The organism is Brevibacillus composti (genome assembly GCF_016406105.1).
Classification (GTDB): Bacteria; Bacillota; Bacilli; order Brevibacillales; family Brevibacillaceae; genus Brevibacillus; species Brevibacillus composti.
Genome location: NZ_CP066308.1, coordinates 4,000,172 through 4,057,362, shown reverse-complemented (window position 1 = coordinate 4,057,362; position 57,191 = coordinate 4,000,172). Strand labels below are relative to the sequence as shown.

At 51.1% G+C, this 57,191-nt stretch carries 58 protein-coding genes, 4 pseudogenes and 1 riboswitch (1 of these 63 cut by a window edge); of the genes and pseudogenes, 58 read left to right on the top strand and 4 right to left on the bottom strand.

What is annotated here, in order from left to right; all coding sequences use genetic code 11:
* A protein-coding gene (locus tag JD108_RS20310) for a sensor histidine kinase (RefSeq protein ID WP_198827732.1) crosses the window boundary here: on the top strand, positions 1-61 show its 3' portion. The gene continues 1,034 nt to the left of window position 1, outside the view; 61 of the gene's 1,095 nt are visible here — the last part of the coding sequence; its start codon lies beyond the left edge, outside the window; its stop codon occupies positions 59-61.
* A gap of 5 nt (positions 62-66) precedes the next feature.
* A complete protein-coding gene (locus tag JD108_RS20305; protein ID WP_198827731.1) occupies positions 67-642 on the top strand; it encodes a class I SAM-dependent methyltransferase in 576 nt (191 codons plus the stop codon).
* A 294-nt stretch (positions 643-936) separates the two neighbouring features.
* Here the strand turns inward: JD108_RS20305 and JD108_RS20300 are convergent.
* Positions 937-1,200 (bottom strand): annotated as a pseudogene (locus JD108_RS20300) (bifunctional metallophosphatase/5'-nucleotidase); the annotation flags it as partial.
* Between the two features lie 392 nt (positions 1,201-1,592).
* Here JD108_RS20300 and JD108_RS20295 point away from each other — a divergent pair.
* From JD108_RS20295 to JD108_RS20235, 13 genes and pseudogenes are all read left to right on the top strand, one after another.
* Positions 1,593-2,273 (top strand): hypothetical protein, encoded by a 681-nt coding sequence (locus JD108_RS20295; protein WP_198827730.1) that lies wholly within the window; start codon positions 1,593-1,595, stop codon positions 2,271-2,273.
* A complete protein-coding gene (locus JD108_RS20290) occupies positions 2,266-2,988 on the top strand; it encodes a cytochrome c biogenesis CcdA family protein (protein ID WP_198827729.1) in 723 nt (240 codons plus the stop codon). The genes JD108_RS20295 and JD108_RS20290 overlap by 8 nt, the downstream gene beginning before the upstream one ends.
* An 18-nt stretch (positions 2,989-3,006) precedes the next feature.
* On the top strand, positions 3,007-3,564 hold the full coding sequence (locus tag JD108_RS20285) for a TlpA disulfide reductase family protein (RefSeq protein WP_198827728.1): 558 nt from the start codon (positions 3,007-3,009) through the stop codon (positions 3,562-3,564).
* A gap of 20 nt (positions 3,565-3,584) precedes the next feature.
* Positions 3,585-4,223: a thioredoxin family protein gene (locus JD108_RS20280; RefSeq protein ID WP_198827727.1), complete on the top strand. Its 639-nt coding sequence runs from the start codon at positions 3,585-3,587 to the stop codon at positions 4,221-4,223.
* Between the two features lie 362 nt (positions 4,224-4,585).
* Positions 4,586-5,538: pseudogene (locus JD108_RS20275) on the top strand (ISLre2 family transposase); the annotation flags it as partial.
* 343 nt (positions 5,539-5,881) lie between these two features.
* Positions 5,882-6,187, top strand: a complete 306-nt coding sequence (locus JD108_RS20270; protein ID WP_198827726.1) for a type II toxin-antitoxin system RelB/DinJ family antitoxin — start codon at positions 5,882-5,884, stop codon at positions 6,185-6,187.
* Positions 6,184-6,504, top strand: coding sequence for a type II toxin-antitoxin system RelE/ParE family toxin (locus JD108_RS20265; RefSeq protein ID WP_198827725.1), 321 nt, complete (start codon positions 6,184-6,186; stop codon positions 6,502-6,504). Before JD108_RS20270 ends, JD108_RS20265 begins: the two co-directional genes overlap by 4 nt.
* 3 nt (positions 6,505-6,507) lie before the next feature.
* A complete protein-coding gene (locus tag JD108_RS20260; RefSeq protein WP_198830236.1) occupies positions 6,508-6,927 on the top strand; it encodes a hypothetical protein in 420 nt (139 codons plus the stop codon).
* 16 nt (positions 6,928-6,943) lie between these two features.
* Positions 6,944-9,319 carry an Ig-like domain-containing domain gene (locus JD108_RS20255; protein ID WP_198827724.1) on the top strand — a complete coding sequence of 792 codons (2,376 nt, stop codon included), beginning with the start codon at positions 6,944-6,946 and terminating at the stop codon, positions 9,317-9,319.
* 204 nt (positions 9,320-9,523) lie between these two features.
* Positions 9,524-9,682 (top strand): IS66 family insertion sequence element accessory protein TnpA, encoded by a 159-nt coding sequence (tnpA, locus tag JD108_RS22485; RefSeq protein ID WP_228728229.1) that lies wholly within the window; start codon positions 9,524-9,526, stop codon positions 9,680-9,682.
* A gap of 186 nt (positions 9,683-9,868) precedes the next feature.
* Positions 9,869-10,141, top strand: coding sequence for an IS66 family insertion sequence element accessory protein TnpB (tnpB, locus tag JD108_RS20245; RefSeq protein WP_198827723.1), 273 nt, complete (start codon positions 9,869-9,871; stop codon positions 10,139-10,141).
* A gap of 347 nt (positions 10,142-10,488) precedes the next feature.
* Positions 10,489-11,406 (top strand): Rpn family recombination-promoting nuclease/putative transposase, encoded by a 918-nt coding sequence (locus JD108_RS20240; RefSeq protein ID WP_198827722.1) that lies wholly within the window; start codon positions 10,489-10,491, stop codon positions 11,404-11,406.
* A gap of 82 nt (positions 11,407-11,488) precedes the next feature.
* Entirely contained in the window at positions 11,489-12,364 is an 876-nt protein-coding gene (locus JD108_RS20235; protein WP_198827721.1) for a tyrosine-type recombinase/integrase, read from the top strand.
* Positions 12,365-12,649: 285 nt separating this feature from the next.
* Here the strand turns inward: JD108_RS20235 and istA are convergent, their stop codons facing one another.
* Entirely contained in the window at positions 12,650-14,086 is a 1,437-nt protein-coding gene (istA, locus tag JD108_RS20230) for an IS21 family transposase (protein ID WP_198827720.1), read from the bottom strand.
* Positions 14,087-14,348: 262 nt separating this feature from the next.
* Between istA and JD108_RS22895 the strand changes: the two are divergent.
* The 26 genes and pseudogenes from JD108_RS22895 to JD108_RS20100 form a co-directional block, all read left to right on the top strand.
* A pseudogene (locus JD108_RS22895) lies at positions 14,349-14,471 on the top strand (nucleotidyltransferase domain-containing protein); the annotation flags it as partial.
* Between the two features lie 442 nt (positions 14,472-14,913).
* Positions 14,914-15,141: a hypothetical protein gene (locus tag JD108_RS20220; protein ID WP_198827719.1), complete on the top strand. Its 228-nt coding sequence runs from the start codon at positions 14,914-14,916 to the stop codon at positions 15,139-15,141.
* 783 nt (positions 15,142-15,924) lie between these two features.
* A complete protein-coding gene (locus tag JD108_RS20215; RefSeq protein ID WP_198827718.1) occupies positions 15,925-17,367 on the top strand; it encodes a copper amine oxidase N-terminal domain-containing protein in 1,443 nt (480 codons plus the stop codon).
* Positions 17,368-17,550: 183 nt separating this feature from the next.
* A complete protein-coding gene (locus JD108_RS20210) occupies positions 17,551-18,423 on the top strand; it encodes a MurR/RpiR family transcriptional regulator (protein ID WP_198827717.1) in 873 nt (290 codons plus the stop codon).
* 393 nt (positions 18,424-18,816) lie between these two features.
* Positions 18,817-19,356, top strand: a pseudogene (locus tag JD108_RS20205) (hypothetical protein); the annotation flags it as partial.
* Between the two features lie 222 nt (positions 19,357-19,578).
* Positions 19,579-20,544 carry an accessory Sec system S-layer assembly protein gene (locus JD108_RS20200; protein WP_198827716.1) on the top strand — a complete coding sequence of 322 codons (966 nt, stop codon included), beginning with the start codon at positions 19,579-19,581 and terminating at the stop codon, positions 20,542-20,544.
* Positions 20,545-20,634: 90 nt separating this feature from the next.
* Positions 20,635-21,636, top strand: a complete 1,002-nt coding sequence (locus tag JD108_RS20195; RefSeq protein ID WP_198827715.1) for an SLAP domain-containing protein — start codon at positions 20,635-20,637, stop codon at positions 21,634-21,636.
* 46 nt (positions 21,637-21,682) lie between these two features.
* Entirely contained in the window at positions 21,683-22,663 is a 981-nt protein-coding gene (locus JD108_RS20190) for an SLAP domain-containing protein (protein ID WP_198827714.1), read from the top strand.
* Positions 22,664-22,739: 76 nt separating this feature from the next.
* Positions 22,740-25,277 (top strand): S8 family peptidase, encoded by a 2,538-nt coding sequence (locus tag JD108_RS20185; protein ID WP_198830203.1) that lies wholly within the window; start codon positions 22,740-22,742, stop codon positions 25,275-25,277.
* Between the two features lie 26 nt (positions 25,278-25,303).
* Positions 25,304-25,765, top strand: a complete 462-nt coding sequence (locus JD108_RS20180) for a hypothetical protein (protein ID WP_198827713.1) — start codon at positions 25,304-25,306, stop codon at positions 25,763-25,765.
* 53 nt (positions 25,766-25,818) lie between these two features.
* Positions 25,819-25,919, top strand: a riboswitch (SAM riboswitch).
* Positions 25,920-26,055: 136 nt separating this feature from the next.
* Positions 26,056-27,264, top strand: a complete 1,209-nt coding sequence (gene metK, locus JD108_RS20175; protein WP_198830202.1) for a methionine adenosyltransferase — start codon at positions 26,056-26,058, stop codon at positions 27,262-27,264.
* A gap of 537 nt (positions 27,265-27,801) precedes the next feature.
* On the top strand, positions 27,802-28,578 hold the full coding sequence (locus tag JD108_RS20170) for a polysaccharide deacetylase family protein (protein WP_228728228.1): 777 nt from the start codon (positions 27,802-27,804) through the stop codon (positions 28,576-28,578).
* Positions 28,578-29,720, top strand: a complete 1,143-nt coding sequence (locus JD108_RS20165; RefSeq protein ID WP_198827711.1) for a sensor histidine kinase — start codon at positions 28,578-28,580, stop codon at positions 29,718-29,720. Before JD108_RS20170 ends, JD108_RS20165 begins: the two co-directional genes overlap by 1 nt.
* Before the next feature lie 31 nt (positions 29,721-29,751).
* A complete protein-coding gene (locus JD108_RS20160) occupies positions 29,752-30,462 on the top strand; it encodes a response regulator (RefSeq protein WP_198827710.1) in 711 nt (236 codons plus the stop codon).
* Positions 30,463-30,546: 84 nt separating this feature from the next.
* Positions 30,547-30,924 (top strand): glycosyltransferase family 2 protein, encoded by a 378-nt coding sequence (locus JD108_RS20155; protein WP_228728452.1) that lies wholly within the window; start codon positions 30,547-30,549, stop codon positions 30,922-30,924.
* A gap of 126 nt (positions 30,925-31,050) precedes the next feature.
* Positions 31,051-33,075: an ATP-dependent helicase ComFA gene (locus tag JD108_RS20150; RefSeq protein WP_198827708.1), complete on the top strand. Its 2,025-nt coding sequence runs from the start codon at positions 31,051-31,053 to the stop codon at positions 33,073-33,075.
* On the top strand, positions 33,072-33,995 hold the full coding sequence (locus JD108_RS20145) for a ComF family protein (RefSeq protein ID WP_198827707.1): 924 nt from the start codon (positions 33,072-33,074) through the stop codon (positions 33,993-33,995). Before JD108_RS20150 ends, JD108_RS20145 begins: the two co-directional genes overlap by 4 nt.
* 160 nt (positions 33,996-34,155) lie before the next feature.
* Positions 34,156-34,587 (top strand): TIGR03826 family flagellar region protein, encoded by a 432-nt coding sequence (locus JD108_RS20140; protein WP_198827706.1) that lies wholly within the window; start codon positions 34,156-34,158, stop codon positions 34,585-34,587.
* Between the two features lie 115 nt (positions 34,588-34,702).
* Positions 34,703-34,978 carry a flagellar biosynthesis anti-sigma factor FlgM gene (flgM, locus tag JD108_RS20135; RefSeq protein WP_198827705.1) on the top strand — a complete coding sequence of 92 codons (276 nt, stop codon included), beginning with the start codon at positions 34,703-34,705 and terminating at the stop codon, positions 34,976-34,978.
* A 39-nt stretch (positions 34,979-35,017) separates the two neighbouring features.
* Positions 35,018-35,521, top strand: a complete 504-nt coding sequence (locus JD108_RS20130; RefSeq protein ID WP_198827704.1) for a flagellar protein FlgN — start codon at positions 35,018-35,020, stop codon at positions 35,519-35,521.
* 26 nt (positions 35,522-35,547) lie between these two features.
* A complete protein-coding gene (gene flgK, locus JD108_RS20125; protein WP_198827703.1) occupies positions 35,548-37,023 on the top strand; it encodes a flagellar hook-associated protein FlgK in 1,476 nt (491 codons plus the stop codon).
* A 47-nt stretch (positions 37,024-37,070) separates the two neighbouring features.
* Positions 37,071-37,982 carry a flagellar hook-associated protein FlgL gene (gene flgL / locus JD108_RS20120; protein ID WP_198827702.1) on the top strand — a complete coding sequence of 304 codons (912 nt, stop codon included), beginning with the start codon at positions 37,071-37,073 and terminating at the stop codon, positions 37,980-37,982.
* A 29-nt stretch (positions 37,983-38,011) separates the two neighbouring features.
* Entirely contained in the window at positions 38,012-38,584 is a 573-nt protein-coding gene (locus JD108_RS20115; protein WP_198827701.1) for a DUF6470 family protein, read from the top strand.
* A 15-nt stretch (positions 38,585-38,599) separates the two neighbouring features.
* Complete coding sequence (fliW, locus tag JD108_RS20110) at positions 38,600-39,022, top strand: flagellar assembly protein FliW (RefSeq protein ID WP_198827700.1); 423 nt, start codon at positions 38,600-38,602, stop codon at positions 39,020-39,022.
* Positions 39,023-39,030: 8 nt separating this feature from the next.
* Positions 39,031-39,273: a carbon storage regulator CsrA gene (gene csrA, locus JD108_RS20105; RefSeq protein ID WP_198827699.1), complete on the top strand. Its 243-nt coding sequence runs from the start codon at positions 39,031-39,033 to the stop codon at positions 39,271-39,273.
* A gap of 177 nt (positions 39,274-39,450) precedes the next feature.
* Positions 39,451-40,230 carry a flagellin N-terminal helical domain-containing protein gene (locus JD108_RS20100; protein ID WP_198827698.1) on the top strand — a complete coding sequence of 260 codons (780 nt, stop codon included), beginning with the start codon at positions 39,451-39,453 and terminating at the stop codon, positions 40,228-40,230.
* Positions 40,231-40,361: 131 nt separating this feature from the next.
* Here JD108_RS20100 and fliB read toward each other — a convergent pair whose 3' ends face one another.
* Positions 40,362-41,609 carry a flagellin lysine-N-methylase gene (fliB, locus tag JD108_RS20095; RefSeq protein WP_198827697.1) on the bottom strand — a complete coding sequence of 416 codons (1,248 nt, stop codon included), beginning with the start codon at positions 41,607-41,609 and terminating at the stop codon, positions 40,362-40,364.
* A 160-nt stretch (positions 41,610-41,769) separates the two neighbouring features.
* Between fliB and JD108_RS20090 the strand changes: the two genes are divergently transcribed.
* The 12 genes from JD108_RS20090 (at position 41,770) to JD108_RS20035 (ending at position 52,479) form a co-directional block, all read left to right on the top strand.
* Complete coding sequence (locus JD108_RS20090; RefSeq protein WP_198827696.1) at positions 41,770-42,126, top strand: flagellar protein FlaG; 357 nt, start codon at positions 41,770-41,772, stop codon at positions 42,124-42,126.
* Positions 42,127-42,141: 15 nt separating this feature from the next.
* Positions 42,142-43,698: a flagellar filament capping protein FliD gene (gene fliD / locus JD108_RS20085; RefSeq protein WP_198827695.1), complete on the top strand. Its 1,557-nt coding sequence runs from the start codon at positions 42,142-42,144 to the stop codon at positions 43,696-43,698.
* Positions 43,699-43,723: 25 nt separating this feature from the next.
* The gene (fliS, locus tag JD108_RS20080; RefSeq protein WP_198827694.1) at positions 43,724-44,116 is read left to right on the top strand and encodes a flagellar export chaperone FliS; all 393 of its coding nucleotides are present in this window, start codon (positions 43,724-43,726) and stop codon (positions 44,114-44,116) included.
* Positions 44,116-44,490, top strand: a complete 375-nt coding sequence (locus JD108_RS20075; protein ID WP_198827693.1) for a flagellar protein FliT — start codon at positions 44,116-44,118, stop codon at positions 44,488-44,490. The genes fliS and JD108_RS20075 overlap by 1 nt, the downstream gene beginning before the upstream one ends.
* A 141-nt stretch (positions 44,491-44,631) precedes the next feature.
* On the top strand, positions 44,632-45,750 hold the full coding sequence (gene pseG / locus JD108_RS20070; protein ID WP_198827692.1) for a UDP-2,4-diacetamido-2,4,6-trideoxy-beta-L-altropyranose hydrolase: 1,119 nt from the start codon (positions 44,632-44,634) through the stop codon (positions 45,748-45,750).
* A 68-nt stretch (positions 45,751-45,818) separates the two neighbouring features.
* Positions 45,819-46,889: a pseudaminic acid synthase gene (pseI, locus tag JD108_RS20065; protein WP_198827691.1), complete on the top strand. Its 1,071-nt coding sequence runs from the start codon at positions 45,819-45,821 to the stop codon at positions 46,887-46,889.
* A gap of 5 nt (positions 46,890-46,894) precedes the next feature.
* Positions 46,895-47,839, top strand: a complete 945-nt coding sequence (locus JD108_RS20060) for a dTDP-glucose 4,6-dehydratase (RefSeq protein ID WP_198827690.1) — start codon at positions 46,895-46,897, stop codon at positions 47,837-47,839.
* A 12-nt stretch (positions 47,840-47,851) separates the two neighbouring features.
* Positions 47,852-49,060: a UDP-4-amino-4,6-dideoxy-N-acetyl-beta-L-altrosamine transaminase gene (gene pseC, locus JD108_RS20055; RefSeq protein ID WP_228728227.1), complete on the top strand. Its 1,209-nt coding sequence runs from the start codon at positions 47,852-47,854 to the stop codon at positions 49,058-49,060.
* Between the two features lie 74 nt (positions 49,061-49,134).
* Positions 49,135-51,372, top strand: coding sequence for a hypothetical protein (locus JD108_RS20050; protein ID WP_198827688.1), 2,238 nt, complete (start codon positions 49,135-49,137; stop codon positions 51,370-51,372).
* Positions 51,369-51,668, top strand: a complete 300-nt coding sequence (locus tag JD108_RS20045) for an EscU/YscU/HrcU family type III secretion system export apparatus switch protein (RefSeq protein WP_198827687.1) — start codon at positions 51,369-51,371, stop codon at positions 51,666-51,668. Before JD108_RS20050 ends, JD108_RS20045 begins: the two co-directional genes overlap by 4 nt.
* 19 nt (positions 51,669-51,687) lie before the next feature.
* Positions 51,688-52,161, top strand: a complete 474-nt coding sequence (locus tag JD108_RS20040; RefSeq protein ID WP_323958388.1) for a YaaR family protein — start codon at positions 51,688-51,690, stop codon at positions 52,159-52,161.
* Between the two features lie 60 nt (positions 52,162-52,221).
* Positions 52,222-52,479: a helix-turn-helix domain-containing protein gene (locus JD108_RS20035; RefSeq protein WP_198827686.1), complete on the top strand. Its 258-nt coding sequence runs from the start codon at positions 52,222-52,224 to the stop codon at positions 52,477-52,479.
* 78 nt (positions 52,480-52,557) lie between these two features.
* On the opposite strand, the gene JD108_RS20030 is transcribed toward JD108_RS20035, so the two are convergent.
* Positions 52,558-52,761 (bottom strand): polyribonucleotide nucleotidyltransferase, encoded by a 204-nt coding sequence (locus JD108_RS20030; protein ID WP_198827685.1) that lies wholly within the window; start codon positions 52,759-52,761, stop codon positions 52,558-52,560.
* Positions 52,762-52,885: 124 nt separating this feature from the next.
* On the opposite strand from JD108_RS20030, the gene JD108_RS20025 reads away from it, so the two are divergent.
* From JD108_RS20025 to hpf, 5 genes are all read left to right on the top strand, one after another.
* Entirely contained in the window at positions 52,886-53,698 is an 813-nt protein-coding gene (locus JD108_RS20025; protein ID WP_228728226.1) for a motility protein A, read from the top strand.
* A complete protein-coding gene (locus JD108_RS20020; RefSeq protein WP_198827684.1) occupies positions 53,691-54,488 on the top strand; it encodes an OmpA/MotB family protein in 798 nt (265 codons plus the stop codon). Before JD108_RS20025 ends, JD108_RS20020 begins: the two co-directional genes overlap by 8 nt.
* Before the next feature lie 299 nt (positions 54,489-54,787).
* Positions 54,788-55,582 carry a basic amino acid ABC transporter substrate-binding protein gene (locus tag JD108_RS20015; protein ID WP_198827683.1) on the top strand — a complete coding sequence of 265 codons (795 nt, stop codon included), beginning with the start codon at positions 54,788-54,790 and terminating at the stop codon, positions 55,580-55,582.
* A gap of 115 nt (positions 55,583-55,697) precedes the next feature.
* Positions 55,698-56,339, top strand: a complete 642-nt coding sequence (locus JD108_RS20010) for an amino acid ABC transporter permease (RefSeq protein ID WP_267459283.1) — start codon at positions 55,698-55,700, stop codon at positions 56,337-56,339.
* A 212-nt stretch (positions 56,340-56,551) separates the two neighbouring features.
* A complete protein-coding gene (gene hpf / locus JD108_RS20005; RefSeq protein ID WP_198827682.1) occupies positions 56,552-57,112 on the top strand; it encodes a ribosome hibernation-promoting factor, HPF/YfiA family in 561 nt (186 codons plus the stop codon).
* Positions 57,113-57,191: the final 79 nt, after the last annotated feature.

Below are 57,191 nucleotides of genomic sequence, written 5' to 3'. Positions count from 1 at the left end.
GGATGGCCGCAAGCATACGTTTTGGGTTACCCTCCCCATAAAAATGGATAAAGGTGGTTAAGAAACATGACAGAACGCCGATTTAAACCTGAACATATGAAGAAACTGGACAACCCGGAACGGCGTAAATTGCTGCCACCACACAAGCTATTGGAGTTGCTGGAAATCCAAGATAACGACATTCTGATTGATTTGGGCGCAGGTACCGGGTACTTTACCATACCGGCGGCAAGTCTCACCCGGAACAAAGTCTACGCCTTGGACGTGGAACCGCAAATGTTGCAATATTTGGGGAAACGTGTGGAGGAGCAAAAACTTGACAATGTCGAGTTAATTGAAGGAGCCATTGAGCATATTCCCTTGACAGGACAAATCGCCGACCATGTGATCGCTTCATTCGTCTTACACGAAGTAGAACCTTTGGAAAAAGGACTCCAAGAAATGAGCAGAGTGCTAAAGCCGGGTGGAAAAGTATTATGTATCGAATGGGAGAAAAAACAAACGGTACAAGGTCCTCCTCTCCATCATCGAATACAATCCAATGAACTGGCAAAAGCATTTGATGAGAATGGCCTCCTGGTTGAAAAACTGACCTATCCTTCCGATCAGCACTATCTTATTGTTGCAAGAAAAACGAAATAAGGGAAAAAATCATGGAGGATAATGACTACGGGTAGGCATATGATCCAAAAGCCTAGAAAGGCTGCCGGTCCGTCGGTTGCATGCCGCTGCGGTTGGTGAACAACTGACGTCCTCCATTCATGAAGTTGCCCAACATGCCGCTACTGTAGCCGATCAAACCTCTGAAGCCGTTCGCAATTCGTTCAGGTAGGATTTTTGAGTCTAACATTCATCATTTTGCCAAAACTGATCTCTAACGGCATGCGTTTCGCAAGGCATCATGCCAGAGGTTGCCTGTGCTTGTGCACATAACCGCTAAATACTGAAAATGCGGGGCGTATCATGAATTTCAATGGTTTGATGGGCCTGAAAAAAGTGCCTGATCGCATCATGGGCATGAATTCCTGAATGTTTCTTGACAGACTGATATTGCCCAAGGATTTGTTCGCCGGCACTGACAATTCGGTATATGGCATCCGGTTTAAGCGGTTTATTTTGAACGAGAAAATGTTCGATTCGCCGTCCTTTGGGGTTATATGGTTTATAAGCCATGATGACACCGGAAGTTCGCAATACATATCCGCCTTTCTGCTGAAACGGGTCCGTGGAAAAGACTTGACGAAATCAATGCTATCGATTACCCCAAGGATGAAGCCTGCCCCATCTTTAATCGCTTGTCTGACAAAGTCCGAGCAATCGAGAGTCCGGTTATCGGAGCGACAGGAACCAAATTCGAAAGGCGCCCCCAAATATTTCATACTGGCTTCAGTCACGTTTTTGGCTGTTCCGGCAGCGGTTTGCGCAGTTTCGCCGGAAAAGTAACCCCCCCACGGATATGTACCGGCTCTGCGTAGTGACATAACCGGTTTGTCCCCGGTGATCTTTGATTTTGTACGAATTAGGGGTTTACCCATAGCTTAATCATTTCTTTAAAAAGGAACGTTATCCTCATCTACAAAGGGGGTGGGGGGGTGCACAGCATTCAAATCGGTTCTTTTGTCTTGAACGGACAATTGATTTTGTATTTCAGTTTTGGGGCGGCGGGCTGGTTGATGTTACAATATCGGCTCCGAAACATGCCGGAGCGGGGGTTGATCTTGTCCTGCGTATCCAACGCATTCTGGCTGTGGCTGATCGTCTGGAAAGCGAGCTACCTGCTCTTTCATCCGGTTGAAGTCATCCAACAGCCTGTTTCTTTCATCTATTTCGATGGCGGGGAACGTGGGAAATGGATGGCAAGCCTGGTTGCCGTGACCTATATTTGGCTGAAGGCTTCGAAGCAGAACGTTCCTTTAAAAATGTGGGTGGACATTTTAATAACGTATGCCTTTGCGGGTTGGTCGGCCTGCCAAGTGTTGTTATTCATGATCGGGGAGGAGCCGGCCTGGTTTCATGCGGCAAGCGCCGGATTATCCGCGGTTCTTTTCATGTCCTTCTCGTTTTCTTCAAGAGGATCCGATTCTCCGGAAGGAATTGTATATGCCATTTGGTTCTCGATTGGTCATGTGATGCTATGGTTTCTGGTCCCCGATCGTTCGATGTGGCTTTTGTCCTTCAACAAACAGCAGTTGATTTTTCTGCTCGTTGCCACGGGTTTGACCGGATGGGCCTGGTTGGACGAGAAGGTGAAAAAAGGAGGTTCTCATGGATAATATTTCGGTTTTCGCAGCCTTTGCCGCGGGGATGCTATCCTTTTTATCCCCTTGCGTCTTTCCGCTCATCCCCGCTTACGTTTCCCATTTGACGGGCTCGTCCTTTCAAGATGGCAAACTGGTCGTGCATCGGGGGAAACTGATTGTTCAGTCTCTTAGTTTTATTGTGGGTTTTAGTCTCGTTTTCATCGCGATGGGGGCTTCGGCAAGCTTTATTGGCCGCTTCTTTGCCCAGGAACGCGATTTGATCCAAAAAATAAGCGGTCTGTTGATTATTGTGTTTGGTCTGCAAATGGCCGGATTATTAAATCTCCGGCTGTTGATGTCCGGTAAAACATGGGAAATCAAAACGAACAGGAGCCGCGGCGCAATCCGTTCGCTACTTACCGGTGTGGCTTTTAGCGCCGGCTGGAGCCCCTGTGTAGGGTTGGCGTTGTCATCCATTTTGCTTCTGGCCGGGTCTGCCGAAACGCTGTGGAACGGGATTGGGTTGTTGGCCGTGTATTCGCTCGGGTTGGGTGTTCCGTTTTTACTGATTTCATGGTTGCTGACGTATTCGCTGCAGTTCATGAAAAAAATGAACAGATGGATCCCTCTTCTGTCCAAACTGAATGGCTGGCTGCTCATCGGGCTGGGGTTTCTGTTGTTTACCGGGCAATTGCAGAAGATCAGCGCCTGGTTATCCCAATATACGTTTTGGGAGATCAACTTTTAACGAGTGGAGATGAAACGGATGAAAAAAAGCATGATCGCTGTTCTGGTTTTGATAGGGCTCGTCGTTTATGGCGGATATGATTATTTTCACAAGTCTTCTTCAGAAACCGGAAAAATTGCGGAATCGGGGGAAGCAAACCTGGAGACGGGCATTCTGAAGGGGCAGCTTGCGCCGGACTTTGCGCTTACGGATTTGCAGGGGAACACGGTTCACCTGTCTGATTTTAAGGGCAAGAAAGTGCTGGTCAATTTTTGGGCGACATGGTGTCCGCCGTGTCGGGTGGAAATGCCCCATATGCAAAAATTTTATGAGGATTACCAATCGAAAGACGTTGTGATTTTGGGTGTTAACCTGACACCTACCGAGGAAAATCCGGATAACGTACAAGCATTTGTGAAAGAGCAACAGCTCACGTTCCCCATCGTTCTGGACAAGGAAGGAGAAGTCATGCAAACCTATCAGGTTGTCGCCTATCCCACGACATTCTTGCTGGACTCGGACGGAGTGATTCGGGAAAAGTTTCAGGGCGCGATTAATTACGACATGATGAAAGAAGCTGTTTCCAATATCAAATAAGACGGGAGAGGTTATGCCGCATGAGTCAATCGGTTAAAAAATTGATTTTGTTTACACTATCCGCTTGTCCGATGGGCCGCTCCATGAATACGGTCATCGGAGAATTGCTTGCCTGCAAAAAAGAGCTTGCATATGAAGTCGTCTATGTGGATGTTGACCATGAAACGACCAATCGATATCGCATTAAGATGAATCCCACCACGCTCTTTTTGGATGACAGCGGCGTTGAATTGTACCGTATTGAAGGTTTTAAAGAAACGGAAGAGGTATGGAACATAGAAGAAGGATCGCTGCGATCGGAAGCGCCGCGGGAAGAAAACCGGGAGACTACCGAAACTTACACGATCTATTTGTTCCAAAACGGCAACGCCGTTCCGGTGGAGACAACGGTGATCAACAAGACTTCCGTTAAAGCGCCAAGAATCACAGCGATTAAACAATTGTTGCGCACCCGGCCTGAAGGATTTGACAATCCGTTTCCGGCAGACACTTCGCTTGAGCGGGTTTCCTTTCATCATAATTCTTGCATCGTAACGCTCCGTTCGACAAATAAAGTGAGCATGGAAGAAACCGATCGAATGAAGACGTTGCTCGCTCATACTTTGGCGGTCTACGGCATCTCCGAAATCAAATTGGAGTGGATGAAGCCGTCCAATTAGCCAACCACGAAGCAAAGAAGGGAGAGGGAAGCCCATTGTAATAATCTTGCCCATCGTTATAACGATCGTAATGTAATCTATTATTGTAAGTAGATTATTGGAATCCTGATGGACGATGGGGACGATTCAGACGGAAGAGAGGCTGGACTCAATGTGGGAGGGATATCAGATTTCACAGGCCGAAGAAAACTTGACAGTCTTGGCTTGACTCATAGTGGGACATAAGGTATGAGTAAAATGTTCGTGGGCAAACAGAAAAGAAATTGAAGAAAAATCAGTAGGAGGGTATAGAAAAGGGCTTCTCTTCTTGGTAAAGTGTAAATCGCCAAAAAACCAACACAAACCAAGGAGGAGAAACCCCTATGCGTCAGTGTAACACGGAATTTCCGACAATGAAAGAGCTTGAAACCCTGTTATTTCGGAAGTTACAGGAACAATTTGCAGCAGGTATGGGCACGCATGCTGGAATTGCTGGACGAGTATCTGATGCATCAACGGGATCATACTCGATTTCGCTTGAAGGATCAGCGAGAAGTGCAGATCGACACGCTCTTTGGTACGGTTCGATTCAAACGGCGATTGTATCAGGATCGAGTGAAGGGTCAGCATGTGTTTTTGTTGGACCACATGCTGGCTTTTGACGGGCGGGAGAAGCTCAGCCCGTTTTTGGAAGAGGTAGCGATCGAGTTTGCCAGCCAAGGTCCCTCGTACCGGGACAGCGCCAACCGCCTGGAAGCGTTGCTGGGATATCGGGCATTAAGCCATGAGGCAATCCGAGACAAATTGATAACTCGAATGGAGCAGGGGGCAACCGTGTTGCCGGAGGCGACCCGAAGGTCGGTTCGCTTGCTGTTTGTGGAAGTGGATGGACTCTACACAAGCTTGCAACGACAACGCCAACGGGGGATGGAAAATCGAATCGCGGTCGTACATGAGGGATGGGAACAAGAGGGAGGCCGAGTGCGTCTTAGGTCAAACGACATTACCTGCATACAAGGAAGGGAGACTTCTGGGAAGGGTTTGGCGACTTTCTCGTTCGTCATTATGACATGGATGAAAACACGTGGCTGGTGGTCAATGGGGATGGAGTCGAATGGATCGGAGGATGCGAATCATACTTTCACCGCTGTATTTACACACTGGATCGCTTTCATGTGGCGCGAGAATTGCGCCGATTCCTGGGTCAGCTGCCAGAGACGTGGCCAACCGTACAAATCGTTGGCATCCTTTGATACAGATACCTTGCTTTACAACAGTAGAATCCGCTCCAGAGGAAAAGATTGGGGAGGAGCACCGAAACGAGTGGCGCAAATACGTGACATGAGGGACGGCGTTAGGCGGTCAGACTAAAGAGGAAGTGAAGGATTGCTGCGGGATGTCAAAGAACAGGCAAAAGGCTATATAAACGGGATAATCCGCCTGTTGCACGGGCCATATCAAAGCAGCCCTACCGGGCTGGCCTTAAAAGCCCTTCGCGGATGAAGCAAAAAACGAGTGGAAACAAGGAGTCAGCGTAAAATAAAACGCTTTCAAGAGAAGGGAACCACAGTGAAGTAAAAAAAGGTGTCCGCAATAGCTTGACTCAACCTAAATTTGCGAAACGCATGCATATCGCAATACAATCGGGTATAATATATTGCAGAAGGAGGCGTTTTGAAATGGCAAGAACAGCTAATATATTTGCCCGTGTTGAGCCTGAAATTAAGGAACAGGCCGAAAAGGTGCTTGAGCAGCTGGGCATTCCCATGTCTAACGCAATCGGGCTTTTTCTGCGTCAGGTTGTGCTTCAGCGCGGAATTCCGTTTGATATGAAGCTTCCTCAAAATAAGCCTTTGTCTATTGAAGAGCTCAGCGAGGAACAGTTTAATGCGGAAATTGAGAAAGGCATGGCTGATTTAAACAGCGGGAAGGTTGTCACGGCGGAAAAGGTTTTTGACAGGATAAACAAGGATTACGGGCTATGAGCGCTTGGAAAGTGGTTTATACCGAGCGGGCGGAAAACGACCTGCGCGGAATTTACGAATACATCGCTTACTCCCTGCTTGAGTCTGAAATTGCAAGAAAGCAGACGAAACGTATTATGGAAGCTGCGGCAAAACTAAATGAAATGCCTTTCCGCTGCCGCCTGTATGAAAAGGAACCGTGGCACAGTAAGGGGCTTCGGGTTTTGCCGGTTGATAACTACCTGGTATTTTATCTGCCCATTGAAGATCGGGAAACTGTTGCAATCATCCGTATTATGTACGGCGGGCGGAATATTGAGAAGCAATTGAGTAAATAGGGCTTGCTGAACGATTCTTTACATGGCACAAATGGACAAAAAATCTGTCGAACGGAATCCAAACAGCCGTCTGATGTATCGGACAAAAAGATCCCGCAGCCTGCGCTCGAGGTTCATCACCAGGAGTTGAAGTGCGATGACGGTTTCGCTCGTTTTCACAAGGCATGCTCGAATACGGTCAAGCCCCCTTGTGATTGCTCGATTTTTCATTCGTTCAGCAAGCCCGAATTACCGGCACGCATCTTCAATCATACAACCGGACGTAATACTCGCGGCTACAACATGCTCACGCTCGGATGGTCGGACGGTTTCAGCTTCGCGCCCATTGATTTCTTCATGCTCAGCTTACAGCTTGTTTTCAAATATGCTTGTTTTTTTATTGCAAGTAATGAAATTACGAGCCGCATATGCTTAGGCTTTTAGCGGGTTTCCGTATATTGTGACGTTAAGTGCTATTAACGCGACTCAAATTCAAGTTGTATTTAACAAAGCAGTTGATAAGAGCACAGCTGAAGATGAAAGCAACTATGAACTGAATGGAACAGCTGTTACTGCATCTGGACTCTTTGGTGGGGCTGGTACGACTGCTACTTTGCAAGCAGACGGAAAAACTGTAATCATCGAAGCAGGAACAACTGCACTCAAGAAAAACGTATCCTTCACTCTGACTGTAAAAAATGTTCAGGATACTAATTACCAAGAAGTAGAAGAGTTTAGCAAAGTGATTACAGGTGCCGACACTACAGCACCAGCAATCGATGCGGTTGAAGCAGCTGCTGGTGCCAATGGCACGCAATCTGTAACTGTAAAATTCAATGAACCCGTACACCTTGGACTGGGTAGCGCAGTTTACTCCATTGATGGTGTAGCAGCTGCCGGTGCTATCAACGGAAGTGACAACAGCAAGGTTGATCTTACAACTACACAAGTACTTGAAGCTGGAAAAACTTATACTGTAGTTGTGTCAGGTATTAGCGATGGAGAAAACCAAGCAACTGTTCTCACTAAGACTTTCACAGTAGCAGGCGATGTTGATGCACCAGCTGTAGTAGAAGTAAAGCAAAAGTACAACTCTATTGCAGTTAAGTTCGACAAAGAAATTTCCGCTACTGCACTCGCCGCTTTGACTGCTGGTGCAACTGATGACTTCTCTGTTGTGAAAATGGGAGATGCTACTCAGTACGCTACTGCAATTGGCCTTGATCCAGAGGATGCATCCGGAAAAACTGTACTGGTAGATTTGAGTGTACCAGGTGTTTACGGTAACTCTTCCTCTACATCAGTAAGCTTTACTCTGAAAAATGTTGAGGATGTTAATGGAAACAAAATGGCTGACTATACAGCCTCTGTAAATCTGGTTAAAGATGAAGTTAAACCAACCTTGGTTTCTTCTAAACTCAACACTTCCAACAATCAAGAAATTATTCTTGAGTTTAGTGAACCAGTAACAGATCCAAATATGGTGGCAAACCTGCAAATCATCAGCAAAAAATATGCATCTGATGTAAGTGCAACTTATATTGGAGGCGCTGGTGCTGGAGCCGACGTATTGGTTAAAGCTGACGGAACTCCAACTGTTCTTACGCAATCCAAATTTGTAAAAGTAACACTGACTGCACCTTTGGCAGAAGGTTCTTATGAAATTACAATCCCTGCTAATGCGACTGCTGACGTAGTGGGTAACGTTCAAAACACCGCTCAGAAGTTTACAGTTAATGTTTCTGCATCTGCAGATACTGATAAACCTACCGTAGCGAGTGTAACAGCTGCCGTAAGTGCTGCTAACAAAAACGAAATTGTGGTAACCTTTAGTGAAAAGGTAACTTTGGCGGATGCAACAAATCTTAACAATTATTTGTTGAATGGTGCTGCATTGCCTGCAGGAACAATCATCTTGAATACAACTGCTACACCTGCAAATCAAACCGAATTCACTATTATCCTGCCACGTGACGCAGTTTCCGCTGACACTACTACTGCTACTCTGACTATCACTGGCGTGAAAGATGCTGCTGGAAACGTAATGAATCAACATCTGGAACCTGGTATTGCTCTTGACGATACCAAGCAACCAACACTGGTAAGTGCTAAGGCAACTGCAAAGGATACTTTGGTAATTACATTCAGTGAAGATGTTAATGTTGCTGACCAAGCTGGAAATGATGTTGTAATCACGGATGGTACTAACACTGTGAATATCGACCTTGGCGCGGTAACAGTAACAGATGTTAACAAGGTAGTTACAATCACAGATGCTTCAATTGACATGACAGATATTGACTTCAGCAAAGCTGAACTGTCGATCGTTGCAGATGCATTCGAAGATGAGAACAACAATACAAATGGAATTGCTGCTGTTAGCAAAGCAAAAGTTGAAGACAAATTTGCTCAAGCCTTCGATGCAATTGCTTTGACAGACCAAGGTGCTACAGGTAACGGTGCATCCTTGGGTATTGAACTGGATGATACTTCTATCAACCGTGCAAGTGATAAGCTCTCCAAAGTTTACATCTACATTTCCAAGTCCACAGGGGCTGGAGACGACCTGGCTACGGTTAAGGATGTAGAAGACTCCGGTCTGAATCCTGTAATTACTATCACGGCGAGCAACGTATCGCAATACATTGGTGGGGCGAAAGTATTGCCAGCAACCGTAACCAAATTGTCGGACGGAAGTAGCATTGCCACAGTATTCAACGGCGGAAATGAAGGCGATGCAGTTGACATCTACGTTATCACTGAAGACGTTTACGGCAATAAAGCGATTCTGGTGGATACAGAATTCGATGCTGATATAATTGATATCAGCAACTAATTAGTTTCGTAGCCACTTATCAAATGTCGAGAGAGTCTATCCCATTCGGGGTAGACTCTTTTTTTCAATTGAACTAGCTGAAAAAACTCAGAAGCTCACAGAATATTTAATAGTTTCAAAGTAAGCGTCAAATCCAGCACACCTACGAATCAGAAATGTCCCGTGAGATAATCTTCCTCAGAAAGATACGAGGAGGATTTTTTTATGACGCAAGCGGAGCTTCGAGAGGTATGGAGCACCCGAATCAATGACTACCGGGCTAGTGGAGAGCGCGTCGCGACCTGGTGCGAACGTCATCAGGTTACGCCTCGCCAGCTTTGGTATTGGATGCGGAAATTGAAAGGGGAAGATGAGCAAAAATAAGCAACCAACAAACCGCAGTGGGTTCCGCTTCAAGTGGATGAATCGACATCAGACGGAGCATCGCCCTTGCTTGTCAAAGTCGGTTCGGCCAGCATTGAGGTTAGACCAGGCTTCGACCCACCCCTTCTTGCCGATGTTGTCAAGGCGCTAAAAGCCTTATGCTGAGCGAAATTCAGGTGGATCGGGTTGTACCTCGCCTGCGGCAGCACGGATATGCGCAAGTCCATTGACGGGCTCGCTGCTCTGATCAAGAATGGATTTGATCTCGATCCATTTTCCCCTGCCCTGTTTGTCTTTTGCAATCGGCAACGAGACAAACTGAAAATCCTGTATGGGGAGCATAACGGATTCTGGCTCTACTACCGTCGGCGGGAGCGTGGAACGTTCCGGTGGCCGACAGATGAAAATGCTGCGCCGCTCAACATTACCCGCCGCCAGTTGCGATGGCTGCACGAATGAGTCAATCAGACTCACTGTAAAATTTTTTCGATTCTCACTGAAAAAGCTAAGAATATCTGATCAGAGAGCAGCAATTCAGAGAAGTCAATCAAAGTGCTCGTTTCACCTTCCTGAACTCTCGCTGAAGAATATAAAAACTGTAGCGAGTCCAGCGAGTTCTCCTCCATTAACCATTTCTTTCTGTACCTCACTCCCCTCTCCACTCCAAAAATCGGATCGAATCCATTTTCAGACATTTAATATTATCTTAGATGAGACAGAAAGGAGGCATTGACTGGAGTGTCTGAAAAGCGTTCCGGTGGTATAATGGTAGTACAGACAATGAACGGGCAAGGGAGGGTGATGGCGTGACGAGACGCATGGATTTGAAGGTGGACTACGCGTTCAAGCTGCTGTTCGGCACGCAGGAAAACGAACCGATCCTGCGAGCGATGCTCAACGCGCTTCTGAAGCTGCCCAAGGACGACCGGATTGCATCCCTTACCATTCTCAACTCGGAATTGTTGCGGGAGTATGAGACGGACAAACAATCCGTTTTGGACATCTACGCCCGGACGGAAAAGGATGAGTACATCAACATCGAGATTCAGCTGGCCGACAAGTACGACATGAAGAAGCGGACGCTCTACTACTGGTCGCGCATCTACTCCTCGCAACTGAAAAAGGGCAGTATATCCTACGGCGAGATGAAAAAGACCATTACCATCAATATCCTGGACTTTGACCTGCTGCAGGAAACGGATCGGTACCACTCCACGTTCCGTCTGTACGAGGACGAGGAGAAGTTTTTGTTGACAGACGTGCTGGAAGTTCATTTCGTGGAGATGCCGAAGCTGCTGAGACTGTGGGAGCAGCAAGCCGTCAACCTCGAAGAGAACGAAAAAGAGAGATGGCTGCTGATTCTGGAGGCAGACGATCGTGAAGACATTCGCAGAGAATTGGAGGCGATTGCGATGAAAGATCCGGTGATGAAAAAGGCGTTTGACCAGTGGGAAGATTTGAGCCGAGACGAGAAAACATGGATTGAGTACGAGACGAGGAAAAAGGCGATTCACGACGAACTGTCCGCTGCGAGGGAGGCTGAGATTCGGCAGCAACGTGCCAGAGAAGAGGGCTTGGCGGAAGGTCGAACGGAAGGCGAGCGGCAAAAGGCAACGGAAGTTGCCAAAAATCTGCTAGCGATGGACATGACTGTTGAAGTGGTTGCAAAAGCAACGGGTTTGTCACTTGAGGAAATCGAAAAACTGAAAAAGCAGCTTCACTGATCGAAGCTCAGCACAAATTTCATACGTCCCTGTGTCCAAATAATGGATGCAGGGTCTTTTTGTATTCCAGGAGGTGTTTCCATTGGACGTGATTCAGCAGTTCGAAGAGTACCTAGTGGAGAACGGGATCGCGCCGAAAACGATCGAATCCTACGTGGGCGACGTCAGGGCGTTTTGTGCGTTCCTAAGAGAAATGGGAGTGGATCAGCCGACCGATCTCAAGCGCTTCTACGTCTCCAGCTACAAGAGCAGGCTTACGGACAGCAAGTACGCGGTGGCTACCATCAACAAGAAGATCAACTCCTTGCAGGCGTTCAACCTCTTCCTGATCGAGCGCAAGCTGACGACTGAGCAAGTCGTCACGCTGCGCAAAGACAGGATCAAGGTGGCAGCCGGAAGCGAGGGAGAAGTCGAGGTGTTCAGCGAGCAGGAAGTCAATCAGCTTCTGTTTTTCGTCCAGGACAGGACGAAGGTCACTTTGCGGAACCATCTCATCGTTTGGCTGCTTTTGTACACGGGCGTTCGGGTGAGCGAACTGTGCGGCATCCGGCTCGGTGACATCGACTACCTAACCAACACGCTGAGAGTGACGGGCAAAGGAGGGAAGTACCGAGAAATTCCGCTTCGCCCCGATCTGGTTGATCTCATCAAGGAGTACGTCAGGACGGAACGGCAGCAGAGCAAGCATCGGGAGAGCCCGTTTCTTCTCGTCAGCCAGCGAGCGGAGAAGATGCACAAAGACGCGGTGAACACGATGCTGGAGGGCTTGGAAAAGCGCCTTGGCTTCCGCATCTACCCTCACAAGTTCCGGCACACCTTCTGCACGAGGCTGCTTCAGAAAAACGTCCCGCTGACGACGGTGAGCAAACTGGCCGGACACGCGCACATTCAGACGACCGCTCACTTCTACATCAACACGAGCAAAGAAGAAAAGGAACGTGCGGTGAATCTGCTTTAGGAAGGAGTAAATTCGTGAATTTGTATTTGGCAAGTAGAAAATGTACCGTTTGGCAATTAAAAATGCACACTTGCCAACCAGGGTATCATCGATTCATCAGTGAATCCTTATGACGAAAACTATCACGATTAAAAACAATCAAATGCGAATAGCAAGATTTCTTCCTTTGTAATGTTTCCATTCATATGAATACCGTGCCATTCTAGCTGCTTGCCAGATATATCCGGCAATTCTCCCGTATCCAACTTAATTTCAAACGCTTGGCATGCTCTTCAATGAGGCTTCTCACCGCTGCTCACCTCCTGGCATAATCATCAACCGATCATAATGAGAGAGGCCTCTGCTTGAATTTCTAGTTGATGGCACTGAAGGCGGAAGCGACAGTGTTTCTCGAATGCCTCGTCCATTCACAAGCTGATAATAGACGTGCTTGATGGATTCCGTGGTAGGATGTCCATGTTCGGATGCAATCCGTAGGGCTTGTAGAGATATGTCGAAATCCTGTTCCTTTAATATGACGGATAAAAGTTGGAGAGCATTCCGTTTCTCCTCGACTGTACATTCACCGAAAAAGGCTTTCCATTCCTCCGGCAATTGATCGTAGAATGAGCTGTATTTCAAAGCGGTTGGCCTCTTTGCCATCAAGGTCAGATAAGGTTGCCAGTCCATCGACTTCTTTGTCTCCCCATATAATCTGGGGTGGCGTACGATCACTTCATTTTCCTCGTTCAGAAGCGAGATCGTATCAAATGAGATCTTATCCGCTTTGACCTGCTCGAACCGAACGCATTCGTACGCTTTACCGGGCAGTGGGAGGAAGCGCTCCTTGTCTTCCAAATATAGTTCGGCAATCAGGGTATCCTTTTCATAGTGGCAACGTTTCCGATCCCCCAGGCTCCAATTCAGGGTCTTCTCATTCAAGACCGACAGGTCTTCATAGTGGATTTCCGGCAACAGATAGTTGTTTCGTATGTATTTGACCATCGCTTCCACGTGCCCTTTCTCGTTTCCGCTTCCCGGATTGCAGAATTCATATTGGAAGCCATAATGGGCAACAAAACGAGCGAATTCCTCTGTTACTTGCCGTTCCCCGTTTGGCAGCACTTTCTTCACCGCAGGTGACAGGTTATCGAAACGGATCGTATGCGGCACGCCTTCTAGAAAGGCGAACATGTTCGTCAGTCCTTGTAGAAAACACTCCCGGTTTTGGGAAGGGAACACTTGAAACAGGAATGAATTGCTGTAAGGGAATGAGAGGACGAGGAAGGGCAAGATGACCTCTTTTCCCCTGTGCTTAAAAGGAGCTTCCCCAAAATCTACCTGTGCTGTGCCGGCCTTCGCCTCTAACGGTAAGGCAGTGTCATTGCTCTCGTCCAATAAGGCGGCTTTCCTTTTCGCCACATAGGCACGAATCGTACGGTCAGAGCCTTGGAATCCATGTTCCGAAACGAGAAGAGTATAGATTCGCTTTGCGGTTCTTCTGAACTTCTTTTTCTTCCCCATATCTTCAAGTAGCCATTGATCAACGATTGGTTTAACCGGATCCATTACATTGGCTTTCCTTGTCTGTACAGACTTCACCTCCTGATTGAAATCCTCCATCTCCGAATACTTCTTGATTGTCCTGCGATCCATATTCATCTGTCTTGCAACAGAAGAGTAGGAGCGACCTTTTGTGTTTGTTTCATGTCTGATATAATTGACTTCAGCCATTGCTAACATCTCCTATATACCTCCCATGAACGTTATGCCCAACGGGGAGTGTATGTTTTTTAATAGATGTTGGCAAGTGGCTCTTTTTAATATGAGCATAAATTAGCTGCCATTTAGTACATTTAAATCATGCCATAAACAGTGAAGGAAGAAGAAGCAAGTCAAGTCATGGGAAAGACGGAGGAGGTATTTCGATGGCTGCAATCCCTGGGGAAGTGAAACGGGTTGTGGAGGAGTATGTCCGCAATATTAGTCAGTTGATTCTGTAAAAAAGGCAGTTCTGTTTGGTTCGTATGCCAAAGGTACGTTCGACGTTGGAAGTGATCTGGATCTGTCAATCTTCTCCGATTATTTTGATCAGATGGATCGAGTTGAGGGATCAAATTCTTGCTGAAATTCTCAAGACAGGCGTTGAAATCACTGTTTAAGGGAGCAACAATTCAGGGGCCGCCCCCTGCCGCGCTGCTCCCAACTCTAACGCCCCATGACGTCGGGAAGCAGTTGAACGTGGGTATCTTACCTAATATCGCGTGCAAAACGCAGAATTGGTGCAGAAATATACGGGAAGTTCGTTCGTCCACAGGGAATCACTTGACGTAACATTCCCAGCTACTATTGATGTTATCGAAAACTTGACTATTGAAGTGAAGGGTCACAAATATCAACAGGTTGCAGTAAAACCTGTAAACCTTGTAAAAGGTGAAACAGTTGCATACTATCCATTTGCTCTACCTGCAAAACTCTCTTCGTCGCCCTTCCATTTGCCAACACCCGTACATCCCTTGATGTTGGGATAAGAAAAAGGTGTTATAATACATCGAAACGGGGAATGGTTCATGTTGGAGAAGAACATGCCCGAAGTACGAGTCCCCGAGGAATTTCTTATTGTCATTGATCGTACTGGATACGGAAAATCCATTGATGAGAAGCTGAAATTGTCGTTATTTATTGGATTGTTCGTCGAAAAGGCAGTTACGCTGGAGAGAGCTACTGAATTTGCTGGACAACCGTTAGCCGATTTTATTGATATTTTGCGCTCAATTTTTGTGCAAAAGGGGCGATAGTTACGGTGAGAAATACCATACAGATTGATCCCAAAATGAGGAGAACAGTAAGATGTTCTCAATGCGAAAGTCAAAATATTCAAGAATTATTTGAATCAACCGCTAATTGGCTCTTGATGAGGAATAGAAGCACAAGTGAAGTATGTGTTGTCGATTCCAAGATGTATCAAGAAACATATGATCATTTGTTTTGTACGAATTGTCTGCACAATGGTCCATCACAGTATTTTGTAAAGGAAGAGCGATTGACTTGGCTGGAATGTAAATGGTGCGCAGAAGAAACTGTTCACACGGAAGGATCATGGAATAAGTTTACCGGGCTGTTGAGTTTAGAGTGTTCGAAATGCAGGGCTTTTAAAGTCTTTAAGGTTCATGGAGATAACGAGCTTGAAGTGATAAGCGACACGGGGAAACCCTTCTAGAACTTGCCCGACGAATTTACTGTCACGCATCAATTCTTGGGTCAGGTTCCTGTCACAACCCGAAAAAGACAAAAGGGTCTAACGAGGAAGAAACAGGCTTCTTTCTTTTGTCGGAACTGACTGCAAAACTTTCTGCTAGCTCACTGCATTTCCTTTCCCTTTCCATGCCCACGAACAATTTTCCATCTACGACAAGTAAACTGGTCAATCTTTCTTCAATGTAAACTATAGAAACTGTAGAGTTTTGGACATCTACGCCCGGACAGCTTGCGAAAATCCCGAAATATACTAAATTCTCTCTCCTCAATACCGATAAAAAAGATAAGAACGATTTTCAAATTTCACAACAGGAGTGAGACCCATGAAAAAACTGTTTTCAACAAGCATGATCCTTGCCCTCTTGGCTGTATCCCCGCTGGCAGGTGTTCACGCAGCCGACCAGGTCAAAGTGGACGGAAAGATCAAGGCAGAGCTGCGTGACAGCGATGACGACGATAAAGACGACGAAGACGACGACGAAAAAGAAAAACAAGAGAAGGAAAAAGAGAAAGAAAAGGAAAAGGCTGAGAAGGAAAAGGAAAAAGCCGAAAAAGAAGCTGAAAAAGAGAAGGAAAAAGCCGAAAAGGAACAGGAAAAAGCCAAAGAAGAGGCTGAGAAAGCAAAGGAAAAGGCCGAAAAGGAAGCAGAAAAGGCTAAGGAAGAGGCAGAGAAACAGGCGGAGAAGGCAAAGAAAGAGGCAGAGAAGGCCGCAGAGAAGGCCAAAGAGGAACTGGAGGATGCTCAGGAAGAGCTGGAGGATGCTCAGGAAGAACTGGAAGAACTCCAGAAAGAGCTGGAGGAGGCTCTAAAGGAAGCGGCAGAGGAAGCGAAAAAGACAGGCGAGGAAATCAATAAAAAGGCAGCTGTCCAAGAAGCGGTCAAAGTGAAAAAAGAACTGATCGAGCTTCGTCAGCAGTTGAAAAAAAACCCGGAGGTAACCGAAGAGCTGAAAACCAAATATGAAGAGCTAACCGCTCAACTGGAATCCATCTCCGCACTGAAGCAGGCACTCGAGGTGCAAAAGGAGCTGCTCGACCAGTTCTACAAGCCGGGCGACAAGCAAAACTTCGAAAAGCTGGGCGAACTGTACCAAAAGGCAGGAGAGACCGGTTTGAAAGCCTTTGTCAACGGCAAGGAAGTCGTCATGGATGTGGCGCCGTTCCGCGAAAATGGACGTGCCCTGGTCCCTGTGCGCGCTCTGAGTGCCTCTCTCAAGGCTGAAGTCACCTGGAAAGCGGAGACGCGCATCGTAGAAGTCGTTCGCGGTGACCAAAAGATCGTTCTGTACCTCGACTCCGGGGAAGCGGAAGTCAATGGACAGAAAGTGACCCTGGAAACCAAGCCGGTGATTAAAAACGGACGTGTCTTCCTGCCGCTGCGCTTTATCGGGGAGACGCTGAAGGCGAAAGTGGACTACCAGGAGAAGGGCGAGATCATTATCATCGAGGACCAGCAGCCGGCTGACTCGACGGACACAGGCACGGGCACAGAAACAAGCGCCGGTACAGAAACAGGCACGGGCACAGAAACAAGCGCCGGTACAGAAACAAGCACGGGCACGGAAACAAGCACGGGTACAGAAACCAGTGCCGGCACGGAAACCAGTGCGGGTACGGAAACAGGTGCCGGCGTTGAGGCGGGCACCCGAACAGGCACGGAAGCCGGAACGCAAACCGGTACGGGCACCGGAACAGAAGGCGCCTCTGGCACGCAGACAGAAGCGCCAGCCGCTGGAGAGCAGGAAAGCACCGGACAGACTGCTTAGTGCCGCAAGAGAGCTTGTCTTACCATGGACAAGCTCTCTTTTTTATTCCTCTCATCTGGGCCCCGGCGTGAGCATGAAAAAAATCTCCGGCGAAAATGAAAAAAATTTTCTCGTTTTTGATGACTTCCTTTCATTCCTTTTCTATAATGTGAGTCAAATACCGAAAAAAGGGAGTCTGCCCGAATGACAAAAGCCAGTACCAGCATACCCCAGAGTGTTTCCGTCCGGATTCGCGCGATGTACCCCCAATTGAGCGCGAAGGAACAGCAAATAGCCGATTACATCTTGAGCCACCCCAACGAGATTATCCATTTGTCCATCACGGCGCTCTCCGACCTGTGCGAATGTGCGGAAGCCACGATTTTTCGCCTCTGCCGCAGGCTCAATTTTCAGGGCTACCAGGCGCTGAAGATTGCGTTGGCCAGCGAGGTGGTCCATCCCTTGCAGAACATCCATCAGGAAATCTCGCCATCGGATGATGCGGCTTCTCTGGCGGACAAGGTCTTTCAGGCGGATATCGAGACGATCAGCGATACCCTCCAATTGACCAAGGCGAACGCGGACCAGCTGGAAAACGTCATCGATACGCTGGTCAAAGCCCGCCGTATCGAATTTTACGGGAATGGCGGTTCCGGGATCATCGCCCAGGATGGCTACCATAAATTCATGCGGACGGGAATCCCCTGCATGTACCACTCGGACTCGCATTATCAGGTGATGTCCGCCTCCTTGCTGCAGCCGGGCGATGTGGTGATCGGGATCTCCCACTCCGGCTCGAACAAGGATATTCTGGAGGCCCTGAAAGTGGCCAAGGACTCGGGCGCGACGGTCGTCGCCATCACGAGCTACGGGAAATCGCCGCTCGTGAAATTGGCGGACTACAGCCTCTTCACTTCTTCCCGCGAGACGGCGTTTCGGACAGAGGCGTTGTCCTCCCGCCTGGCTCAGCTCAGCCTGATCGATCTCTTGTATATCGCGGTCTCGTTCCGCAGGCAAGAGGAGACGGTGGACAACATCAACAAGATACGCCACTCCATCTCATTAAAAAGACTGTAGGCGGACAGCGCAAGCAGGGGCCTCTGTGTTGATTGCTTCTCCCCTGAACGGGAGGAAACGGGAGGACCTGAACGGAAGGGCCTCTCATCGCGGTGGCTTCTCAGAATATATATCGCTTAGAAAAAAAGAGAACTTGGCAAAGGGAATGAGAGAAATGATAAAAACAACCTGTGTCATTGGTCTTGATATCGGTACGACGAGCACGAAGGCGGTCGTCTATACAGAGACGGGCCGCATCCTCGGGCTGGGAAACGTCAACTATGAGCTATTAACCCCCCGTCCTACCCCGGCGGGATCATTTTATCCGCGCTGTGCTGGAGGGGATCTTGTTCAGTGTTTACCATGTAGAGCGGGCGCTGACGGACCTGGCCGGATCTTCGCGGGAGATACGGGCTTAAGGAAGCAAAACGGCTGATGCCGCGGATCATGTTTGACCAGATCGACGTTCTCGTGATCGACGAGATCGGGAAAAACATCAGCGGCGACGGGATGGACCCCAATATCACCGGCCGCTATCCGACGCCTTTTGCGCAAGGCGGACCGGACGTGGGCAAAATGGTCGTGCTCGGCCTGACGAAAGAGACGGAAGGGAACGCAAACGGGATCGGGACGGCCGACTTCACCACGCAAAGGCTGGTCGATCAGATCGACCGGGAAAAAATGTATGCCAACGGCCTGACCTCGACGGTCGTGGCTCCGACCAAGATCCCGACCACGCTGGCCTGCGACCGGGAGGCGATCCAGGCCGCGATCAAAACCTGCAACATTCTTCATTTTCCGGATGTGCGGCTGGTGCGGATCAAAAACACGCTGGAGCTGGGCGAGATCGAAATCTCGGAGGCGCTCCTGGAGGAAGCAAAAGCCAATCCCTCCATCCGCGTCTTGACGGAGCCATACGCCTGGTCGTTTACCCCTTCAGGAGATTTGACGTAGGCAGAAAAAGGTTAGCTGACAAACAAAAGCTAACCTTTTTCTCTTGTTTTCCGCGACTCTTTCCGGTTTGAAGCGTAAAAGAAAGAGATGGAAGGATTTCTCTGTCTATGCACGAGGCTACCAAGTTTTCGATGTTGCATTGAAGTTTGACTGTGTTATAGTTGAGAACGACAGTATCTCTATATGTCTATATAGATGTAGAGACAAGTTGGGAGCGACGATATGTTTTCCTTTTTAAAGAACCTGATGGGCAAAACGCCTACGCCGGAAGAGATAAAAGAACAGTTGCGTGAAGAGTCTGTCCTCGTCGCCGCGGAGAGCGAAACCCCGGGCGCGGAAGAGAAAGGAACTACGAAAGCGGGGAGGAAGCAGGAAGCCGGCAGTACGTCCCTGTCCCTGCACGAGTCTTGGGAAAGGGAGCTGAATGCCTCCGCCAAATACGCGCTGTCCTTTACCGCCCAAGAGCTGCCGCCGATGCAGCCGGGCACGCTGGCTCTGTCCGGACTCGCCCTCGTTCCCCACGAGGCAGGGGTCGAGGTAACGGCCTTTGTGCGAAATGGTCTGGATCGCCCTTTGCGTCTGGATAAAATGACACTGGTCATCCTGATTGGCGAAGACGAGTTGTTCGCCCGCCAGGAATTTGACTTGTCGGATCTGGGCGAGATTCCTGCAAACGCCGCACGTCCGTGGTCGTTTGTCTTTGCGAGAGAGAACTTCCTCAAGGTAGATATCCTGCTCAAAAACTGGAAGATCGCCTTTGAGCTCGCGCAGAAAAAGATGGTGCTGCCGCAGCAGCTGGAGCTGGAAGAATCCTGGATTCGGGCGCTTAGCGACGAGCAGAAGCAGTCGCTGATCGAGCTGGCCCAGCGCCTCCCCGCCCTCAAAGAGGGTGAGGTCAATATCCAGAGTGTGCAGCTCCGCCACTCCGAAGATGGAGCCCTGCACGCCATGCTGCTCATTCGCAATGGCTCGGCGCAGTCCCTCTCTTTTGAAAAACTGCCCCTGGCCCTCTTCGATGCAAGCGGGCAGCAGGTGGCCGTCGGTCTGTTTGAACTGGGAGGCTTGACGGTACGGGCAAGCACCAGCAAACCGTGGATGTTCATCTTTCCAAAAGAGAGCATACTACGGGAGGACGCCGATTTCTCCCGCTGGAAAGTCGCCGTTCCGCAGGGAGCGCAAGCCGAGTAGGTTTGCGATTTGACCCGATCCGGTCATAACCTTTATCATGTTGATAGTATAGACATCGTTCGTGCTCGCGGACTGGTGAGGAGGATGCAGATGTTTTCTTTTTTTAAAAACCTGACAAACAAAGAGAATGAACAGAAGCTGACCGAAGAAGAATTGAAAGAACAGATTCGGGAAGAAGCGCAAGTGAACCTTGCAGAGTTCGATGAGCAAGAGGTCATCAAGGAAGAGGCAGCCCCGCAAGAAACGGCTTCGATTCCGGTATCGGACGATGCTCCACTGGAAGTAAAGACAGAGCTTTCTCTGCACCCCGATTGGGAAGCGCAGTTGGATAACGAGAAAAAGTATACCCTTCGTTTTCTCCAAGAGGAACTGCCCAAGATGACGCTGGGCATGGTCAGCGTCACGGGCTTCAGCATGATGCCGCAAAAGACAGGCGGCATGACGGTTGCGATGTTTTTCCGCAACGGCTCTCCCTATCCGGTGAGCTTCCGCAAGGTTCGCCTGGCCGTCTACCTGGACGACCAGCCATTCGCCCGGATTCGCATCGACTTGAGCGACATGGGGACCATCCCTCCGTTTAGCAGCCGCCCATGGGAGATTCACTTCCCGCCGCAGAGCTTCCTGCATGACAACTTCCAGTTCAGCAAGTGGAAAGTACTGATGCAGGGCGCGAAGAGTCCGTATATCTGGCCGCAAGAGCTGGAGCTGGACCCGCAAATGGAAGCCCGTATGACAGCCCGTCAAAAGGATCGACTGGAAATGCTGGCCTATACGCTGCCGGCGCTGAAGGCGGAGACGGTGGAAATGACGGCTTTCGATATTGGCAAGACAAGGGATGGACGCCTGGTCATCGGCTTGTTGTTCCGCAATGGCCGCACGACAGACTACCTGCCGGGCGAGCTGAACATCGCCGTTTATGAAAAAAAGGATGGCGATCTGATCGCTTCCGGCGTCATTGACGCGAGATCAGTACGGGTACGGGCCAAAACAAGCCGTCCCTGGTTGGTTGTCTTTCCGGCGGATCTCGTGAAGAAGCCAGATGCCGATCTGAGCGATTGGTACATGAAGATCACCAGAAACACCAAGAAGTAGTCACAGCGGAAGGACGCATACTGCGTTTGGTATAGGAGGATACTGCATGAGTTGGTTACTTGAAAACTGGTTTGGCTCCAAAGAGAGCCTGGATCAGGTGCGTGAAGACATTCATGAAAACCTGCACAAGGAAATTTACCTTGGTGTGTCCGGGATCGAGAATCCGGAGCAATCGGCGAATCGCCTTCCTTCGAAGGAGCTTTTCGTGAGCTTGCACGGTCCCTGGGATGTACTGGAGGAACAGGAAGCGGAGCTGCTCCGTTATATTCACGATGAGCTGCCGCCGGTCGTCCGGGATGAAGTGGGGATTTTCCCGTTTTATACTCAGGTGACCCAAGACGGCTATCTCGTGCTCACCTACATTCGCAATGCGACGGAGAAGAGCGTCCTGTTGGATACGGTGCCGCTGAATCTGGTCACACCTGAGGGAGAGGTCGTCGCCCGAAAGAATTTCGAGATGATGACGTTTGGGCCGATTGGTGATCAGTCCAGCCGTCCCTGCGAGTTCTTGTTCCGTTGGGATGAGTTTGACAATCTTCCCGAAAAGGAAATTCCGCTTACCCTGGGGTATGTCAGACCTGTGAAAAAATCGGGTGAATCTGCACAAGCAGGAGGAGAATTGGAAATGGATGAAATCGAATACTACCGCAAGAAACTGGCCGAAAATCCGGTTCAGGAAGGCCAAGTGGATCTGAAAGCGCTGGGTCTGAAAGAAGGAGAAAACGGCGGTCTGAAAGTCGTCGTGCTGTTCCGCAACGGCCTCGACAAGCGCCTGGAATTTACCGAAGTGCCGATCATCGTTCACGACCAGAGCGGCGAAGCGATTGCACGCGTGAGCTACACTCTGGAAAACATGAAAGTCGATGCAAAAGATTTCCGCATCATTGCGTTTGAAATCCCCGCATCGTCCATCCTCAAAGAGGGTGTGTCTGTAGAAGAGTGCACGGTCTTCATTCCGAAGGCGACTCAACAGAAAACGGAGAATCCTGTGTTCGACGCCACCAAGTCAAAAGGATTTCTGCAGTAAAGAGCGTCCCCCTTTTCGCACGGCGAGAGGGGGATTTTCAATCAAAGGGAGCGGAGCTTCTTTGAAACGATTATGGATGACGGTGCTTGCCGTCGCGATAGGACTCACCGCGGTTTTGGGAGGAAGACAGACAGCGGAAGCAGCGGCTCCCACCTCCGACCGCTATATCAATAATCAAAGCCACCTCAAGCTCATCAAGGCAGATCAGGCCTGGAAAACGGTTACCAGCAACGCGGCGATTACGATCGCCGTCCTGGATACGGGGGTAGACTACAATCATCCCGACTTGAAAGGGAACCTTCTGCCGGGAGTCAATGTCGTGGAGCCTTCCCGATCGGCACAGGATGACAGCATGAACGGGCATGGAACGGCTGTGGCCGGCGTGCTGGCGGGGCGGGGAAACAACAATATCGGCGTTTCCGGCCTGTTGTGGCACGCGCGGATTCTGCCGATCAAGGTTTTGGACAAGTATGGGGAAACCGATGTCGAAATCCTCGCAAAAGGGATTCAAACCGCAATTGATCGAGGAGCCAAAATCATCCTCATGTCCGTGAGCAGCCTTTCCTACTCCAAGTCTTTGACGGCCGCAGTCCAACGGGCGGAGGCGAGCGGTGTTCTGGTGGTGGCCGCGAGCGGCAACGAAGCCAATCGCGTCGCCTACCCGGCCGCTTATCCGACAGTGGTCGCGGTGGGAGCGGTCAAGGATAATCGGCAGCCGCTGTACGATTCTAACACGGGTCCCGAGCTGAATATCGTGGCCCCGGGCTTCAATATTTACACGACGAAACCAGGCGGCAAGTACGGGACTTTCACCGGGACGTCGGCTGCGGCGCCGCAGGTTGCCGGTGCAGCTGCCTTGCTTCTGGCCCGCAATCCGAAGATGTCTCCGCTGGATGTGCGGCAGATGCTGTACCAGACGGCAACGGATCTGGGGGAGCGGGGATGGGATCGGCAGACGGGCTACGGTCTGTTGAATGTAGCAGAGCTGATCAGCGAGCGGCAGTCGCTCGATTTTCACGAGCCGAACAACACCAGAGGACAAGCCAAAGGCTTTCCGATCGAATCGCAGCTGAGGGCGCAATTGTCTGAGCGGGACCCGATTGATTGGTATTTTATGGATGTTCCTTATGATGGGAAAGTGACGTTGCTTGCGACAGTCACCTCTTCGGTGTCAGCACCGTTGGCCGCCACCTTCTACTCCGATAATCGCGAGCCTGCTACTTACTACATAGGCAACGGGGATACGCTGACCGTGCCGGCCAAAGCGGGCCGGATGTACATCAAGATGGAGCGAAGCGGCGGAGTGAATTCTTTTACCTATCTCTTGATGAGCCGGTTTGTGATCAATCCGGATCGCTACGAGAGAAACAACAGCATCGATACAGCTCGTCCCCTGGTCGGAAACCAAATCACGGTGATCGGCAATTTTCACGAAGAGGGAGACGAAGACTGGTTTTCCTACTATGTCCGGGAATACGGGCGATTAAACGTGACCGTCACCGCCGATACCAAGCGGATCGATCTGGTGATGAAGATCGGCAAGCAGGGCCAAGGCTGGGAGGAGTACGACCGCGGAGATCGCAATGATCCGACCGAACGCGCCCAAAAGGAAGTGTCGCCCGGCAAATATTACATCCGCCTGACCGAATATTGGCGGAATCAGGTAAACGGGGAGTACAAGCTCGATTTGAGCTATACGCCGATTCGAAAAGACACCAACGAGCCGAATGATACCTACCGTCAGGCTTCGCCGCTGGCGGGAGGCACGCTGATGACGGGGACGCTGCCGACCCATACGGATCAGGACTGGTTCCAATTTACGCTCGATTCTGAATCGTACGTGACGATCCGGGCACCTTTTGTTCCGGTGTCGAGCGGGATGCGCCTCGAGCTGTACGGTGCCGATACGCTGAACTACGCGCTCGTTTCCACCAATGATGTCGCGCAGCTGTCCGATCAGGGAAAAGAGGTCCTGGGGATGAAGCTGAAGCCGGGCAAATACTACATCCGGCTGAACAGCTTTGTGCCGTTCAAATACGACTCCTACCGGCTTACGCTGACCAAACAGACATTGATCGAAGGATACCGCGACATCAGCACGCACTGGGCCCGAAATGAAATCGCCAGACTGAGCCGCAAGGGCGTGGTCAAGGGCTTTGACGACGCTACCTTCCGGCCGGACCAATCCGTCACGCGAGCCCAGTTTGCGACGATGCTGGTTCAGTCTATGCGGGCCAAGGGTGTCAATGTCGTTCCTTATGCGGGGAAAAGTCCGTTCCGTGACCTTTCCACCAACCACTGGGCCCATGCCAATATGATGACAGCGCACAAGCTCGGCATCATCCAGGGCTATCCGAACAACAGCATCAAGCCGGACCAGTCGATCACGCGGGCAGAGATGGCCCTGATGGTGGCGCGGGCGCATGATCTCTTGCTGTACAAGCGGAGCAAATCTTCCTTTGCCGATTTGCCGACCAGCCATTGGGCATCGCCGGCGGTGGAGGCGCTCGCCTCCAGGAACTGGATCAGCGGCTACGGACAAACATTCAAGCCGCAGGGCAGGGCTACGCGGGCGGAAGTGGTCGTCCTGCTGGCCAAAGCTTACCAATTGTAATCCGATGGAAAAGGAGAGAATAGAACATGAAAAAAGCAACCAAGGGATTTCTCGCCCTGGCCATAGTCGGAACAGCGGTCTTTGCATCGCAAGCACTGGCTGACGGAAACGGCGGCGTGCCGGGTTCGGTCGACGATCCGGTTGTCACCAAAAGCTATGTTGATCAGCAAATCCGGCAGGCTTTGGGCGGAGGCGGAGGCAGTGTCTCCAATGGATTGACCGTGGTGGAGCTGTATCCGGGGCAGACGCTCTACGGCTTTGAAGGGACCGAATTTATCGTTCGCACCGGCAAGGTACAAGCCGTAGCAGGCAATAAAGGCGACGGCTTGACCGATATTACCGAAGGAGCCGACCTGCGCGGCGGAGCACTCGTGCAGGCCAATCACCTGCTTCTGATTGCCCGCTCTGACAATCGCGGTCTGCGCCTACAGTCGGGGTACGACAACGTGGCCTACATCATGGTCCGGGGCAAGTACGAAATACGCTAACCGCTTATTGACACCGGAGATAAAAACGATTATTCTATAAACCGTAATGGATACTCTTATCCAGAGCAGGCGGAGGGACTGGCCCCATGAAGCCCGGCAACCGACTCGAGCGGTGCTAACCAGCAGAACGGTAACCTGTTCTGGCCGATAAGAGGGTAGGGAACGCAATCACAGCACCTTTTCCTCACATACAGGAAAAGGTTTTTTTTTGCTTGTGCCGTCGTCTAATAATAACCTGTTTCGGCTACCACACTATTTGTATGAGGTCAAAGGAGGTATTTACATTGGCTTTGCAAAAAGGGCGTCGTCTGTTTACTTCTGAATCCGTCACAGAAGGTCATCCCGACAAGATTTGCGACCAAATTTCCGACTCGATCCTGGATGCGATTTTGTCCAAGGACCCGAATGCTCGCGTCGCATGCGAAACTTCCGTTACCACGGGTCTGGTGCTCGTGGCGGGAGAAATCACCACCAATACTTACGTAGATATTCAAAAGCTCGTTCGTGACACCATCCGTGAAATCGGCTACGATCGCGCCAAGTTTGGTTTTGACGCCGACACTTGCGGCGTACTGACAGCGATTGGCGAGCAGTCTGCAGACATTGCCCTCGGCGTAGACCAGGCATTGGAAGCGCGTGAGGGTACCATGACAGATGCGGAGATCGAAGCAATTGGCGCCGGCGACCAAGGCCTGATGTTCGGCTTTGCTTGCAACGAGACACCTGAGCTGATGCCGCTGCCGATCAGCATGGCTCACCAATTGGCGCGCCGTCTGACTGAAGTACGCAAAAACGGCCAGCTGAGCTATCTGCGCCCGGATGGAAAAACACAGGTTACAGTGGAGTACGATGGGGACAAGCCAGTCCGCATCGACACGATCGTCATCTCGACGCAGCACGCGCCTGAAGCAACGCTGGAGCAAATCAAACAAGACCTCACCGAGCATGTGATCAAGCCGGTTGTGCCAGCTGAACTGCTGGATGCCGAAACCAAATATTTCATTAACCCGACAGGACGTTTTGTTATCGGCGGCCCGCAGGGTGATGCCGGTTTGACCGGACGCAAAATCATCGTAGATACCTACGGCGGTTATGCTCGTCACGGCGGCGGCGCTTTCTCCGGGAAAGATCCGACAAAAGTGGACCGCTCCGGTGCGTACGCAGCGCGCTATGTGGCGAAAAACATCGTGGCAGCCGGCCTCGCCGACAAATGTGAAGTTCAGGTAGCATACGCTATTGGCGTGGCGCAGCCTGTTTCCATCAGCGTCGATACCTTTGGCACCGGCAAGGTGGCGGAGGAGCATCTGGTGACGCTGATCCGCAAGCATTTTGATCTTCGTCCTGCCGGTATCATTAAGCAGCTTGATCTGCGCCGCCCGATTTACAAGCAGACAGCGGCCTACGGCCATTTCGGCCGCAATGACTTGGATGTGCCATGGGAGCGCACAGACAAGGCGGAAGCGCTCAAGCAGGATGCAGCCGCATTCATGCAGCAATAACAGATGCCTGGAGAGCCTGGTGATTCACCGGGCTCTTTTTTGTGCCTGAGGGGCCGCTGTGGAGCGGACAGTGAAGCCTCCCTGCAGGGCGGAGAACGGAGCTTAGCATGGGAACATGATTCTTCTCACTACAGCCCCGCTATTCGTTTTACTGGTTAAAAGGCACACGGAATTCGATATAACCGCTTATATGCTCCCGGGCAATGGGTAAATAGACAGGAGCTTTACTGGAATTCAGTTCATAAAGGAATCTGTTTGCGTACGTCGAAATTCCTATATAGGCATAGAGGAGGGATCTGTTTGCCGAAGAGACTGCCCTTCCTTCTCGTATTTTTCATGACTTTAGGGCTGGTTGTAGCTGGCGGACTGCTCGGGACATCCTCTTTTTTACAACTAGAGGAGTCAAAAGTGCAACCTTTCCCCCATGTGATTACGTCTATAAGCACAAGTGAGAAAAACGAAGCTTTGCCACAAAAAGATGACAGCCGGGAAAAAGCTGTTTCCTCAGCATTATGGTACAGAAATCGGGTAGTTGTTTTGACGTACCATCATGTGACCGACAATTCTGACCAGCGCTATGTCATCGGTGCTGATGCATTCGAAAAACATATGGAGTTTCTGTACGAAAACAACTTTCATCCGATTTCGTTGACAGAGTTTGTCCGTTTTGTGGAAACGGGTGTGCTGCCCACCGCCAATGCGGTGCTGATCACTTTTGACGATGGGTACGAAAGCTATTACACCCATGCCTTTCCCGTGATGGAGCGTTATCAGTTTCCGTCCGTCAATTTTGCCATCCTGGGACGACTGCGAGATACGGACGAGCGCAAACGGGAGAACATGACCATGCCGCTGTCCAGGCCGCAGGTAAAAGAGATGCTGCAAACCGGGTTGGTGGACATCGGTTCTCATACGTACAGCCTGCATGATGAGAAGGCGCGCAACGAATGGGGAGAGCTGGGTCCGGAGACCGCTCCCGTCTATGTTGAAGATCTGGAGCGGCTCGAAGACGAGCAGGAGTACCGAACACGCCTGTATGTGGACTTTACCATGTCTCGCGTCGGCCTGAGCGATCTGGTCGGCAAACAGGTGGAAACCATTTCGCTGCCGTTTGGCTACAGCAACGAAATCGTGCTCGATACAGCCAAGCAGGCAGGGTACCGGTTTGTATTCAATTCCAATCCGGGAGTCGTGACTGCGAAGGTCGATCCATTTTCCATCCCCCGCTATGATGTCGGGCTGCGGGAAGTGGATACAGCCAGGCTTGAGCAACTGTTCCGAGAGGTTAAAACTGCGTTTGAAGGAGAACCATGATGAATCAGGCGATCAGTATTACCATGTTGGATGGTGTGATTAATCGCACGATCGAGACGGTGGAGACGAGTAAATCGCAAATATTTGAGATCGCCGAGAACGCCAGGCAAGAGGGGAACTCCCTCAAATTTGATTTGCATGAATTGCGCCAGGAAATCGCAAAAGTGATAAGCAAGGTAGATGAATTGGAGCTCTCCTACCGCAGGGCCCGCGCCCGCCTCGTGCTGGTCAGCCGCAATTTCAACACCTATACGGAAGAGGATATTCGCATCGCCTATGAGGAAGCGAATCGCATCCAGGTGGAGCTGTCGATCTATCGGGAGCGCGAAAATAACCTGAAAAAGCGGCGGAACGATCTGGAGCGTCAGCTGCGCACGCTGGAGGAGACAATCGAGCGCGCCGAACAGCTGGTGACCCAGATGGGCGTCGTACTCGGGTATCTGACGGGGGATCTGAGCAAGGTAGGAGCCGTCCTGGAAGAGGCGAAGAAACATCAGCTGATGGGTCTGCAAATTATCCAGGCCCAGGAAGAGGAGAGGAAGCGGGTCGCGCGAGAAATCCATGACGGTCCCGCCCAATCCATGGCCAATGTCGTGCTTCGCTCCGAAATTGTAGATAAAATGCTGAGGAATGACCGCATTCTGGAAGCGCAGATGGAATTGCATGAACTGAAGGAAATGGTTCGCCTTAGTCTGGCGGATGTCAGACGGATCATTTTTGATCTGCGTCCCATGGCGCTTGATGATTTAGGTCTGGTCCCGACCCTCCAAAAATACATACAGACCTACGAAGATCGCACGAAAATCTCGGTTGATCTCGTCGTCTTTGGAGTAGAGCAACCGCTCCAAAGCTCTGTGAAAGCAGCGCTCTTTCGCTTGGTACAGGAGTGCCTGAACAACGTGGAAAAGCACGCCGGCGCCAGCAACGTCCAGGTGAAACTGGAGTTTCTGGAAGAGATGCTGCGCCTGGTAGTCAAGGACGACGGCGTCGGCTTTGACAAGGAAAAGCAAATATCCAAGGGAAGCTCGTTTGGCTTGCTCGGGATGAGAGAGCGTTCGCAGCTGCTGGAAGGAACGATGGAACTGCAGACTTCCCCTGGAGAGGGAACGAGAGTCATGTTTCAAATACCGGTTAAATTCTGAAAAGACACAGAGTGTACAGGGAGGATGACTTATGGAGAAGGTACAACAGCAAGAAATCAGCATCGTAATCGTAGATGATCATCAGCTTTTCCGCGAAGGTGTCAAGCGCATTCTGGAGATGGAAAAAGATTTTCGGGTCGTGGGCGAGGGCGCTGACGGGGACGAAGCCTTCCGTCTGGCCGAAGACCACAAGCCTGACGTCGTTTTGATGGATATCAACATGCCGAATGTCAGCGGCGTATCGGCCGCCGAACAAGTCATTTCAGTGAGTCCGAGCACGCGGGTGATCATGCTCTCGATCCATGACGACGAAGGCTATGTCTACCGCACGCTGCGCTCCGGCGCTTCCGGTTATCTTTTGAAGGAGATGGGCACCAATGACCTGGTGGAAGCGGTCCGCGTCGTGGCCTCCGGCGGTGCGTATATTCACCCCAAGGTGACTGGCAAGCTGATCGACGAATTCCGCCGCCTCAGCGAGCAGGAAGGCACAGGTGACCGCGGGGGATCCTTGGATGATTCCGATCCGGTCGATCCGAAGGTGATCGAATCGCTCACACGGAGAGAGCGGGAGGTGCTGCAGCTAATGGCAGAGGGAAAGAGCAACAGGGCGATTGGGGAATTCCTGTTCATCAGTGAGAAGACGGTGAAAAACCACGTCAGCAGCATCTTGCAAAAGCTGAGCGTACAGGACCGGACGCAAGCCGTCGTCATTTCGATTAAAAATGGCTGGGTAAAGCTCTAGAATCACCCGGCAAGATCAGCAACCGCAGATTCCCCAATCCAAGCCGTCACGCATACCTTGATCTCAGGAGGAGGTATGACCGTGATGGAAGAGTTGGTGATCTGGTTGCTGGCGGCATATGGAGGCTCCTCTCTGCTGGTGGGATTGGCTAACTGGTGGATGGGACGGCGGGGAAATGATGTGTCCCCGAGTGGCGAGCACTATCGCTTGCTTCTGTTCAATTCGGGGGATGTCGTGGAGCAAGTGGTCCGGAAGCTTCAATTCCACTCATATGTAAGAGGTGTCCCGATATCCATTTCTTATCAAGATGATGGGTCGGTCGACGATACCATTCGGATCATGGCGGTACTGGAACGCACAGATTACCCATGCAGGCGAGAAGAGCCGGAGGGTGCGATGTCGGCGTCGCCTGTCATGACCATAGACCTTCGCCGGGAAGGCGAGCAGCAGCACGCTCAGTGAGCGTGCTATTTTTTGGGTTTTTCGCAAGAAATGGCGGAGATCTTGCCCGCTTCCTCCGATTTATTTGCAGCCGTATGCTGTCTTGTTGGACACTAGGCTTACCAGATAAAGGCGGGGGTGGATCTCATGCGGGAATACCTGCTTTATATCAAAGTGTTGGGGAGGACAGCACAGGCGCATATCACGCCGTGCTTTCATGTAGATCAGGCGTTTTGGCGGGAAAGAGAGGGGGCACAGCTGTATGTGATCGGCAAAAGCAGATCGCTCGCCCTCGCCTTTTACCTGCGCGGGGAGCTGAATGCAGAGCTATCCCGGCGGGCATTTAGCGAAAAAAGCGTAGGACGGCTACGTCAGATTGCCAGCTCGCATGTCAGGGAGGCCAATGTATTATATGGCAGGCGAGCGGCCGGTATGACACCCATTGGGGATCGTTGGTTTTCCTTTGAAGCGGCAGGAGGAGACACTCTGGAGAGAAGGGCGTTAGCGGATGGCCAGACGGATGTCCCGAAGGATATGCCAAAGGATATGCCAAAGGATATCCCGATGGTTAACCCGGCGAATGCCACAAAAATTGCCCCGACGGATGCACAAACGGATGCAATCATAGCCGCCAGATCCGTTTCCGAGCCGTCCATGGTTTTCGCAGATCGATCTATCCACGACATCCCATACGAATCCGCAAAATGGCTCCACCTGTTAAACGGACGGGCGCTGCTCTGGGAGGAGACTGCTTCTTATCTCGAACAAAAGGGATTTACTCCCCGTTCGCTGGAGCATTGTCTTCAGTGGAACACCCTCCTGGGCAAAGCGGAACGGAAGCCAGGCATCGAGTGGAGCATCAAGAAAAGCTGGCTCCGGCATGAAATCAGACTGGTGTGCGCCAGATGCGGCTCCGATCAGTCCGTCGTGCTCGCACGCTGCCATACATGCGAGCAGGGCTGCGGCTATTGTACGGAGTGCCTGGATATGGGGAGGAGCAAATGCTGCACACCGTATATCTGTGTCCCCGGCTCGAGCACCCGCTCCGGAGATGGCGAGGCGGCTGCTCTCTATTGGAGAGGGCAATACTCCCCCATGCAGAAGGTGGCTGCGGAAAAGGCGCGACAGTTCGCAGCGGCGACTCGGCCCGGACCGTCGGAATTTCTGCTTTGGGCTGTCTGTGGCGCCGGGAAAACCGAGCTGCTGTTTCCGTCTGTGGCCGAGACATTGCGTGCAGGCGGACGAGTCCTGATCGCCACGCCGCGCAAGGATGTTGTGCTGGAGCTGGCGCCGCGCATCAGGGCCGTCTTTCCTGCCGCCCGTGTCATCGCTGTCCACGGCTCCAGCCGAGAAAAGTGGGAGGACGGCGATATCACGATCGCGACGACACACCAGGTGATGCGGTACTATCAGCGCTTCCCGCTGGTCGTCCTCGATGAAGTGGATGCATTCCCCTATCACAATAATCCCGTTCTCTACCGGGTGTTGGCTCGCGCCGTTCAGCCCGGAGGCAAAATACTCTACCTCAGCGCCACACCGCCCCGGTATTTGCAGAAGAGGCTGGTCCCGAGAGCCGGATATGCGTCGCAGGGCTCGCCCACTCACGTCCTGCTCCCAGGCAGATACCACGGATCTCCCTTGCCCGTGCCGCGCATTTCGACGGTGAGCGGACTGTACAAGCGATTGACCGCGGGACGTCCGATTCCCGAACTGCTGGATCCCATGGCCGAATCTCTTGGACAGGAGCGGCAGGTCTTCGTATTTGTCCCGCGAGTCGAACAGGTGGAGCGGGTCCTTCGCTATTTGCAGGAGAAGCTGCCGGCCTATGCGGAGGCGATGGCGGGCGTACATGCGGCCGATCCAGAGAGGGAGGAAAAGGTCCGGCGGTTTCGCGCCAAGGAGCTGATGGTGATGATTACGACCACGATCCTGGAGCGCGGGGTGACCATCCCCCGGAGCGATGTCATCGTGATGGGGGCGGAGGCGCCTGTGTTTGACGAAGCATCGCTGGTGCAAATCGCGGGGAGGGTCGGCAGGTCTGCGGATGCACCGGATGGCACGGTGCTTTTTCTCGAAGCGTATCGGACGTCGGCCTCCCGGGCGGCTGTCCGTCAGATTCGGCGGATGAATCTGCTGGCGGCGCGTATGCGAGAGGCAGGCGATGAGCGGTGAGCGGGAGAGACTGTTTCAGCTGCGGCGGCGTGGTGGGACAGCGGGGAAGGGAGGAGCAGGTTAGACGCTGGAGCCGTCGTCTCTCCCGCCCCGCGACGTACCCTCGCATCTATCGGCTGGTGGCGGGACTCCCGCTTTGCGGCATCTGTCTGGAAGAGTGGCAGGTGATCGGCGAGCGGATTTGCCATGGCTGCGGGCGGGATCTGGACAGGATGGAGCGGAATCTGGAAAGGTTGGAGCGGAATCTGGACTGGCCAGAGCAGGAAGACGGTACAGCTTGGATGCTGCGGCCTGGACCACGAGACGGGGGAAGGACTGGCATCGGCTCCTTGCAGCCAGAAGGCGACGAGCTTTGCGCGGATTGTACCAGGCTTCCGCAGCACACCCCGTTTCCAGTTCAAAATAGAGGGCTGCTGCTCTACAGTCAGGGCGGCAAGGACCTCTTGGGCAGGTACAAGTATCGCGGAGATGAGCGAATGGCGGCGTACTTTGCCTCGCTTCTTGCGATTGCTTTTTTGCGCTCATACGCTCATTTGCGTTTTGCATGTGTGACTGAGGTGCCGCTGCATCATAGCCGGTTAGCCGAGCGGGGATTTAACCAGATGGAGCTGGTGGCACGGGAGCTGTCGCGGTTGATTGACGTCCCCTACCGCTCTCTTTTGCTGCGCGTCAAGGATACGGCCAAGCTGAGCAAGCAAAAAGGCAGAAAGGAGCGGGAACGGAGCATGTCCGGTGCTTTTTCCTATACGGGCAGCCAAGGCCTCTGGGAGTGGCGGGCACCTTGGAGTGCCAACAGACTGAACATCCTGCTCATCGATGATATCTACACGACCGGCTCCACTCTGCGCGCCTGTGCCGATGCCGTCAGAAAAGGGCTGGGGGAAAGGGTTCAGGTGTACGGACTTACTTGCTTTCGGTAAAACGTATTCGGAATGGGCCGAGGCTGTTCTTACCCGTGAGATTTGTTAACTCCTTTTTGAACATTCCTCATTTTTTCTTGTACAATCGTCAAATTTCGATATGATGTAAGTATATCCAGTTTTCTCTAACTGACTCGGATCGGGTAAAGGAGTTGTCTTTATGTCCCTGGGCCAGCTTTCCAACTGCACAAGGTGCGACGCTCTGTTTGTACAAACTGTTCGTGAGATATGCCCCAAATGCTACCAGGAAGTGGAGAAAGAATACGAAGCCTGCGCAAAGTATCTGCGCAAGCGCGAAAACCGGGGCGCCAACATTTATCGGGTGAGTGAAGACACAGGTGTAAGTATTAAGCAGATCACCAAGTTTATTAAAGAAGGGCGAATCTCTATCGAGGGAAGCCCTGCGCTCGGCTATCCCTGCGAGAGCTGCGGCTTCTTGATTCGCAGCGGCAATCTTTGTGATTCCTGCCTGCGCAGCCTGCAGCATGACATTACCCAGCAGAGCGAATTGGACCGCCGACTGGAAGAACAAAGAAGGGAAAGTCTCGCTCAGGCCGCCGCTTATAAAAGAAGGGCGAAATCTGACGAATAGTTTTGACACAAAAAATCTAATCGAACGCAGAGGAAATGCCGATGATACTACTAAGAACGAGTATCGTCGGTTTTCTTTTTTACAGTTTTTTCGGTTTGAGAGGATGGGGTAGAAGATGCGGATCAACGAAACGAATCGCACAGGCATGATCAATTCGTACAACAGTGCCGGCAAGTCCCAGGAGGCGAAAAAAGGCCGCGCATCCATGGGCAAGGACGAGGTCAATATCTCCCATGAGGCGCTCGAGATGCTGAAGCAGGTAGAAGAGCCTCAATCCCCGGCCCGCAGAGAAAAGGTGAGCAGCCTGAAACAGCAGGTCGAAGAAGGGACCTACAAGGTGCCCAGCGACAAGTTGGCAGAAAAGATTCTGGCTTTTTGGCGCAAGCAGTAGAGTGTAAATCGTGCAGATGACAAAAGCGGAGGAAGCAATATGGCGAATTGGAGCAATCTCTACGAGCTGCTCGACAACTTGATCCAACTGCATAAAGCGATGCTTACGCTCGCGGGGCAAAAAAGAGGCGTGCTGATCAAAGGCGACGTGGATCAGTTAATGGCCATTACCACGCAGGAGAAAAAGCTGATTAAAGCTGTCGATGCGTCGGAAAACGCCCGTCAAGCTCTGGTCACCCAACTGTTTGCAGACCAGGGTATCCAGCGGGAGAACGGTACGCTGGAAGACTTGATCAAGCTGACGACCAGCCCGGAAGAGAAAGCCCGTTTAACAGCGGTTCGCGAAGAATTAAAGCGGATCATCGGAGAGCTGCGGCAGGAAAACGAGCTGAATCAGCAGCTCCTGAAGCAGTCCCTCTCTTTTGTAACCATGACGCTCGATCTGATTACGGATACGCCGGAGGACGACTATTTTTACGGAAAATCAAACCGATCGGATGGGCATCGAGGTCCTACTCGAACGTTTTTTAATACCAAGGCATAGATGAAAATTGGGAAAGGGGTGCGGACATGCGCTCTACTTTTCACGGATTAGAGGTTAGCAAACGCGGATTGTTCGCTCAACAATCCGCTTTAAATACGACCGGACACAATATTTCCAATGCCAATACGGAAGGGTATACGCGTCAGCGGGCCAATATGCAGGCGACGACGGGGATTCCGTATCCCGGGATGTTTGCCAATGTGGAGCCGGGATTGCTCGGGACTGGGGTGAATGTCGTAAGTCTCCAGCGTTTGCGTGAAGATTTCCTGGACGTACAATACCGCAACGAACACAAGCGGCAGGGATACTGGGATGGCCGTCTGGAGACATTGGAGAAGCTGGAAGGCATTATGAATGAGCCGTCCGACACTGGTCTGCAGAAGGTCATGGACCAGATGTGGCAATCTTGGCAGGACCTGGCCAAAGACCCGACGAACACTTCGGCTCGCGCCGTGGTTCGGGAGCGTTCCAAAGCGTTTGCCGATACATTGAACAGCACCTATAAGCATTTGGAGGAAGTGCAGCGTGACCTGAATAACGTCATCGGGGTAAAGGCGATGGAGATCAACTCCCTGGGCGAGCAGATTGCCAGCCTCAACCGCCAGATCGCCGATGTCGTCCCGCATGGATACGTCCCCAATGATCTGTATGACCAGCGCGATGTTCTGCTGGACAAGCTCTCCAAACTGGTCGAAATCCGAACGACACCGGGGGCCAGCGGGACGGTAAACGTCACGATCGAAGGACGCGACTTTGTAAACGGAGCGCAATCCCAGCCAGTGGCGACGCAGCAGAATGCCAACGGATTGTTTGATCTGACGATTGCCGGAGCTGCCTTTATCCCGACGACAGGATACATGGCCGGCGTCTACGAATCCAGAAGTCAGATTGTCCCCAATCTGATGCACCGGTTGGATGTGCTGGCGGTCAATCTGACGAAGGAAATCAATGATTTGCACAGACAGGGCGTCAGTTTAAACGACATTAAAAATGGAACGGCGCAGGACTTGCCGTTTTTCGTAGATGCCTCTACGCCAGCGGGTGGGAAGGATTATCCCAAGGGAGCGGGAACGATTCGGATTCATCCGGATATTCTGGGTAGTTTGGATGCGATTGCGGCCGGTCAGCCGGAGCCAGGTGGGAATACAGCGGGAAATAACAAGAATGCCCTTGCCATCGCAGCTATTAAATTTACGGTAATCCAGCCTGGTCCAGGGCCAATGGACTTAAAAGAAAGTTCTTCGCTCGATGATTATTATCGCTATACAATAGGCCAACTCGGTATCGACACGCAGGAAGCAAAGAGAAATTTACAAAACTCCGAGATGATTGTAGGTACTATCGATAACCACAGACAATCGATATCCGGTGTCTCTATCGATGACGAGATGGCGGAGCTGGTAAAGTTCCAACACGCATACAGTGCCTCTGCCCGGATGATGACCAGCATCGATGAAATTCTGGATAAAGTGATAAATGGTATGGGCCGGGTCGGCCTCTAAACAATAGCAATCCCTGAAGAATGCTGAAATGAAATGAGGGAGATACCATGGCTATTCGCGTAACGCAAAACATGCTGAATAACAATATGCTGCGTAATCTGCATCAATCGATGAGACATATGGATAAATTGCAAGAACAGCTTTCTTCGGGTAAAAAAGTATCCCGCCCTTCGGATGATCCAGTGGTAGCTACGCGTGGTATGTTCTATCGGTCTTCTCTGATGGAAGTTGAGCAATATCAACGAAATGTGGATGATGCCGAATCCTGGGTGGAATTGACGGACAAGACCTTGGACGAGGTAGGCAATGTCATGCAGCGCATCAGTGAGCTGCTGGTTTACTCCGGGGATGGAGCCCTGTCGTCTTCCGATTTACAGGCAATGGCGCAGGAAGTCGCTCAGTTGAAAGAACACTTGGGGACATTAGCGAACCAACAGCTGAATGGAAAATATATTTTTGGTGGGTCAGCTACCAATATTGCTCCTTACAACCCGGCAGCTCCTACAGTATCCGGAGGAGTAGGTGACTTTACCAGCACAAACAGTGAGGAAGTTAACCTGGAAGTAAGTCAAAATGTCTTCGTGGGCATTAATATCAACGCGCAAAACGTTTTTAATTACCCCAATAACGCCGGGAATATGTTTAATGTTTTGGATCAGATTCTGAACACGTTGAACGCTGGAAAATCAGCGGCCAGTTTCGGGACGGCAATCAAAGACCAATTCGATAATCTCCTGTCGGAGCGGGCGATCCTGGGAGCAAAGGCGAATCGAATCGAGCTTGTGAAAGATCGTTTGAGTGTTCAGGAGGTAAATGTCACTGGACTGATGTCGAAGAATGAAGACGCAGATTCTGCCAAGGTCATTACCGAATTGAAGTCTCAGGAAAATGTCCATCGGGCTGCCCTGGGAGCAGGCGCGCGAATTATCCAGCCAACCTTGCTTGACTTCCTGCGCTAGGCCAAACGAAGGCGGAAGGAGCAGATCATATGCAGTTTCCGCAGTTACGCATGGAGAATCGCTATGCACAACTGGGATTAAACATCATCAAACCCGTTCAGGAGATTCAGCAGCCAAAAGCTGATCTCCAGATCAAGCAGGTGCCGGCACAGCTGGAGATCAGGCAGCCGATGGGGGAACTGACCATCGACACCTCAGAAGGCCAGGCGAACCTGGATTTGCGTGGACCCCTGCGCCGAGCGAGAGACAACGCTGATTACGGGTATCAAAAGGTAATGGAAGCGATTGCGCAGATCAGTCAGGAAGGCGATCAACTCCGAGCCATCGAGAATAAGGGAAATGCCATTGCGGCGATCGCCTTTGAGGAAGGGTCCATCTATCAGAATTCGTATGTCCTCGATCGAACGAGCGGAGATGGAGTAGAAATCCGATATGAAGCAAGACGCCCGGAAATCAACGTAAAATTTGGCGGTGCTCAAATAGAGGCGACGCCACAGAGACCCATTCACAACTATAAACCGGGGAAAGTAGAGGGCTATGTCAAGCAGTGGAATAGCCTTTCTATTGAAGTGGTCGGGTTACATGTAGATCGCTCGCTGTAAAAAGGAGATGTGTCAATGAATACACCCCAGGAAGTCGATTATGGCGTCATCACCTTCGAAGAGGGGATTCCCGGGTTTTCCGACCTCAGGAGCTTTCAATTGGTACAGGCGGAGCCGGAAAGTCCCGTTTTTTCTCTTCTTTCACTGGAGAACAATAAAATCGGCTTTTGGCTGATTAACCCATTTGCCTTTTTCAAAGAATATGAATTCACCCTGAGAGAGCATCATAAGGAAACGCTCCAGATCAAAGAGGATACTCCTGTCGTTGTGTTCAACATTGCTACGTTGCGGGGGCAAAATGCCATCACAGTCAATCTGAAGGCGCCGATCGTCGTCAATCTCCAAAAACAGAAAGCTAAGCAGATCATCCTGGAAGATGATCGCTACGACGTCAGACAGCCGCTGCTGCTAAGTACCTCAAATGAACCAGATAAGTAGGTGAATCCATGCTGGTCCTATCTCGAAAGAAGAACGAATCGATCATCATTGATGGAAGCATAGAAATAAAAATTATCGGGATTGAAGGAGAGTCTGTCAAGATCGGGATCGAGGCGCCCAATCATATTGAGATTCACCGAAAAGAAATCTATGTAGCGATTCAAACGGAAAACGAAATCGCCTCACAAAACACGGGGGCCCTGCAAACATTAAAAGAAATGATTGGGAAACCGCCAATTTCTGACGAATGAAAAAAGCGTCAGAAATTTTTTCTTTTCCTAGGTAAAAAAGACTAAACGTTTCTAATAGATCGTCCGATAATAAGAATGTAAAGGAAATAAACTCAAGCGCGCGATTGAGCTTATCTCCGAAAAATAGCAGGAACCATCCACATGGACGTGGAGGTTACACTCAAGGAGGAAAACGAAATGATTATTAACCACAACCTACCAGCGATGAACACTCACCGCAACATGGGCAACAACGTACTGGGCAGCAGCAAGAGCATGGAGAAGCTCTCTTCCGGTCTGCGCATCAACCGTGCAGCTGACGATGCAGCTGGTCTCTCCATCTCCGAAAAAATGCGCGGCCAAATCCGCGGTCTGCAACAAGCTTCCCGCAACGCTCAAGACGGTATCTCCCTGATCCAAACGGCTGAGGGTGCGCTGGATGAAGTGAGCAACATGCTCGTTCGTATGAAAGAACTGAACGTGCAAAAAGCGAATGGTACTTACAATGATGATGACAAAGCCAACATCGACCTTGAGTTGGATGCATTGGGTGATGAAATCGACAATATCATTTCCACCACTGAATTTAACGGTTTGAAGATTCTTAACGGAACTACCGCAGCTGATATTGCCATCAGCCATGACGCATCAGTTACATTAAAAATTGATGTTGCAAAGCTGGATGACGCGAAAGGCCTTGATAAGGATAAAGGTGTTGCCAATATTGAAAAAGCAATCACAGCGGTTAATACTCAACGTGCGACTTATGGTGCTCAACAAAACCGTCTGGAAAGTACTGTTCGTAACTTGAACAGCACTGCTGAAAACCTGCAAGCTGCTGAGTCCCGTATTCGCGACGTAGACATGGCTGCGGAAATGATGAAGCTGACCAAGAACAACATTCTGCTGCAAGCTTCCCAAGCGATGCTTGCACAAGCGAACCAACAACCACAAGGCGTACTGCAACTGCTCCGTTAATCAGTATTACTTTCATAGCATTACCGTCAGGCTACCGAATAACATCGGTAGCCTATTTTCTTAATAAGAGAGGGAATAAAGAAAAAATCTTCATTACCACCTTGTGATAATGAAGAAGAAAAAAGGATATATTAATTTTTTATCAGCAGCAGCATGTGACTCAATGTATTGAATCCTTTCTGTTGAATGTACGAGACAATCTTATTAATAAAAACATCACTATGTTCAATGTTTTTCGATACTGCAGAAATCATTCCGACAGCATATTGGGGATCAAAGTTTTCCTTATGATAACCTGACAGTCCAATTAATAACATTTTGATTAAAGAGTAATGTGCGATCATGAGCACGTAGTTATCGAATAAGTTTTTGGTTCGATTAAATGGGAAGAGAGTTTTAAACACGTAGTTGACTAAATAATTTTCAAGGATATATTCATGTTTTTCCATAAAAGGTTGATAATAATTCTGATAGGCTGAGATGTAGTTTTTAAGTATGCCTGATAAAGACTTCAAATTGTCAGGATTAACACCTTTTGTAAAATCAGTAAAATATGCTAGGAATCGTTCACCATAGCCACCGCTCTCTTTCTTTGATAATAGAATTTCAGTGAGGATGTTTAATTGAATAAACTCATTTGCGGGAATATCTTGTAATGCTTGATCAAAGGCACCCTGTTCTATACCTTTTACATATTCATTTATTAACTCCGGTATTTCTGACAACTTGTTTTCTTCCTGATATTCTTGAACGGTTTGATAAAAGATCCCCAGAATTGATAACCTTTCCCATAACTTATATTCACGGCTTTGTAAGACCTGAATCGTAAATACACGTAAATCCCAAAAAAAACGCTTGATACTATTTGCATAACGTGGATCTTCAAAGTTATACGAATTTCCGATAACATCCTTAATATTGATTGTTTCATCCGCGTGGGTAAATGACATCTTTTCCGGATTAAGAAGTGCCAAGCGGGCTGCTTCTGGACAAGAAAGAGTGGCTGCTTTCTCTATGACCCCATTTATGGTATTGAAAGTCCGCGGATAAGTCTTGCATGTATAAGAAAGATAACTTTCTCCAAGATTTAACTGGATATTACATAGCTTTGTCTCATTTAGGAATGGACAGCTTAAATCTTCCTTCATTTTTATTTTTGCATATCGATTATCTGTTGGGTTTTTTCGATTACGTACGACATTTTGGTCTAGTTGCTTGCTAAGCTCTTTATCCTTCGTTTTTTTGTATTTTTTATAAGTGGCTTTGTCAATTGACACACTCCAACCCGCACAACAGGTATCCTCACATTCTGAGCCGATACAGGCAAAGTACTTCATATATTCGGGAATCAAGAGTTTTATTGTACCTTGAGATGTCATGCTATCTGTCCTCTCTTCTCTGGCCTGGTGAAAAAACATCCTCCTTCCATTATCGGCAAATAGTTGACCAAGAATTAGAAAAGAAAAAGTGTTTGCTCTAAATTCCCCTCGTTCTTTTTCCGATATAAGTGGTAAAGACTGACGTTTCGGAGGGAGCAATATGGATTTCAAAGTAAGCGGAGTAACGATACCATCATCCTTTCCTGCACAGGCGTCAACCAGTCAGACTACAGAACCCGCCCCTGACATTCCTGTCAGCAAAGAAGTAAAAGAAGTAACAGATAAACAGCATTCGAGAGAGCAGCTGGAACAACAGGTCGACGTATTTAATAAGATGCTTCATGCCAATCAGGCACACGTCAAATTTGTCTTGCATGACGAATTGGGTGAATATTACGTCCAAGTCATAAACGATAAGACGAGTCAGGTCATTCGTGAGATTCCATCTAAAAAAATGATGGATACGGTTGCAAAAATGTACGAAATGATCGGGATTTTGGTCGATCAAAAAAGATAGAGGGGTGAATAATTGATGAGTCCCATACGAATTGGTGGGCTTTCGTCTGGAATCGATACAGACGGACTGATTAAAAAATTAATGTCAGCGGAAAGAATTCCGCTGGACAAGCTGAAACAAAAGAAACAAAAAGAAGAGTGGAAACGCGATATGTATCGGGAGGCAAATTCGCTCCTGTTGGAACTGAGGAATAAACTGGACGCATTACGTTATACCTCGACGTTTTCGAAAAAGAAGTTGGTTTCGACGGATGAATCAAAGGTGTCCGTATCTCTAAACGGGAACCCAAATTTGTCTTCCTATAACGTTTCTGATGTTACCCTGGCCAAGCTGGGAAATGGTGCTTCTGTCAAATTTAAAAATTCTGTACCGGATGCCATCACCAAACTGTCAGATGCAGGAATGGCTTCCGACCTCACTTTTGATCTGTCCGATGGTACACTCTCGAGTCAAATTACAATCAGTTCTACAGATAATATTAACCAAGCCATTCAAAAAATTAATGCAAAATCGGCTGAAACTGGTGTAAAAGCTGTTTATTCAGCGACGGAAAAGGCGATTATCTTCACTTCCACAACACCTGGCAAAGAGATCTCCATCTCGAATGTGAGTGATACCGGTAACGTTTTAAACATCCAAAATGGCTCTGTTACAGGTACCTCTAACGCGCCAGGGAGCAATTCCTTTGGAACAGATGAAAACGCAACGATGGTCGGCTATTATGCCAATAATCAGGAGCCTGGCAGCGCAACCATTAATGGCGTCACATACACTCTCACCAGTAATATGTTGACGGTGGATGGCATTACTTTTTCCTTCAAGCAGGATATGAGTACACCCGTTACGATTAATGCGGTAACCGATACGGACTCTATTGTTGATTCCATCAAAGAATTTACGGAAAAGTACAATGAAGTGATTGACTTTCTTCATAAAAAAATCGCGGAACCCGTTGAACGTAAATATCAGCCACTGACAGACGAAGAACGGGAACAATTAAGCGAGGATCAGATCAAGAAGTGGGAAGACAAAGCCAAAAGTGGTCTCTTGCAAAGCGATACGATGATTCAGAAGTCCTTAGATATGATGAGAATGGCATTCTATTCGACAATATCAGGTGTAGATCCTACTCTTGATACGATGGGGAAAATCGGAATCGGCCCAGCAAGACCGGACGGGAATAAGTATAATTACCTGGAAAAAGGAAAGATTCACATTGATGAGCAGAAGCTTCGTGAATCCCTGGAACAGAAGCCCGATTTAGTTACTAAGCTCTTCACCCAAAAAGGCAGCACGTTTGAGGAAAAGGGATTAGCTACCCGCCTCTACGAACAAATCAATGCCACGATGGACGAAATCAAAAAGAAAGCTGGAAATAGTACAACGACTAGCTATGCCAGCTACAGCATGGGCATAAATCTGAAACGCTATGATGATCAGATCAGCTTATGGGAAGATAAGCTGCTAAAAAAAGAAAATTACTATTGGAAGCAATTCTCCGCGATGGAAACAGCAATGAACAAGTACAGCGCCCAAGGAGCGTGGTTGACATCACAACTTGGCGGCCAGTAATACCCAATGAGGAGTGTGGGCAACGATGAATCGGGCTTTGCAAGCATATCAAAGAAACTCCACAACAACAGCTACACCAGCCGAGCTCACGATGATGCTGTATAATGCCGGAATCAAGTTCACCAAACAGGCAAAACAGGCGATCGAGAGCAAACAGATTCCCCTTGCGCACGACTCCATCATACGAATCCAGGATATCGTGCAAGAACTCATGATTACCTTAAACATGGATATACCGATTTCCAAACAGTTGTTCTCACTCTACGAATATATGCTCCACCGGTTAATTGAAGCCAACATGAAAAAGGACAACGCAATTTTGGATGAGATGGAAGATATGTTTATTCAGTTCCGTGACACCTGGAAAGAAGCCATGGTGCTCGCCAAGAAGCCGGTTGCAGAAACGGAGAGCACATAATGACATCCGATATGGATACCATTGTGGCAGAATATTATTCGGTAAGCCAATTGCTGTTGCATGAGGTGCAGCAATATGAGCTCGAGGGTGAAAAAGAGGCGGATAACTGGCTTTTGCTGTTAGATAAAAGAGAGGCGCTGGTTCAAGAATTACAACAGGGTCTCGCAAACGGGTACCAACTCTCCAAAAAGCAAAAGGATGTTCTTCACAGCTGTTTAGAATTGGACAAAGCATCTATGGATCGAATCAGCGAATGGATGGGTCTGATCCAAAACAAAATGAATCAAATCCAAAAAAGCAAAGTAACTGCTCAGCAATACAATGGTTACAGTATCCCCGAAGCATACGGCTCGTTTTTTGATAAAAGAAAATAGTTTTCTGTTTTGTTTCCCCCTCCCGTGAGATCTGGAGGGGATTTGTTTTTATTACCGTCCTTTAGCAAAAACGCACAATCACCCCCACTCCCCGCCGTATACACTGAACAAGAGAAAACCAAGCCACAGAGGTGAATCCCCATGCCTCACGCCCTTTTCCGAGCGGATGCCTCGCTGTACATGGGCAGCGGCCACATCATGCGATGCCTGACCCTGGCCCAATCACTGCGAAGCAAAGGGTGGCAGGTTTCGTTCGTGACCCGGCTTTTCCCCGGAAACCTGATCGACCACATCAAAACAGAAGGCTTCACTGTTCACGCCTTGCCAGCCCTCCCACAGCAACCATCACCGACCCATCCGACCGAAAGCGATCTCCCCTCTTGGCTAGGCACCGACTGGCAGGCCGATGCCCGGCAGACGGCTGCGGTTCTGCAGCAGCTTCCCGTTAAAAAAGTGGACTGGTTGATCGTGGACCACTACGGCATCGAGGCAAAATGGGAAACGTTCCTGCGCCCTTACACGAGGCGAATTCTGGTCATGGATGATCTCGCCAATCGTCCGCATTCTTGCGAGATTCTCCTCGATCCGAACGTCCTGTCTGCCCCGCGCCTGTCTATGACCCCCTATACCGGAAAAATACCCGCGAAGACGCGGCAGCTGCTTGGCCCGCATTATGCGCTTTTACGCCCGGAATTTGCCCGCCTGCGCGACAGGCGCCGCGTCTTACAGGTGGATCCGCAGCACATGCTGGTTTTTTTCGGGGGCAGCGACCCCTCCAATCAAACTAAAAAAGCGCTGGAAGCCTTGATGCTTTTGGAAGACTCCCAGCTGACGGCCGATGTCGTGATCGGAAAAAATCATCCCGATCCAGCCGGAATTCAGCAATTATGCGAGCGCACGCCGCACTTTTCTCTCCATGTGCAAACGAGCAGAATGGCGGAGCTACTGCTCCGTGCGGGGGTGGTGATCGGGGCAGGCGGGACCCATACGTGGGAGCGCTGCTGCCTGGGCGTCCCCTCTGTGATTGTAGCGGTCGCCGCCAATCAGGTGCCGTTGGCCAGAGCGGTCCATGAAAACGGAATGGCGCTCTACCTCGGGAGGGCGGAGGAGACGACCGTAGAGCAGATGGCGGAGGCTGTCCGGGGGCTTCGACAGAATGCGGCCCGCTTATCCCGAATGGCGGCTGCCTGCTGGCGCACGGTGGATGGGAAGGGAGCGGAGAGGGTCGTGGCCGCCATGGAGGAAACCGGCGGCGATTGATCGTTCGGGACAGGTTTCCATCCCCTTTTGCGTAGGTTCACCCATTTTTAGGGAGAGGAGGAGGGCTTATGGCAAGCAGAGGCATTTCCATCGGCAACAGAGTGATCGGTCCGGACCATCCGCCGTTTATCATCGCGGAAATGTCAGGCAATCACAACCAATCCTTGGAGCGGGCGCTGCAAATCGTCGAGGCAGCTGCCAAAGCGGGCGCCGATGCGCTGAAGATCCAGACCTACACCGCCGATACGATGACACTTGACCTGGAGCAGGAGGACTTCGTCATCCAGGACGCTGGCAGCTTGTGGAAAGGAAGGGCCTTGTACGACTTGTACCGCGAAGCGGCGACGCCGTGGGAATGGCACCAGCCTATTTTTGAACGCTGCCGGGAGCTGGGGATGATTGGCTTCAGCACCCCGTTTGACCACACATCGGTAGATTTCTTGGAGAGCATGGACGTCCCGCTGTACAAGATCGCCTCCTTTGAAAATGTAGATATTCCATTGATCCGAAGAGTCGCCCGGACGGGCAAGCCGCTGATCATCTCGACGGGGATGGCGACGCTGGCGGAGCTGGACGAAGCGGTGCGGGCTGCCAGAGAAGAAGGCTGCCAGGACCTGATTCTTTTGAAATGTACGAGTACCTATCCGGCATCGCCCGCGCACTCGAACCTCCGCACCATTCCCCATCTCAAACAGCTATTTGGCGTGGAGGCTGGTCTCTCCGACCATACGATGGGGATCGGGGTGGCGATCGCCAGTATCGCCCTGGGAGCCACTGTCGTGGAGAAGCATTTTACCCTGCGCCGTGCCGACGGCGGCGTCGATGCCGCATTCTCCCTGGAGCCGGAGGAGTTCCACAGCCTGGTCACGGAGACGAAGCAGGCCTGGCAGGGCTTGGGGAAAGTCGCCTACGGCCCGGGGGAGCATGAAAAGAAATCGCTGAGATTCCGCCGCTCCCTGTACATCGTCGAGGATGTCAAAGCGGGCGACAAGCTGACGCCGCAAAATCTGCGCGCGATCCGCCCGGGTTACGGACTTGCGCCCAAATTTTACGACATGCTGCTGGGCAAGCGGGTAAGCCGCGATATCTCAAGAGGAACACCCGCAGGGTGGGATATGTTTGATGACGGAAAGGGATGAAATCGATGAATGTACTCGTAACCGGCGGTGCCGGATTCATTGGACGATGGGTAGTCAAACGCCTGTTGGAGGACGGTCACCAGGTGTGGGTGTTGGATGACCTCTCCAATGGCAGGCGGGAGAATCTCTCTGAGTTTTTGCAACATCCCGGGTTTCGGCAGTTCCTGCAAGGGGACATCAAGGACGAAGCGACGCTCCAATCCTTGTTTGCCAACGGATTCGAGGTTTGCTACCACCTGGGTGCCAGCATTAATGTACAGGACAGCATCGACGATCCCCGCACGACCTTCAATAACGATACGGTGGGGACGTTTTACGTGCTGGAGCAGTGCCGGCAGCACCGCGTGAAGGTCGTCTTTATGAGTACATGCATGGTGTACGATCGCTGCCAGGACGAACAGGGCATCCGCGAAGAGCATCCGGTCAAGCCGGCTTCCCCGTATGCCGGTTCCAAAATCGCTGCAGAAAACATGGTGCTCTCCTACTACTACGCATACGGCTTGCCCACAGTGGTGATTCGACCTTTCAATACCTACGGCCCCTTCCAAAAGACGGGCGGAGAGGGCGGGGTCGTGGCCATCTTTCTCAAGCAAAAGCTGAATGGCGGCATGCTCCATATCTACGGCGACGGCACCCAAACCCGCGACCTTTTGTACGTGGAGGACTGTGCCCGTTTTGTGGCCGAAGCGGGCTATTCTGCCGCCGTAGACGGGCAGATCGTCAACGCCGGGCTGGGGCGCGATATCTCGATTAATGAGCTGGCGAAGCTGATCGTCCAGGATGAGAGCCGCATTTGTCATGTGGCGCATATTCATCCCCAGTCGGAAATCCAGAAGCTGCTCTGCAATTACGAGAAAGCGAGCGCTTTGCTCGGATGGAAACCGACCGTCTCTCTCGAAGAAGGGATTCGCCGCACAGAAGAGTGGATCCGCACGACAACGTTCATCTAGGGGGAAATGCACGTGAAACCGGTAAAAGAAGAACGGCTGGCGATCCATGGGGGGCAGCCGGTCCGGACTGCCTATCTGGCGTACGGCCGGCAGTCGATATCCGAAGAAGACATAGCCGCGGTGATCGAGACATTGCGCTCTCCCTATCTGACCCAAGGACCCAAGATCCGGGAATTTGAAGAAGCCGTGGCCCGCCTGGTGGGGGCCAAATACGCCGTCGCGTTTGCAAACGGGACGGCTGCCCTGCATGGCGCCTGTTATGCGGCCGGGATTAGCGCAGGGGATGAGGTGATCACCACGCCCCTTACGTTTGCAGCCAGCGCCAACTGCGTGCGCTATTGCGGAGGCACTGTCGTTTTCGCCGATATCCGGCCCGATACGTATCTGATCGATCCCGAGCAGATTCGCCAGCACATCACCCCGCGTACCAAAGCGATCATTCCTGTCGATTTTACGGGACAGCCCGCCGATATGGAGGAGATCATGAGAATCGCGCGGGATCATGGCCTCATCGTGATTGAAGACGCGGCCCATTCGCTCGGCGCCACGTACAAAGGGAAGCGAATCGGGAGCATCGCGGACATGACGATGTTCAGTTTTCATCCCGTGAAGCACATCACGACAGGGGAAGGGGGCATGATCACGACCGATTCGGAAGCGTTCTACCACCGTCTGCTGTTGTTTCGCAGCCACGGAATTACGCGCGACCCTGCGCGGATGCACCGCCAAGACGAGGGTGCCTGGTACTACGAAATGCATGACCTCGGCTACAACTACCGGATGACGGATATCCAGGCCGCTTTGGGGCTTTCGCAAATACGCGGACTGGATGCATTCGTGGAGAGGCGCAGAGCGATCGCCCGGCTATATGATGAGCTCCTTTCCCCTCTTCCTGTCATCTTGCCGTACCGGGCGCCGGAGCGTGAATCGAGCTGGCATCTCTATCTGATCGGGCTTCAGCTGGAAAAGCTCACAGCGGGGCGCAAGGAAATCTACGAGGCGCTTCTCGCGGAAAATATTGGCGTCAATGTCCATTACATCCCCGTGCACTTGCATCCGTATTACCAGGCAGCCGGTTATCCAAAAGGTCTGGCACCCCATGCCGAAGCGCTTTATGAGCGGATTCTTACGCTGCCGCTCTTCCCCGCGATGAGCGATGAGGATGTCCGAAATGTGGCCAGGGCCGTAGAAAAGGTGACCCGCGCTTTTGCTCGTGTGTAAACTCCCCGTCTGATTCTGTCGATATAGAAAGATAAGAGCAAAGTACGTGGCTATTCTTTGGGGAGTGAAGACGAATGAGAGTGAATCTACCCGCATCGATACATCCATCGCAGTCCGGTATCGGGACGCAATCGGCAGAGGGGCCGGGAGACCTTCCCCAAGCGAGAGCTTCTGTCTCGGCGTCTGCTGGCGGCGCACAGAGCCAGCCGGATGCAGACAGTGTCCTGCGCGGTCTGGGAATAGAGCCGACTCTCGAAATGAAGCAGTCTGCCAAAGTCCTTCTGGACAGCGGCGTTTCACTCAGCAAACAGGCGGCGCAGGATCTGAAAGAGTTCATGGGCAAGGCTCCCGGCAGCCTGCAGCAAAAGCTGGAAACCATTCAGGCCATCGCCGATAAAAAAATAGAAGTGACGTCAGGACATCTGCGGGCAGTCCATGAAGCCTTGCACGGCCAGCCGCTGACGGGTGCGCTCAGTGATTTGGCCCAGGCCGCCGGGGATGGCCTGGAAAGCCTGGATTCCAGCGCGAACAAGCTGATGGGCAAAGGCTCCGATCTGGAGAAGACCATGCAAAGCATCCGGGAGCGGATCGCCGGTCATGCGAGAATCTCCCCGCAGCTGGCGGAAAAGATCGGAAAAGTACTGTATGAAGCGGCCATCTTGCAGCAAGCAGGCAAAGAAGGAGAAGCCCGCTTGCTCTTGGCCAATTTGCTGCAGCAGCTATCCGCGATGGAAGGGAGCAATCCTGCGACGATCGGTCTCCCGCCTCTTGGTGAGCTTGCCGGCCCGAATGGCAAGGGGATGGCCCCTGCGGATGGCGCCGAACTCCGCCTGCTGGCCTCAGAGCTGAAAATCAAGGTGCAGCAGGGAGCGCCGCTGGAACAGCTGTTGTCAGAGTTCCGAGAGTCTCTGCAGCGGCTGCCCCAGCCTCATCAGGAGACAGCCTCTCGCGTCACACAAGCCCTGCAGCAAGCGGTCTCTCTCCACCAAGCAGGCTTGGAGCAAGCAGGCCGAGAGCTTGTGCTGAGGATGATCGATCAGGTCGCAGCTGATGGGGGAGCGGAGCCTGCAGCTCCGGCAGAAATGTCGCAGGCGGCCACGCCGTCGCCATTTGCTTACGAAGATCAGGCAGGACTCGATCTCGCTTCCTTTTTAACTTCAAAGGATCTGGTCGTGACCACCTTCACACAGCGATTGAATGAGGCTGCGGTCCAATTTCAAACCGCCAAGCGAGAGATCGTCAGAAATATCGACCATGTGATCCAGGTGGCAGAAGCCAACCGTTCCCAGGCCCAGGCCGCGGTCAAGCCGCTTCTGGAATCGACTATCGACCTTCTCGACAAAGCCATTTTGAAGAGCGACATGATGATGCTGACCGATATGGAGACGGAAAAAGAATTGATCAAAGCAAGCACGGATCTGGCGGAAGCCAAAAGACTTTTGTCCAGAGGCGAACAAGCGCAGGCATTATCCGTTCTTCGGGAGGTAAAAGCCAAGCTTGACGCGCTCAATTTTCGGCCTTCGGATACCCGGATGATGCACTTTGCGACCGGACAGAGTTTGTTTTCCGACAAAGTGCCGCAAGCCGCGCATCTCTTTGCGCAGGTGGCGGAGACAGCTCAGCATTTTCAGAACCACCCGCCCTCTGCGCGCAATACATTTGAATGGATCCGTACGTTGGGATTGAACTACGAGAGTGATCTTGCCGATTCCCATGCCAATCAGCACCAGCGGGGGCGGGAAGATCATCCGCATAATCTGAAGACGGCTTTGCTGCAGCTCAGCAAAGCGGGAGAGATGTCCACGGCCAAGAGCCATCCCGCGGTCGAGCAGGCGCTGCAAAATTTGACCGGGCAGCAGCTACTGAGCAAACCGGAGGCGGGCAATCAGCCGCAAAGCATGTTTTTCCAGCTGCCCTTGCTATTGGAAAACGGGCTGGAGAACGTCAAAATGTACGTAAACTCAAAGAATGAGGGGCAAAAAGTGGACTGGGAAAATTGCAGCCTCTACTTTCTGATCGAGACGAAAAAAATGGGACAAACCGGGATCCATATCAACGCTGTGGATCGAAACCTTTCGATCACGCTTAAAAATGACCAGCCCACCTTCAAAGAAAAGGTAGAATCGCTCGTCGCAAGCTGTAAGGAAAACCTCGCGGAGATCGGGTACAATGTGGTGGGAGTGAACTTTACGAGGTTTACGGAGCCGAAAAAAGACGAGAGGCAAGCAGGGCCCAACCGCCCGTCCCCGGCCATTCCTGCTTCAGCTAATGAGGCTGGCGCAGCCGCGAAAGGGTTTGATCTGAAGGTATGATCCGCAAATCATTCAACCAAAAACAGAGACAAGCGATCAACGGGCCGATGGCAGCCGTGATCCGCTACGACCAGGAGCGGGATTACGTCCCGACGATTACGGCTCAAGGCAGGGGGCAGCTGGCGGAAAAAATCGTGGCCATGGCCAGGCAAAACGATATTCCGCTGCAGGAGGACGCTTCTCTCATCAAGAACCTGATCGATATGGATCTCGGGGAAAATATCCCGCCGCAGCTGTATTCGGTCGTAGCGGAAATTTTGCTGCTGATCGAAGAAATGGAAAAACGAAGGGGATAGCCGGGAGACCCTCGTCATTTTGAAAGAGACACTGACGGAAAGGTACGGATCAATCATGGAAGTAAACAGGATCGGACAGGCATCCGTGGAACAGCGCAAGGCAAAACAGGATGTGCCGGCAGATCGGGTCGTTTTTTCGGAACTGATGAATAGAGGCAGAGATCAATTAAACGCGGAGCGGCTGCAAAAACTGATCGCGGACCTCGAAGACCAAGGAAAAATTCTCGCGGATACCCGAACGGTCGGGGACCTGCGCAAGTTTAAGTCATTGGTCAAGAGCCTTCTCGACGATGCTGTCAAAAATGGCCTTCGGTTGGAAGAGCAGCAAGGCTACAACCGGAGGGGGCGTTCGCGCGTGTTTAAAATTGTCAAGGAAGTCGACCAGAAGCTGCTGGAACTGACAGATGCCGTGTTAAAGAGTCAAGAGCCCGGTCTGCGCATACTTGAGCGCGTCGGGGAAATCAAAGGTTTGGTTCTGAATATTTACGCATAACTCCCTTTTTCGCCTGAGAAAAGGGCATCCGGGAAGCCATTCAATCGGGGAGGAACTTTTATGCCTGCAAAGGGGCAGACATTCAAAAAGTACACCACAGAGTTCAAGCTCCAGGCTGTGAAAATGTATCTGGAGGATGGTATGGGCTATAACAGGGTCATCCGCGAACTGAATCTGATCAGCAGCTCCTATATCCGCAGATGGGTAAAGAACTACCGGGAATTCGGCCTGGAGGGGCTGCAAGAGAGACGGGGTCAGAGAAAGACGGGCGCCAAGCTGGCGAGCGGAGGCGAACAGCTGGGCGGAGACGAACAGTAAAGGAAGAGGCGAGAAAACAGCAGGCTGCCGGTGCTTGGCAGCCTGCTTCTCGCTTTTTGGGAAAGAGCGGACGAAGGATCAAACGCTGATATCAATCACCTTGCCGGCTGTCGGATGGGGTGCCTGAGCTGCCTGCTGGATGCTTTGCTGCGTCTCGGCAAACTCCTGAAGCATGACCGTCGCTCCGGCGGCTTGTGTCGCCTGTGTCATCTTCAGCATGCTGAGACTGACGGTATGCTGAAGCTGGCTGAGCTGTGCGCCCATGATCGAGTTGATGTCCATGAGAGTTCCTCCTTTCCCAGAAATTCGCCTTCCCTTTTTTATCGGCTTGGCAAAGCTTTGCTATTACATGGAGTCTGTACATTTCCGATAATGGAAAAGAAGATTGTACGCAGGAAGGTGACCGATGTTGTCCACAAAACGACGCTCGCTCCTCTTGGTCGGAGCGGTAGTGCTTATCTTTACACACGCGATTTATCTCAAAGGGAACCTGTCCGAGCTGGTAAACCTCGCCGCGATTGAATTGGTCGGGCTGTCCGTAATCATCTCCTATGCGATCAAAAGAAAGCATCTGGAGGTGCGCAAATTGGCCCGGCTCCTGGTTCACGGGCGCGAGGGGAACATAGAAGAGACCATCAAACGATTTTATTATTACGCGCTGGTGCAAAAAGAGCAGGGGTATCTCGAGCTGGAAAAAGAGCTGCAAAACGAGCGGGACTCCTTCGTCCGCCGCGGCAGCCTGCTGGCCATCGAGGGCGTTCCGGAGGACGAGCTGCGCTTGATTCTGGAAAATGAGCTGAAGGGCGAGCAGTACCGTTATCAGCAAGCGGCCGGATTTTTCCGACTGGTCAGCCTGCTTGCGCCGGGAATGGGGCTGGTGGGTACCCTGCTCGGGATGACAGGGGTGCTGGAGACGCTGTCGGACTTGACCCAGACGGGCTACAGCCTGAGCGCCGCTGTCGTGGCGACACTCTACGGGGCGCTGCTCGCCAACATGTTCGCCCTGCCGTGCTACTACCGCCTGATGGATCTGGTGGACCAGGAGATGTTTGAAAAGCGTCTCTACATCGAGGGATGCATCGGGTTGCAGCGGATGGAGACGCCCCGTGTGTTGTTTGAAAAACTGAATTCGTTCCTCCCCGGAGACAAAAAACTGGTCCTGATCAAAGCGCCGGGCAGCATGAAAGGAACGATTGAAAGGCAGGATCTCCATGCATGACGAGCGATTGTACGACGAGAAGGAGCTGGAGAAAAGCTGGCTGATCAGCTACAGCGACCTGTTTACGCTGCTCTTTGTGATCATTCTCATCATCGCGGCCGCCCACGCCGCCAAGCTGAAAGCCGAGATGCAGGAGGTGAAGCAGGCGGAGGCGAAGCAGGAGGCCCAGCAGCAGGAGGTCCAGGAGAGTCTCGACCTGCTCACGATCAAAAAGCTGGAGCTGCAGCGCCAGGTCCATGAGCTGGAAGCGCGCCGGGCGACGCTGGAGGGCGCCGTGAACGGGCAAGCCGCAAGTGAGCTGGTGCCGCGGGCCGCCGTTCCTGTCGATTCGGAGGAGTCGCCCGATCGCGACATGGAAACGGTGCGCACAGAGCTGTCCTCTGCGCTGCAAGAGCTGAATATCGATTATGAAGAGACCGAAGAAGGGCTGAGAGTCAGGCTGCCGGAAGCGATCCTGTTTGCCAGCGGGTCTGCGGAGCTGCAGGAGCAGGGCAAGCAGGTCGTAGGGACCGTGGCTGGCGTGCTGGAGCGCTTTCCCCACCGCGTCCGCATCGAAGGGTATACCGATGACGTCCCGATCACCCACAGTTCGTTCCGCTCCAACTGGGAGCTCTCCTCCGCCCGGGCGATTGCGGTCATGCGGGAGATGGTGGATGCCTATGCGCTGCCGGCGTCGCGCTTTACGATTGCCGGCTGGGGCGAGTACAAGCCGCTGGTCGACAACTCCAATCCGGAAAACCGGAAGCGGAATCGGCGGGTGGAAATCGTCATAATGGCAGAAAAGAGCTAATGGTGAAAATTTTCTGTGAATGAATCATTTTTTTAGAAGGATTCCGATGTATCAGATCGAACTATATCTGATAGGAATCCGTTTTCTTTTTTATGCGAACCCCTGTTCTTTTTTCACAATGACTGACATAGTGATGGTAGAAAGAGGGACAGCAGGGTAAGTTATCCCCCGCTTGTGCACAACGCCCTGTGGATCATGTGGATAATTCTGTGGATGAGGCAGAATACAGGGAATTTCGTTGTGGACAGGGCTGGGGAAAAAAGAACCATGACAGATGCAGATAAGGGGGACAAGAACACATGAAAATGGGCAAAAATTGGTTAACATCACTGGTTTTGACCGTCGGAGTGGGACTTTTGGTATCTGCCTGTGGATCGGGCGGCAACCAGGCGGCGTCTGGGGGCGGAACATCGGAAAAAGTGTATGTCGTCGGTACCGATGCAGCCTATCCTCCGTTCCAAATGCTTGAGGCTGATGGGAAAATTACGGGTCATGACATCGACGTGATGAATGCGGTGGCCGAAGCGGCAGGCTTCAAGATCGAGTGGAAAAATACGGGGTGGGATCCGCTGTTTGACGGACTGGACAGAGGGACCGTCGACATTGGGATCTCGTCCATTACAATTACAGAGAAGCGCAAAGAGAAGTATGACTTTTCTGAACCCTATTTCGTCGCGAATCAGCTGATTCTCGTGGCCGAGGATTCTCCGGTGAACACATTGGCCGATCTGAAAGGCAAAAAGATCGGCGTGCAGGGCGCCACCACCGGCGGCGAGGTCGTGAAAAAAGCGTTTGGCGATACCTACGAGGGGCTGAAGGAGTACGACGACATGCCTTCTGCTGTCGATGACTTCTTCAACGGCCGCGTAGATGCAGTCGTCGGCGACAACGGCGTCATCCAGTATTACGTGAAAAAAATCGAAAACAAAAAATTCAAGCTCATCAAAGACGATTCGTTTGAAGTGGAGAACTACGGCATCATGGTGAAAAAAGGGAATTCCGAAATCATGGGCAAAATCAACGAGGGCTTGAAAAAGATCAAGGAAAACGGAAAGCTGGAAGAGATTCGCAAGCAGTACTTCGGGGATGAGTAGATGAGGAAGCCGGGTACGTCGACAGGCGTACCCCTGTTTTTTTCATACCTAAGACTAGCAGCATGGAAGGGAGGGCATACCTCTGGACTGGAGTGTCGTATACGATTATCGGGAAATGTTTTTCCGCGGTTTTTTGAACACGATCATGCTGACCGCGATCGCCACTGTTGCAGGAACCCTTCTCGGCCTCTTTATTTGTCTGGGCAAGATGTCCAGCAAAAAGTGGCTGCGATGGCCCAGCGCCGTTTACGTCGAGCTGTTTCGGGGAACTCCGATGCTGGTCCAAATCTTGTTGATTCATTTTGCCGTTATTCCTTCCATTTGGGAGGCATTTTTCCCGGGCCAAAAGAGCCCGGAAGCGATCTACTCCGGGATGATCGCCCTGTCGCTGAATGCCGCTGCCTATATCGCCGAAATCTTTCGCGCCGGGATTCAGTCGATCGATCCAGGGCAGATGGAAGCCGCGCGTTCGCTGGGGATGACCAAAGGAATGGCCATGCGCCTGATCCTGATCCCGCAGGCCTTTACGCGAATGCTGCCGGCGCTTGGCAATGAGTTTATCTCGCTGTTGAAAGACTCTTCCCTCACGGCGGTAATTGCCACGCCGGAGTTGAACTACGCGGCGATGAGCGTCGCCAAGAGCACGTTTGAGCGGTACCCCCCGTATCTGACGGAAGCCGCGATCTATCTCGTGCTGACACTGTTTTTGTCGCGAGTCGTCGTCAGAGGACTGGAAAAGAAATATTCGACCCGTTAGCCGGGACAACAAATCCCTGGACGAAAACGATCCCCTGTACCGAATACGTACAGGGGATTTTTGCGTGGGCAGAAAAGGGCTTGGAGAGTTTACTAGGATTTGTCGTAATTTGTAGAATTGTAAAGGTTTTGTAAAGGTTTTTTGAAGAGGGCAGGAGGATTTTTTACAAATGCATGGAATAGTAATAGGAAAGACGGAAGGAGGTTGGAACCATGAAATTTCAAATTCGTGGAGAAAACATTCAAGTAACCGCAGCACTTCGAGATTATGTAGAAAAGAAAGTGGGCCGTCTTGCAAAGTATTTCGAATCCTCTAGCCTTGCGGATGTACAAGTCACGATGAGCGTCATCCGTGGCGAAGGGACGATAGAGGTAACCATCCCTCTCAGTGGCGTGATCCTCCGCGCCGAAGAAACACATGAAGATATGTACGCCGCCATCGATCTGGTGGTAGAAAAGCTCGAAAGGCAAATTCGCAAGCACAAAACGAAATTGATTCGCAAGCTCCGCATTGAATCCAACAATAGAGCAGTAGGGAATGGCCGCCAGCCGGTAGCCGTACTGACAGAAGACCTGGAAGACGGCGATGACATCGAAATCGACATCGTCCGGACAAAGCGCTTCAACCTGAAGCCGATGGATGCCCATGAAGCCGTGATGCAAATGGATATGCTGGGCCACAGCTTCTTTGTCTTCCAAAACAGCGACACCAACGATGTCAATGTCGTATACCGAAGAAACGACGGACGATACGGATTGATTGAACCGAAATAAGACAGCGAAATGAGGGAGTTGCTTATTCTGGCAACTCCCTTTACTTGTGCACTCCTATTCTCATTTGATAAAATATCAT

Excerpts from the sequence above, each read along its gene's own strand:
- JD108_RS20035 (WP_198827686.1), top strand. The coding sequence starts at position 52,222 with ATGCCTGCAAAGGGGCAGACATTCAAAAAGTACACCACAGAGTTCAAG.
- JD108_RS20050 (WP_198827688.1), top strand. The coding sequence starts at position 49,135 with ATGAGAGTGAATCTACCCGCATCGATACATCCATCGCAGTCCGGTATC.
- pseG (WP_198827692.1), top strand. The coding sequence starts at position 44,632 with ATGCCTCACGCCCTTTTCCGAGCGGATGCCTCGCTGTACATGGGCAGC.
- JD108_RS20155 (WP_228728452.1), top strand. The coding sequence starts at position 30,547 with ATGGAAGAGTTGGTGATCTGGTTGCTGGCGGCATATGGAGGCTCCTCT.
- JD108_RS20115 (WP_198827701.1), top strand. The coding sequence starts at position 38,012 with ATGCAGTTTCCGCAGTTACGCATGGAGAATCGCTATGCACAACTGGGA.
- hpf (WP_198827682.1), top strand. The coding sequence starts at position 56,552 with ATGAAATTTCAAATTCGTGGAGAAAACATTCAAGTAACCGCAGCACTT.
- JD108_RS20265 (WP_198827725.1), top strand. The coding sequence starts at position 6,184 with ATGAGCGCTTGGAAAGTGGTTTATACCGAGCGGGCGGAAAACGACCTG.
- JD108_RS20185 (WP_198830203.1), top strand. The coding sequence starts at position 22,740 with ATGACGGTGCTTGCCGTCGCGATAGGACTCACCGCGGTTTTGGGAGGA.
- JD108_RS20025 (WP_228728226.1), top strand. The coding sequence starts at position 52,886 with ATGTTGTCCACAAAACGACGCTCGCTCCTCTTGGTCGGAGCGGTAGTG.
- flgM (WP_198827705.1), top strand. The coding sequence starts at position 34,703 with ATGCGGATCAACGAAACGAATCGCACAGGCATGATCAATTCGTACAAC.
- pseI (WP_198827691.1), top strand. The coding sequence starts at position 45,819 with ATGGCAAGCAGAGGCATTTCCATCGGCAACAGAGTGATCGGTCCGGAC.
- flgK (WP_198827703.1), top strand. The coding sequence starts at position 35,548 with ATGCGCTCTACTTTTCACGGATTAGAGGTTAGCAAACGCGGATTGTTC.
- JD108_RS20130 (WP_198827704.1), top strand. The coding sequence starts at position 35,018 with ATGGCGAATTGGAGCAATCTCTACGAGCTGCTCGACAACTTGATCCAA.
- JD108_RS20090 (WP_198827696.1), top strand. The coding sequence starts at position 41,770 with ATGGATTTCAAAGTAAGCGGAGTAACGATACCATCATCCTTTCCTGCA.
- JD108_RS20180 (WP_198827713.1), top strand. The coding sequence starts at position 25,304 with ATGAAAAAAGCAACCAAGGGATTTCTCGCCCTGGCCATAGTCGGAACA.
- JD108_RS20215 (WP_198827718.1), top strand. The coding sequence starts at position 15,925 with ATGAAAAAACTGTTTTCAACAAGCATGATCCTTGCCCTCTTGGCTGTA.
- fliW (WP_198827700.1), top strand. The coding sequence starts at position 38,600 with ATGAATACACCCCAGGAAGTCGATTATGGCGTCATCACCTTCGAAGAG.
- csrA (WP_198827699.1), top strand. The coding sequence starts at position 39,031 with ATGCTGGTCCTATCTCGAAAGAAGAACGAATCGATCATCATTGATGGA.
- JD108_RS20220 (WP_198827719.1), top strand. The coding sequence starts at position 14,914 with ATGTTGGAGAAGAACATGCCCGAAGTACGAGTCCCCGAGGAATTTCTT.
- JD108_RS20020 (WP_198827684.1), top strand. The coding sequence starts at position 53,691 with ATGCATGACGAGCGATTGTACGACGAGAAGGAGCTGGAGAAAAGCTGG.
- istA (WP_198827720.1), bottom strand. The coding sequence starts at position 14,086 with ATGTTAGCAATGGCTGAAGTCAATTATATCAGACATGAAACAAACACA.
- JD108_RS20285 (WP_198827728.1), top strand. The coding sequence starts at position 3,007 with ATGAAAAAAAGCATGATCGCTGTTCTGGTTTTGATAGGGCTCGTCGTT.
- fliD (WP_198827695.1), top strand. The coding sequence starts at position 42,142 with ATGAGTCCCATACGAATTGGTGGGCTTTCGTCTGGAATCGATACAGAC.
- JD108_RS20010 (WP_267459283.1), top strand. The coding sequence starts at position 55,698 with ATGTTTTTCCGCGGTTTTTTGAACACGATCATGCTGACCGCGATCGCC.
- JD108_RS20165 (WP_198827711.1), top strand. The coding sequence starts at position 28,578 with ATGAATCAGGCGATCAGTATTACCATGTTGGATGGTGTGATTAATCGC.
- JD108_RS20160 (WP_198827710.1), top strand. The coding sequence starts at position 29,752 with ATGGAGAAGGTACAACAGCAAGAAATCAGCATCGTAATCGTAGATGAT.
- JD108_RS20280 (WP_198827727.1), top strand. The coding sequence starts at position 3,585 with ATGAGTCAATCGGTTAAAAAATTGATTTTGTTTACACTATCCGCTTGT.
- tnpA (WP_228728229.1), top strand. The coding sequence starts at position 9,524 with ATGACGCAAGCGGAGCTTCGAGAGGTATGGAGCACCCGAATCAATGAC.
- JD108_RS20305 (WP_198827731.1), top strand. The coding sequence starts at position 67 with ATGACAGAACGCCGATTTAAACCTGAACATATGAAGAAACTGGACAAC.
- flgL (WP_198827702.1), top strand. The coding sequence starts at position 37,071 with ATGGCTATTCGCGTAACGCAAAACATGCTGAATAACAATATGCTGCGT.
- JD108_RS20210 (WP_198827717.1), top strand. The coding sequence starts at position 17,551 with ATGACAAAAGCCAGTACCAGCATACCCCAGAGTGTTTCCGTCCGGATT.
- JD108_RS20290 (WP_198827729.1), top strand. The coding sequence starts at position 2,266 with ATGGATAATATTTCGGTTTTCGCAGCCTTTGCCGCGGGGATGCTATCC.
- JD108_RS20100 (WP_198827698.1), top strand. The coding sequence starts at position 39,451 with ATGATTATTAACCACAACCTACCAGCGATGAACACTCACCGCAACATG.
- JD108_RS20270 (WP_198827726.1), top strand. The coding sequence starts at position 5,882 with ATGGCAAGAACAGCTAATATATTTGCCCGTGTTGAGCCTGAAATTAAG.
- JD108_RS20075 (WP_198827693.1), top strand. The coding sequence starts at position 44,116 with ATGACATCCGATATGGATACCATTGTGGCAGAATATTATTCGGTAAGC.
- JD108_RS20150 (WP_198827708.1), top strand. The coding sequence starts at position 31,051 with ATGCGGGAATACCTGCTTTATATCAAAGTGTTGGGGAGGACAGCACAG.
- JD108_RS20030 (WP_198827685.1), bottom strand. The coding sequence starts at position 52,761 with ATGGACATCAACTCGATCATGGGCGCACAGCTCAGCCAGCTTCAGCAT.
- JD108_RS20045 (WP_198827687.1), top strand. The coding sequence starts at position 51,369 with ATGATCCGCAAATCATTCAACCAAAAACAGAGACAAGCGATCAACGGG.
- JD108_RS20140 (WP_198827706.1), top strand. The coding sequence starts at position 34,156 with ATGTCCCTGGGCCAGCTTTCCAACTGCACAAGGTGCGACGCTCTGTTT.
- fliS (WP_198827694.1), top strand. The coding sequence starts at position 43,724 with ATGAATCGGGCTTTGCAAGCATATCAAAGAAACTCCACAACAACAGCT.
- JD108_RS20200 (WP_198827716.1), top strand. The coding sequence starts at position 19,579 with ATGTTTTCCTTTTTAAAGAACCTGATGGGCAAAACGCCTACGCCGGAA.
- JD108_RS20190 (WP_198827714.1), top strand. The coding sequence starts at position 21,683 with ATGAGTTGGTTACTTGAAAACTGGTTTGGCTCCAAAGAGAGCCTGGAT.
- JD108_RS20195 (WP_198827715.1), top strand. The coding sequence starts at position 20,635 with ATGTTTTCTTTTTTTAAAAACCTGACAAACAAAGAGAATGAACAGAAG.
- fliB (WP_198827697.1), bottom strand. The coding sequence starts at position 41,609 with ATGACATCTCAAGGTACAATAAAACTCTTGATTCCCGAATATATGAAG.
- JD108_RS20060 (WP_198827690.1), top strand. The coding sequence starts at position 46,895 with ATGAATGTACTCGTAACCGGCGGTGCCGGATTCATTGGACGATGGGTA.
- JD108_RS20015 (WP_198827683.1), top strand. The coding sequence starts at position 54,788 with ATGAAAATGGGCAAAAATTGGTTAACATCACTGGTTTTGACCGTCGGA.